Source organism: Thermophilibacter sp. ET337 (assembly GCF_024733715.1).
GTDB lineage: Bacteria > Actinomycetota > Coriobacteriia > Coriobacteriales > Atopobiaceae > Thermophilibacter.
The window spans coordinates 1-56,233 of sequence record NZ_JANRHO010000006.1 but is presented as its reverse complement, the minus strand read 5'-3'; the positions used below and the strand labels follow the sequence as shown (position 1 = coordinate 56,233).

Sequence of the window (56,233 nt, the reverse complement as noted above, 5' to 3'; positions counted from 1 at the left end):
CACGGCCCCTTCGAGCTCACGGATGACAAGCACAACTTCGTGCTGTTCATGGCCGACGGCGCCACCCGCAAGATGGACGCCCGCGCCCTCACCTTCCTGCAGCGCTTCGACGCCCGCTACGTGGTCATCGACGCCAAGGACTTCGGCCTGTCCGGTGCCGTGCCCGCCTCCGTGGCCACCTACTTCAACCCGATCGTCCACACCGCGGTCATGCGCGTCTTCGCCGAGCACCTCGCTGACGCCCGTCAGCACCCGCTGACCAAGCGCCGCTACATGTGGAAGCTCGAGTACTAGAAAAAGGGGACGGGTCCATTTTCTCAGAGAAAACGGGACAGGTCTGCCCGCGCACGGGTACGGTAGCTTGACAAGAGGGGGACGGGCGCGCGCTCGTCCCCCTCTCTCACCCAAGGCCCGGAAGGGAGAAGAACGTGATCAAGGCGGTTCTCTTTGACATGGACGGCGTGCTGGCGTTCACGGAGGGCTTCTACAACCGGAGGCGTATCCGGTTTTTGCAGGAGCGCGGGGTGCCCGTGGATCCCGACTTCGACGGCACCGGGTCCAACGACGGCGAGATCTGGGAGCGGCTCGTCCCCGGCGACGCCGCGCTGCGCGAGCGCCTGCACCGGGAGTATCGGGCCTACTCCGACGAGCACCCCACGCCGTGGCTCGAGGTCGCCAACCCCCAGGTCCGCCCGGTCTTCTCGGCCCTCAAGGAGGACGGCCTCATGGTTGCCATCTGCTCGTCCTCGTATCGCTCGCTCATCGAGGAGTTCGTGGACACGGTGGGCGTGCGGGGGCTGGTCGACTTCATCATCTCCGGCGACGAGTGCTCCGCCTACAAGCCCGACCCCGACATCTACCTGCGCGCGATGGCCAGGCTGGGGATCGAGCCGCACGAGGCGCTCGTGGTGGAGGACTCGCCCCTCGGCATCGAGGCGGGGGTCGCTGCCGGCGCGCTCACCTGCGCGCTCATGCCGCCCTCCGGCGTCGAGCTCGACCAGTCGCGCGCCCATCTGCGCGTTCAGCGCCTCGTTGATGTCACCCACCTGGTCCAAACCGCAGCTTTACATGGCATCGCGTGATGCGGGTATGATGTCTCATACAACATGACCAGTTCGAATCCCCCAGGAAGTGTCGCATGGCCACCAACAAGAGCGCACCGCTCTACCAGCAGATCTACGAGGACATCAAGTCCGCCATCAAGGACGGGGTCTATAAGGTCGACGAGAAGATCCCCTCGGAGGCGGAGCTCAGCGAGGAGTACGGCGTGAGCCGCATCACGGTACGGCGCGCCATCGAGGATCTCTGCGCGGATGGCTACCTCACCAAGATGCAGGGCCGCGGCACCTTCGTCGGAAAGCCCCACATCATGCGGCGCCTGTCGCAGTCCAAGGCCACGAGGAGCTTCTCGGAGATATGCCGGGAGGCGGGCGTGACCCCGGGCGCCCATCTCATCGAGCGGCAGATCGTGCCCGTTCGCCCCGACGAGCAGGAGTTCTTTGGCCTGGGGCCCGACGCTCTGCTCATCTACGTGCACCGCGTCCGCACCGCCGACGGCCTCGGCGTCTGCGACGAGAACATGTTCGTCCCGTACGACGACGGCCGCGACCTGCTGACGCTCCCGTTGGAGGACACGTCTCTGTTTGATGCCATCGAGCAGGCGACGGGGCATCGCCCGGCCTCCAACGAGGACTGGAACATCACCGCCGTCAAGGCGACGACCGATCAGGCGTCGCTGCTGGGCATCTCTGTCGGCGACCCGCTGCTGCGCACGCACGTCTCCTTCGTGGACGCCGAGGGCCGCCCGGTCTGCATAGGCCGCCACTACTTCGTGGGCAGCCGCTACGAGCTCGCGATCTAGGCGGCGAGCCGCCCGGCCGTCGAAGCGCGCTACAATCGGGCGAGAAGAGCCCGTCGTCCGGAAATTGGTGCGACCTGCTGGCGGAGGCCCTTCTCGGTACCCGGCCGCACGTCTGTCCGGTGTTGCATGGGCCTAGGCGCTCAGCGGCTCCCCGTACTCCCTGTACATGGCGGCGGAAGTGACGACCCACTGCTTGCCGAACTTCCTCGCGTCGACGCCGGCGACGATCTTTCCGTACGAGACCGCCTTTCGGAGCGTGGATTCGCTGAGCCCCCAGAGGTCGCTCGCGTCGGCGAACGACATCAGACCGTCGAACTCCGTCGTTATGGGCTCGCCGTGCTCCCAGATTTCGTCACAGGAGAGGTCGAGGTTATCATTCCACGAGACGCCGTATCCACCGGCGTCAACCTCGACGTCCTCGAACAGGTGGCCCCTCTTGAGCTCTTGGAAGGCGGCGAATCGCTCGGTGAGGGGCGTCGCATCGTAGAGCTTGGTCGTCCCGTTGACAAACAGCACGCGCAGGCGAAGGTCGGGAAGGGGCGTCACGTCTTTGATTTTGTGAAACATGGGCAAGCTCCTCTCAGTCCAGCGGGTCGAGCTTTCTGAATTCCTGCGTCTGCCACATCTCGACGAGAGCGTCTCGGTGAAGCCCCATCCATTCGCGGACCATGGCGGCGGCCCTTTGGGGAAGCTCCCCGTCGAGCAGGTTGCCGGTCCGTATGTCGAACGCGGCCGTGTCGTCTCCATAGATGGCATGGATGTGCGGAGGGTTGTGCTCCGAGCCAAGAAAGTACATGCGTATGACGATTCCGTAGAAGCGGGCAAGTATGGGCATATCGTGCTTCAATCCCTAGGCATGGCACAGTATATCACGATACCGTGACATAACAAAGGACGCCTCTTCTTTGGGCGATGTGCTCCAAGCACGCACGTCTTCTTTGTGGGCGCCGAGGGCCGCTCGGCCGTCGACGCGCGCTACAATCGGGCGAGAAGAGCCTGCCCCGCAGCAGAAGGAGCCCCCATGTCCCAGGCCGCTGATCGCGCGGACGCCGAGAACGCCGCGCGCCCCGACGCCCCGACCACGCACCCCGAGTTCGACCGCCTCGTGCGCACGATGTGGCGCCTGCGTCAGCCCGACGGCTGCCCGTGGGACCGCGAGCAGACGCACCGCTCCATCACCAAGCACATGGTCGAGGAGGCCTACGAGGCCGTTGAGGCCATCGAGGCGGATGATACGGCCCACCTGGTGGAGGAGCTCGGAGACGTCCTAGAGCAGGTGGTCCTGCACGCGCAGATCGCGGCCGACGAGGGTGCCTTCACCATCGACGACGTGGTCCACGGCCTCAACGAGAAGCTCGTGCGCCGCCACCCGCACGTCTTTGGCGAGCACGTCTCGGCGGGCGACGGCAACGAGGTCCAGGACATCTGGGACGAGGTCAAGGCCGCCGAGCGCGCGGCCTCGGGCGAGAAGGACGCGCAGCCCCAGGGGCTTCTCGACTCCGTGCCGCGCTCCCTGCCGGCGCTCATGCAGTGCCAAAAGATCTCCAAGCGCGCGGCCAAGGCGGGCTTTGAGTGGCCCAGCGTGGAGGGCGTCTGGGACAAGGTCGCCGAGGAGCGCGCGGAGTTCGAGCGCGAGGCGCCCGGCTCCCCGGAGCGCGCCGCGGAGTTTGGCGACCTGCTCTTCTCGCTGGTGAACGTGGCCCGCTGGGAGGGGATCGACGCCGAGGAGGCGCTCGCGCACGCCAACCGCAAGTTCAGGGCGCGCTGGGCCCGCATGGAGGAGCTCGCTGCGAAGGAGGGCCTTGACCTCGAGGGCATTGGCACCGAGGCCCTGAACGAGCTTTGGGACCGTGCGAAGGCGGAGGAGATGTCCTGACGCGCCCCGTCCGCGCGCGTGCGTCTGGTATAACGGGTGTGAGCGGCCCTTTGGCCGCGGCCCTGCCAGAACCGAGCGAGAAACGAAGCGGGCATGAGCGAGAAGACCATGACGGCCACCATGACGGGCGGCGCCGCGAGCAAGTCGGCGCGCAAGCCCGCGCGTCGCGCGACCCCCACGTCGCGTGCGCGAAAGCCTGCCCCCAGAGCCGTCTCCAAGCCAAAGAAGAGCTTCCACAAGGCGGGCGCGCCGGCACGCTCCGTGAGGGAGCGCGCCTTGGACGCGCTGGACAGCCTCGGCAACGCCGCCGTGCCCCTCGCCGTGGTCGCGGTGACGCTCGTCGTGCTCGTGGCGCTGTACGGGCCGGCCAGGGGGCTCTACTGCGCCTGGCGCGACCAGGGCATAAAGCAGGAGACCCTTGACGGCCTCAACGAGAGCATCGACGAGTACCAGGGCGACATCGACCGTCTCCAGACCCGCGAGGGCATCGAGGACGAGGCGCGCAAGCGCGGCTACGTCAACGAGGGCGAGTCGGGCGTGAAGGCCGTCGGCCTGCCCGAGGAAGACGGTGCCGCGCCCGAGTCCGAGGAGCTCCCGTGGTACCTCTCCCTGGGCGACTTTGTCTTCAGATACGGTGAGGAGTGAGCATGCGCCGCGTGGCCTGCATCGACATCGGGACCGTGACCGCGCGCCTCGCCGTCGCGGACGTTGAGCACGGGCGCGTGCTGCGCCTGGCCAAGCACTCGGAGATCTGCAACCTCGGCGAGGGCGTGGACGCCACCGGCCGCCTCTCGGAGGAGGCCATGGGCCGCGTCTTTGCCTGCGTGCGCGGCTACGTCGACTCCGCCCGCGAAGCCGGCGCCGAGGCGGCGTGCTGCACCCTCACGAGCGCGGCCCGCGACGCCGAGAACGCCTGCGAGCTGGGCGCGGCGCTCGACTCCCTGGGGCTCGACCCCATCGTCATCCCCGGCGAGATCGAGGGCGCCCTCACGTTTTTGGGCGTCGCGCGCGACTTTCCCGGCACGCGCATCCTCGTGGCGGACAACGGCGGCGGCTCCACGGAGCTCGCGCTGGGGTCGCTGCGTACCGATGGTGCGCTTGACCTTGGCTTTGTTCGATCCGTCGACGTGGGGTGCCGTCGCGTGACCGAGAAGTACCTCTCCGCGGAGCCCCTTCCCGCGACGACCGACCTCGAGGCGGCGCACGCCTTTGCGGCCGCGGCCTTTGCCCCCGTCATCGAGGAGGGCGGGCTTGCCGCCGCCGGCCCCGAGCGCGCCGTCGAGGGCGCGCCCGAGCGGCTCGTGGTGTGCGGTGGCACCGTGACGAGCCTCGTTGCCATGAACCTCGAGCTCGAGCCCTACGACTCCTCGCGCGTCCACCTCGGCAAGATCACGCTCGAGGAGGTCGAGACGCTGGAGCGGCGCCTCGCGGGTATGACGGTCGAGCAGCGCGCCGAGCTGCCGGGACTTCAGGCCAAGCGCGCCCCGGTCATCCTGGGCGGCGTGGTGGCCATCTCCGAGCTCATGCGCCAGACTGGCTTCACCGAGCTGCTCGCTAGCGAGTCCGACCTGCTCTTTGGCCTGGCGACCACCGCCGCGGCGGCGCTCACCGGCGAGGACTCCCCGGTGATCTGGAAGCCCACCATGCGCCCGCTGCGCTAGGATGTTCTGAGTCGCACGCGGGGGCGTGGCGGAACTGGCATACGCAGGAGACTTAAAATCTTCGGCCGAAAGGATTGTGGGTTCGAGTCCCACCGCCCCTACCAACGACGTCTTTGCGAACGCGGAGGCCCACCGCCCCTAGGCGACGTCTCGGGCCCACGTTCTTCTCGCCCGCCCTCTGGTATACTCTGCCGTGCGTCCCCATCGTCTAGTGGCCTAGGACATCGCCCTTTCAAGGCGACGACACGGGTTCGACTCCCGTTGGGGGCACCATGACACAGCGGCCCGGACCGTCACGCGCGGTCCGGGCCTCTTTCGTGCGCACCTTGCCGGGCCCCGCGAGGGTTTGTACAGCCTGCTCTCAGGGTTTGTACACTTTTCCGGCCTCTCGGCTCTTCTCGTCACTCAATCTACCTGCGCAAATGCTATTGGTCTCAAATCGGACCGTGTACATACCCTGAGGCGCGGGTGTACATACCCTAAAGGCTCAAAGCTCAAGGCGGCCCGGGTGCTCCGTCCCGCGGGCGAGAAGAACCGTGCGGCCGCTACCAGTCCAGGTCGTGGCCCTCGGCAAAGCGCGCCGCGCTCGCCACGAGCCACTCCTGATCCTGGCACCAGGGGATGAAGTCGGGCGTGTCGGCGATGACGGGCTCCGCCTCGCGGACCGCGAGCATGCTCTCCTCGAAGCTGCAGGGAGCCACCTCGGGGCGGTCGGGCAGGTAGAGCTCCACGTAGGTGGGGCGCAGCAGAGCGTAGGCCCCGCCGGGACAAAGGCCGTCGAACCCGCGCAGGGCGCGCCGGGCAGCCGGCATCCGGTCGAGCTTGTAGAGCATGATCGCGCGCGCGAGGTGCGACCACGAGCTCTCCTGACGCGAGAAGCGCGCGCTCACGGCGTCGAAGCCCGCCTCGTCCTCGAGCCGGGCATACGCGAGCATGCAGGTGTGCCGCGCGCCGAGCGGGTCGCTCGGGGAGGCATCGATCACCGAGAGCGCGGCGTCGCGGGCCATCTTGAAGCGCGCGCTGTCGGCGCAGGTGCGCGCGACGGCGGCACGAAGGCGCAGGTGGGGACGATAGAAGACGTCGTCCCAGGCGTCGCCTGCGGGAGGCTCGTCGCAGGAGAAGTCCTTTTCGAGCTCAAGGAGCCCCTCGAGCAGGGGGTCGGGCTCGAGGTCGGCGGTGAGCAGCTGCATCAGGTTGGCGTCGAGGCTGCTCTCGTCGATCTCGCGCGCGAGCACGCACTCCGCGTGGAGCGCGGCCAGCCGGCGGGCGCGCTCGGCCTCGTAGGCCGCGTCGTCGAGGAGGTCGTCGTCTCGGCAGCTCGCCCGGTACGCGTCGAGGGCGCGCGCCATCACGAGGGCGGAGCGCTCGACCGAGGTGTCGACAAACGCCTCCGGGTCGGCGCGGACGGCGAGCAGGAGCTCGGCGTAGGCCTCGTCGGAGAGCGGGCCGATCTTGTCGCGCCGCCTGAGGGCGCAGCGCTGCACCAGCTCGTCCCACGCGTTCATGCCTGCTGCGCCCCCTCTCGCCGCGCGGCCTGCGCCGCCTCGCGCGCCGCCTCGGGGTCGAGGCGCGCGACCTCGCGTGCCACCCACGTGCCGAGCACGCCCTTGCCGCTGCGGTCGTTGCCCTCCTGGAGCAAGACGATGCCCTCGCTCACGGCGAGGATGAGCTCGTCTTCGCTGTAGGGTCGCACGCGGAGACGGGCGAACTCGCCGTCGGGCAGCTCGACCTGGCGGATGAGCGTCCCCGCCGCGCCGGCGTAGGTCGAGAGCAGGCGGGAGAGGTCGGCGCGGGCGCGCTCGAAGTCGCAGCGCTTGTGAGCGAGCGCGATGCGGGCGAGCAAGATCCAGGCGTCATCGGGCCCGCGCAGGGGAGAGATCGAGGCGTAGCGCCGCTCGAGCTCGGCGAGGCCGTCCTCGTCCTCGAGCTTGGCGAGCGCGTAGGCGAGCGTGAAGCGGGCGTCGGAGAGGTCGCGGGCGTCCAGGCGCAAGAGCCGCTCGGCGACGTCGGCGGCGACGCGGTTGCGGCCGCAGATGAGCGCCTCCTCGGCAAGCGACGCCAGCCAGCGCAGGTATGGCCGCATCGCGATGTCTGCGGCGAGGCTCGCGCGCTCGTCGTCGAGACCGGCGACGGCCTCGTCGCGCGCCCGCTCGCACGAGGCGCGGACCTCGTCGGCACGCTCGGCGAGGTGGCGGTAGCGCGCCTCGACGGAGGGCGCCTCGGAGGAGGAGCGCATGCGCGCGGCGTCGTGGCAGGCGGGGTCAAGGGAGAGCGCCTCGTCAAGGAGGTCGCGCCCGCGCTTGATGAGGCCCGGCGCCTGCTCGTCGGTCGCAAAGGGGAGCTGGTAGTCAACGACCTCGGTCGCAAGGACCACGAGGTGGAAGGCGCGGTCGGCGTCCGACTGCGGGAGGCTGTCGCGGTCCTGGGCAAACCGCCGGCCAAAGCTCGCGAACGCGCGCGTCGCCTCGCCCGGGTCGAGCCGGTCAAGCTCGCGGGCAAAGCGCAGGCTGAGCCGCTGGTAGTCCTCGCGCTGTGGGTTGTGCGCCATCTCGTTCTCCTCTCGCGTCCTATGGTAGCGGAGCCGCGCGCGACCGTTCGCCGCGCGGCGAAAAAGAGGTCTGTTGCCAATGCGTTTCTGCTATGCTGTGTGCGGCCCGAGTCATGGAGTTTCGGTGGCCCGGCCGAGGTACTTCTCATTCGTCGAAAACGGGGGAGATGCCCCCGTTTCAAATCCGTCGCGGGGGCGACGGCAAAGGAATTGGAGGAGTGTTATGGGACGTTTCACCAACCCGCGTGACCTGTACTTCGGCGAGGGCGCGCGCCACGAGGTCAAGAACCTCAAGGGCGAGCGCGCGGTCATCGTCACCGGCGGCGGCTCCATGCGTCGCGGCGGCTTCCTGCAGGACGTCGAGGCGGACCTCAAGGAGGCTGGCTTCGAGGTCAAGCTCATCGAGGGCGTCGAGTCCGACCCGTCCGTCGAGACCGTCATGAACGGCGCCGCGGTCATGGCCGAGTTCAAGCCCGACTGGATCGTCGCCATCGGCGGCGGCTCGCCCATCGACGCGGCCAAGGCCATGTGGATCAAGTACGAGTACCCCGAGACCACCTTCGAGGACATGTGCAAGGTCTTCGGCCTGCCCGAGCTGCGCACCAAGGCCCACTTCTGCGCCATCTCCTCCACCTCCGGCACCGCCACCGAGGTCACGGCCTTCTCGATCATCACCGACTACGCCAAGGGCATCAAGTTCCCGATCGCCGACTTCCAGATCACGCCTGACGTCGCCATCGTGGACCCCGAGCTCACCTACACCATGCCCGCCAAGCTCTGCGCGCACACCGGCATGGACGCCCTGACCCACGCCATCGAGTCCTACGTCTCCACCGCCTCCTCCATGTACACCGAGGCCAACTCGCTGCACGCCATCCGTGAGATTGTCGAGTGGCTGCCCAAGTCCTACAAGGGCGACAAGGAGGCCCGCAAGCACATGCACGACGCGCAGTGCATCGCCGGCATCGCCTTCTCCTCCGGCCTGCTCGGCATCGTGCACTCCATGGCGCACAAGACCGGTGCCGCCTTCACCGGCGACCACATCATCCACGGCTGCGCCAACGCCATGTACCTGGGCAAGGTCATCCAGTTCAACGCCAAGGTCCCCGAGGCCAAGACCAAGTACGCCTACATCGCGCACGAGATCCTGCACCTCCCCGGCGAGACCGAGGACGAGCTCGTTGCCGCCCTCGTGCAGGAGATCCGCGACCTCAACGACAAGCTGGACATCCCGCAGGGCATCAAGAACTACGGCAAGGGCGGCGTCAAGGCCGACGAGTCCATCATCGACTACGCCGAGTTCGAGGAGAAGAAGTCCCGCATCGCCGTTGACGCCATCGGCGACGCCTGCACCGGCTCCAACCCGCGCCAGCCCACGCCCGAGGAGATGGAGAAGCTCCTCGAGTGCGTCTACAACGACGTCGACGTGGACTTCTAAGTCGCAGGCACTTCTCGCGCGCTGCTTGTCAGCGAAACTTTGGGGGTCGGGCTCACGGGTCCGGCCCCCTTTTTCGGCGCCGCCGGGTCGCCGTCGCGCCGGGGCCTCCGCGGCGTGCGACGTGTGGCGGATTGTAAGCGAATCCGGCCCGCGCGCTGCGATGGGCGCGGAAGCCTAAGCGCGCCCATCGCGTCAGCCGCGCCAGCCGCGCCAGCCGCGCCCGCGCGGCTACGGCACGAGCTGGATCTTCTCGACGCCCTCGCGGCTCGTCTCTCGGTACAGGACGAACCTGCGGCCGATGACCTGCACGAGCTCGGCGTGGCAGCGCTCCGCCAGCTCCTCGGCGGCCTCGCGCACGTCGAGGCTCGAGGACTCGAGCACGGAGCACTTGATGAGCTCGCGCGCCTCGAGCGCCTTGTCCGCCTGGTCGACGGTCCCTTCGTTGACGTCGGCCTTGCCGACGATGATCACAGGCTCCAGATGATGGGCCAGACTGCGAAGCTGCCTGACCTGCCTTCCCTTGAGCGTCACGTCCTCTCCTTCCAAACGGGGGTATCCACGATACCCGACATGCGGCGCAAAGGACAGGCGGACGCCGCGCCGCCAGAAGGTTCTCCGCAAAACAACGGGAGCTTGCGAACGGCTGTCTCAGCCCCGTGGTGGCGTGCTCCACGCAAAGTGACGGCGGACCGCGGCCTGGAAGGCGTCGGCGTAGGCCTCGCCGGGCCGGCCGAGAAGAACCAGCAACGTGCTTCTCGCCCGGGCGTAGCCGCGCGCGACGGCCGGCTCGATCCCCGCGAGCTCCGTGACGACCTCCGTGGAGAAGCCCTCGAACTCCTGACGGGCGGCCTCGACGAGCTGGCGGCGGTCCCGCGGGTCGCGGCTCTGCTCGACGACGGCGCAGACGTGCTGCTCGGGAGGGAAGAGCAGCTCCCCGTGGCCCTGGGTCGCGGCCATGCAGAGGCCCTCCTGGACCTCGCGGCCGCGTACGCCCAGAAGCTCGAGGACCGTGATGGCGGCGAGCGCGGGAGTCACGTTGAAGACGCCGGGCAGGGGCACGGCGACGCCTCCCTCCCAAGAGGGCGTGTGAGCAACAAACTGCACGTAGCCATAGCCAGCACGCTCCTCGCTCGAGCCCACGTCGGCGAGCGGCACGCGCGAGGAGAAGCTCAGCCCGCGCTCGGCGGTCCGCACCGTCCCGGCACCGCCGGCCCCGATCGAGCAGAGCACGTCGAGCTCGGGGAGGTCGGGGGCTCCCGGGACGCGGCTCGGCAGCCCCAGCACGAGATGGGAGAGGCCGGCCGCGCGGACGTTGGCGAGGTGCTCGTCGATGCGCTCGAGCTCAGCGGCGGTATCGGCGCCGCGCCGATACTCCACCCCATCAAAGACCTCGTGGTCGCCGATCACGCCAACGTGGGCGTAGGGCTCCCCGCGCTCGAGCGCGCAGCGCAGCATCGTCGAGGCGACGGCACGGTCGTGCTCGCCCGCGACGATGCCGATGAGCGCGGGGGAGGACATCTCAGCGGGCGCTGGGGGCGTCGGTGTCGGCGTCTGCGGAATGCGCCCGGTCGTGCGCGGCGATGCCGCGGCGGGCGAGCTCGCCGTCGGAGAGGCAGGGCACGTAGCCGTCGCGCATGTGCATGCGCGTCTCGTGGCCCTTGGCGAGCAGCAGCACCACGCTGCGCCGTCCCTCCGCCAGCTCGAAGGCGCGCGCCGCGGCCTCCTCGCGGTCGATGACGACCTCGTGCGGGAAGCCGTCCGGCAGCGCCCGCTCCATCTCGCGGCAGATGTCGCGCGGGTCCTCGGTCCAGGGGTCGTCGGTGGTGAAGACGAGGTAGTCGACAAAGGGCGCCGCGGCCTTGGGCAGCTCGTGGCGGCGCTCCTGCGCCTTGCCGCCCACGGCGCCAAAGACGGCGATGATCCGGGCGCCCGAGAACGCCGCCCGAACGGCCGAGAGGAGCGACTCGAAGGCAAGCCGGTTGTGCGCGAAGTCCACGATCGCGGTGAGCTGCCGGTCGCGCGAGTGGTAGAACTCCATGCGGCCGGGCACGCGCGTGGCGGCGAGGCCGCGGACGATGTCTTCGGGGCCAATCCCCAGCAGGTGCGCGCAGAGCGCGGCGGCCAGCGCGTTGGAGGCGCTGAAGCTCCCGGGGAAGGGCAGCTCCACGCGGCGCTCCCATCCGTCCAGGTGGAGGGTGAAGCTCACGCCCTCCTCGGAGGCGACGAGCTCGTCCGCCCAGGCGTCCGCCTCAGGGCGCTCGATGCCAAAGGTGAGGGTCCGCGGCGCGCGGGAGGCGGCCTTGAGGATGCGGTCCGCGTGATCGGAGTCGAGGTTCACGACGGCGGTCTCGCACTGCGAGAAGATCTTGAGCTTGGAGGAGAAGTAGTCCTCGAAGTCCGCGTGCTCGACGGGGGAGATGTGGTCGAGCCCGATGTTGAGGAAGCAGGCGACGTCAAGCCCCACGCCAAAGGTGCGGTCGTACTTGAGCGCCTGGCTCGAGACCTCCATGACGAGGGCGGAGAGGCGCGAGTCGCGCGCGTGGGCGAGGTTGCGCCAGAGGTCGGGTGCCTCGGGCGTGGTGTTTCTCGACGGCTCGTCGACCACGCCGTCATAGGTCTCGACGGTGCCGATCATCCCGCACGACCGCGCGCCGCACGCGGCGTCGACGATCGAGCGGAGCATGTAGGCGGTGGTCGTCTTTCCCTTGGTGCCCGTGATGCCCACGGTCCTGAGGTCTCGGTCCGGCTTGCCAAAGGCCCGGGCCGAGCAGAGCGCCATGGCGCGGCGCAGGTCGGACGTGACGAGCGCGGGCACGCCGGGGGCCACGTCCGCGAGCTCGGCGGCGTGGGCCTCGTCGCAGAGGTAGGCGACGGCTCCCCGCTCGACGGCGCTCGCGAGAAACGCGGGGCGGAAGGCGGCTCCCTTGCAGACGAAGAGCTCCCCTGCGGAGACGACGCGGGAGTCGCAGGACGTCCCTGTCACGGCAACGTCTGCACGCGGCGCGGGGGAGGAGAGGATGCCCGCGGCGGCAAGGTCGCCGGCGAGCTCTGTGAGCGTAGTCATGTTCATGCCTCCAGTATAGGCAAGACGGAGGCGGTCGGCCCCGTGCGGCTCATGGTAAACTGCAGACGCACGGGCGATTGGCGCAGCGGCTAGCGCAGGTGCCTTACACGCACAAGGTCGGCGGTTCGAACCCGTCATCGCCCACCAGAAACGTCACGGCCCCGTCGCGTTGCGGCGGGGCCTCTTTGCAGGGAGGTCCCATGGCAGAGATTGAGGTCGCGCGCTCGTTTGGGCGCGGCGCGGGCGAGATGCGCCCCGTGACGCTCACGCCCGGCGTGATGAAAAACGCCGACGGCTCATGCCTCGCGGAGTTTGGCGACACGCGCGTGCTCTGCTCCGCCACGGTCGAGCAGGGCGTCCCCGCCTGGCGCAAGGGGGCCCATGCGGGCTGGGTGACGGCGGAGTACGCGATGCTGCCCGCCTCGACGAGCCGCCGCACCCCGCGCGAGCACCGCGGCCGCAAGGGCCGCTCCATGGAGATCGAGCGGCTCATCGGGCGCAGCCTGCGCTCCGTGTGCCGCCTCGACCGCCTGGGAGAGATCACGATCACGCTGGACTGCGACGTGATCCAGGCGGACGGCGGCACGCGCACGGCCTCGGTCACCGGCGCGTGGGTGGCGCTGCACCAGGCGCTGCTCGGCCTCGTGGAGGCCGGCCAGCTGCCGCGCCTGCCGCTCACGGGGCAGGTCGCCGCCGTGTCCGCGGGCTTTGTCGACGGGCGCGCCCTTCTCGACCTCGACTACCCCGAGGACAGCCACGCCGAGGTCGACCTCAACCTCGTGTGCACCGGCGACGGGCGCATCGTCGAGGTCCAGGGGACCGGCGAGCGCGCCACCCTCGACCGCGCCCAGCTCGACGAGCTGCTGGACCTCGGGCAGGCCGGCGTCGCGCGCCTCGTGGAGCTCCAGTCGCAAGCAACCGGCTACCGCCTCTAGTTTGACAATATCGTCAGGTTATATTGTCAAGCCGCCACATCAAAGGAGAAAACATGTCTCAGGTCGCAATCAACGAGCTCGACCCCGCCGCCACGGTCGTCGTTGCCACCGGCAACGCGCGCAAGGTCGTAGAGATCGAGACCATCCTCGCGCCGGTCATGCCTGGCGTGCGCTTTGTGGCCCTCGGCGAGCTGGGGGACTTCCCTGATCCGGTGGAGGATGGGGAGACCTTCTTCGACAACGCCCTCATCAAGGCGCGCGCCGCGCAGGCCGAGACGGGCCTTCTCATGGCGGTCGCCGACGACTCGGGCCTGTGCGTGGACGCCCTCGACGGCGCGCCGGGGATCTTCTCGGCACGCTGGGCGGGCGAGCATGGCAACGACGAGGCCAACAACGTGAAGCTCATGGAGCAGATGGCCGACGTCCCCGACGAGGATCGCACGGCGCGCTTCCACTCGAGCGTCGTGTTGGTGCGCGGCGACGAGGTCCTGCGCGGCGACGGCGACTGCGAGGGCATGGTGGGCCGCGTCCCCCGCGGCGACCACGGCTTTGGCTACGACCCGCTGTTCCTTCCGCAGGAGACCCCGGGCAAGACCATGGCGGAGCTCACGCTGGACGAGAAGAACCTCATCTCGCACCGCTTCCACGCCCTCGAGGACCTCGCCGCCAAGCTGTAGGTTGACAATCACGTCAGGTTATATTGTCAACCCTCAACCCCCGCCGCGGACGTTTTTGGACCGCTCGCCAAAATGGGTGGCAAAGCGCCCCCGCAATGCGGCAAGATTAGGAATTGTCCGGGGCGATGCGCCTCGGGACGCCGTGGACGGGCAGGGGCCTCGACTCGGCGGTCCTTCTCATAGCTTTTGGCGGCCTCGCCCTGGTGGTCGCAGTCACATTGGCCGCGGCCGATGGGGCCGCGCGGCGGGTGGGGAGCCCGCCGCCTATGGAAAGGATGCGTTATGAGAATCGTTCGCGCCAAGGATTACGAGGACATGAGCCGCAAGGCCGGCAACATCATTGCCGCCCAGGTCGTCGCCAAACCCGACTGCGTTCTCGGCCTTGCCACCGGCTCCACGCCCATCGGCGCCTACAAGCGCCTCATCGAGGGCTATGAGGCCGGCGACCTCGACTTCTCCCAGGTCAAGACCTACAACCTCGACGAGTACCGCGGCCTGCCCGGCACGCACGACCAGAGCTACCGCTACTTCATGAACGTGAACCTCTTCGATCACGTGAACATCGACAAGGCCAACACCCACGTGCCCGACGGTCTCATGGAGGACTACGAGGCCGCCTGCGCCGAGTACGACGCCGCCGTCGCCGCCGCCGGCGGCCAGGACCTGCAGCTCCTGGGCATCGGCAACAACGGTCACATCGGCTTCAACGAGCCCGGCGACGCCTTCGTCAAGGGCACCCACTGCGTCGACCTGACCGAGTCCACCATCCAGGCCAACAGCCGCCTGTTCGACAGCATCGACGACGTGCCGCGCCAGGCCTTCACGATGGGCATCGGCACCATCATGGCCGCCAAGACGGTCCTCGTGATGGCCAACGGCGAGGTCAAGGCCCAGGCCGTCCACGACATGATCTATGGCCCGATCACCCCGTCCTGCCAGGCCTCCATCCTGCAGCTGCACCCCAACGTGGTGGTCGTCGCCGACGAGGCCGCGCTCTCGCTCTGCCCGGCCGAGTAGGACGGCCCACAGTACGAAGCAAGCCCCGAGCGGAGGTTCTTCTCGCCTCCGCCCGGGGCATTTTGTTGGGTGCGGCGACCCTACAGGACCGTGAGGCCCTTGGGGTAGCTGTTGAGCACCTCGCAGCCGTCCTCGGTCACGATCACCAGGTCCTCGATGCGCACGCCCATGTCCCCGGACAGGTAGATGCCCGGCTCGATGGAGAAGCACTGCCCCGGGCGGACCGGCTCGTCGTGCGCGGCCGAGACGTCGCCCGGCTCGTGGTCCACGAGGCCGATCTGGTGCCCCAGGCGGTGGTTGAAGGCGGGTCCCCAGCCGGCGTCCTCGATGACCTGGCGCGCCGCGCGGTCGATCTGGGCAAACGTCACGCCGGGGCGCACGATCTTCTCGGCCGCCTCGTTGGCGCGACGCACGGCCTCGTAGACCGCGCGCTGGTGTTCGGTGGGCTCGGCCGTGAAGAAGGTGCGCGTCATGTCCGAGCAGTACCAGTCACGGCGGCAGCCCACGTCAAAGAGCACCAGGTCGCCGGGTACAAACGGAGTGTCGTCCGGCTCGTGGTGCGGGTCGGCCGCGTGGTCGCCAAAGCTCACGATGGGCGAGAAGGAATGGCCCTCGGCGCCCAGGCGGCGGTACTCGGCGAGCAGGCCGTCGGCGATCTGACGCTCCGTCGCGCCGGGGCGCACCTGCTCCACGAGCCACGCCATCGCCCGGTCGTTGGTGGCGGAGGCGGCGCGCATGAGCTCCTGCTCGCGGGCGTCCTTGATCGAGCGCGCGTCGTCGACCACGTCGGAGGCGAGCACAAATCCGCTCGCGGCGCGCGACTCCATGAGCGGCACGAGCCAGCGGGCCGCGAGGTCCTTGTCGACGCCGAGCGGCAGGTCGTGCGCGGTCTCGGCGGCAACGAGCGCCACGGGGTCGTCGGTGTCCGAGAAGCACGTCACGCGCGCCCCGCAGCCGGAGGCGTCGGGGAAGAGGCGGTTGGCAAAGAGCACCGGCTCGCCCTCGACGGGCACGAGCAGCGCGAGGAAGCGCTCGTAGGGCTCGGTGTAGTACCCGCAGAGCCACCAGATGGACAGCGGGTCCACGATGAGAGCCTGCGCAAGGCCCTTCTCAGCCAGGTTTGCTCTCACGCGCGCAAGGCGGCGCTCGTCCATGTGGGCTCCTTCCCTCGTCGGCGGCAGCCTCGCCGCGGACCTCTGATTGCGGGCAGTGTAGCACCGCCGCGCCGGCCATGGGCGTGGTCTTCTCATGACAGATGGTTGAGGCGGTTGCCTGGCGTTGTCTGGGGCCATATGATAAAAGTTCCGGAATTATGGGGGTTCCGCCCACGGGGCGTGTGGAGGTCCAAATGGAGAACGAGATTCCGCCCGTCAATCGGGTTGACGAGATTCGCGATGAGCTCAAGAGCCTCGAGGGCAAGCGTCTCAGGGTCAAGGCCAACATGGGTCGCTCTCGCATCGTGGAGCGCACGGGCACGCTCGTCCACGCGCACCCGTCGCTGTTCATCGTCGAGGTCGAGGAGCGCCGCGGCCGCACGGCCCGCCAGTCGTATCAGTACGTCGACGTCCTCACGGGCACCGTCGAGCTCTTCGACATCGAGACCGGCGAGCGCCTCTTCGACTTCGTCGAGTCGGTCGCCGAGTAGCCGGCCGTGGGCGCCACGGTCGTCACGACCCCCTGCAAGGTCAACCTGTACCTCGGCGTGCATGCCGAGAAGGACGAGCGCGGCTATCACCGCGTCGACTCCGTGATGGTGCCCGTTGCGCTGTGCGACACGGTGAGCGTAAGCGACGCCCCCGAGCTCTCCGTGAGCTTTGACCCGCCGCTTTCGATCCCTGCCGAGAAGACCGGCGTGTGGCGCGCCGCCGCCCTGCTCGCCGAGGCGCTCGGCGTGGAGCCGCGCGTCCGGATAGACGTCTGCGCGCGCATCCCCGAGCGCGCCGGCCTGGGCGGCTCGTCGGCGGACGCCGGCGCGACGCTGCGCGCGCTGGCGACGCTCTGGGGCGTAAGCCCGCTCGACCCGCGCGTGATCGCGGTGGCGCGCCGCGTGGGGGCCGACGTGCCCTTCTTCCTCGACCCGCGCCCCGCGCTCTTCTCGGGCGCCGGCGACGTCCGCGCGCGCTCGTTTCCCGCCGTCGAGATGCCGCTCGTGCTGGTCATGCCCCGCGCCGAGGGCGGCTCCACGGTCGAGGCCTATGCCGAGTTCGACCGCTCGGGCGAGAGGCCCGTGGCCCCCGAGCCGCTCTGCGCCGCGCTTGCCTCCGGCAGCGTCGCGGCCATGGCGGCGCGCCTCCACAACAACCTCGCACCGGCCGCCCGTGCGCTCTGCCCCGAGGCGGGGGTCGTCGAGTCGTGGCTGCGCGCCCAGCCCGGCGTGCTCGGCGCTCAGGTGAGCGGGTCGGGGACGTGCTCGTTTGCGATCTGCGACGGCGTCGGGACGGCAGACGAGCTGGCGCGCCGCGCCGAGGAGTGCGGCTGGCGCGCGTGGTCGACAAAAACTGTTGGTTTTGCCGGAGGAATCTGCTAGAATACTCCCTCGCTACGGGTTGTGGCTCAGCTTGGTAGAGCGCTCGGTTCGGGACCGAGAGGTCGCTGGTTCGAATCCAGTCAACCCGACCACGAAATGACGGGGGTCGAGGGCGCAAGCCCTCGACCCCTTTTGCGTTCCGGAGAGGCTGGGCCGTGATTGAGATCGCAGATCTGCGTGACTGTCCGCCATCTGGGCGCCTCTATGGCGGTCGTGCCGGACGCAAGGAGGGCATCCTCATCGATGGGGAGCCCTGGCTCGCCAAGTACCCGCGCTCGAAGCGCGATCTTCGCGGACGCGGGCTGCCCTCGTATACCTCATCGCCTCTCTCCGAGTACCTGGGCTCGCACATCTACGCGCTTCTCGGCATCCCGACGCACGAGACCCGCCTGGGGTACCGCGACGGCAAGATCGTCTGTGCGTGCCGCGACTTCACCTCTCCCGGCGTGGTGCTCTACGAGTTCAGCAAGGTCAAGAGGACGATGGATGACGATGCGTGCGAGGGCTTCCGATGGATACGAGAGGACGAAGAGACTTGCTCGGGCGGCGGATTCGGGAGGCGCGAGAGGTGGCGGGGCTCTCACAACGAGAGCTCTCCCTCATGGCGTCGACGAACCAGTCCTACCTCTGGGAGGTGGAGACGGGCAGGGTCAGCATAGGAATCGACGTCCTGTGCCGCATCGCCGACGCGCTTGGCGTCAGGGTGCGCGACCTCGTCGAGTTTTAGTTCGGCATCCCCGCGGGATCGTCCCTAGAGCGTCCCCTCCCGGCGCGTCGTCGCCAGCATGTGGCGCGGCACCGCGTGCAGCGCGCAGCTGCCGATCACGTGGCCCGCGGCGCGCTTGGCGTCCTCGCTGCCGTTGTGCGTGGCATAGGCGTGCTCGAAGCGCTCGAGCATCGCGATGTCGTTGCCTCCGTCGCCGTAGACCGCGACCTCGTCCTCCGCGATGCCAAGATGCCCGGCCAGCCAGGCCACCGCCTCGCCCTTGTTGACGCTCGCCTCTGTGAGCTCGAAGAGGTCCCCGTCAAACGAGGCGTTCACGAGCGTGTCCTCGTGCTCGGCCACAAAGGCCGCGAGCTCCGCCTTGAGCCCGGGGTCGAGCACGCGGCAGTTGACCTTGCAGATCGTGTGCGACAGGACGTCCTCGTCTGTCTGGTCGAAGACCATGTCCTCGGCGGGGCCGCGCCGACGAAAGCGCCAGGCCACGAACCTCCCGAGCAGGCCGGGCGAGGGGAGATACCCCGCCAGCTGGCTCTCGCGCGAGCCGCGCACAAACGTCCCGTCCGGCGCCACGCAGGTGAAGCAGCAGGTGGGAAAGGCGTCGAGCAGCTCCTCGAGTGTCGCCGGGGAGATCTCCACGCTGCGCAGCAGCTGGCCGCGGGCGTCGTAGACAAAAGCGCCGTTGCCGCTCACCACCTCGAGGGGCAGGTCGTCAAAGCCCAGCTCGGCGCCCGTGCTCGACCAGCGGCCCGTCGCCAGGGCCACGTGTCGTCCGGCGCCGGTCACGCGTCGCAGCCGGCGAAGGATGGCGCCGTCGGTCTGGTGCAGGGCGTTGAAGAGCGTGCCGTCGAGGTCACTCGCAAAGAGCTTGATCAAGAGGTCTCCTTCGTCGTTTTCCCGGTGAAGTATAGTCTTGATGAAAAAGGACTGTCACTTTTCATCATTCATCAGGAGGGGCCCATGGCGGGTTCGCCCAGGTTCGTCTTTGCGTCCGACTCGTTCAAGGGGACGCTGACCTCTGCGGACGCGGCGCGCCTGCTCGAGGCGGCGGCGCGCCGACACGTTCCCGGCTGCGCCTGCGTGGCGGTGCCCATGGCGGACGGCGGCGACGGCACGGTCGAGGCGCTCGTCGCGGCCTGCGGCGGAGACCTGCGGCGCGTTTGCGTGGCCGATCCCTTGGGCCGTCCGGTCGAGGCCGCCTACGGCATGCTGCCCGACGGACGCGCCATCATCGAGATGGCAGCCGCCTCGGGCCTCCCCCTGCTCGCTCCGGGCGAGAAGAACCCGCTGCTCACGAGCACCTACGGCACCGGCGAGCTCATCCGCGCCGCGCTCGACGCCGGCGCGCTCGACGTGACGCTCGCCATCGGCGGCAGCGCGACCAACGACGGTGGCGCCGGCTGCATGCGAGCTCTCGGCGCGCGCCTCCTGGACGTCTCCGGCCGTGAGCTCGCGGGCTGCGGCGCCGACCTGGCGCGCATCGCTTCGATCGACCTCTCCGGCCTCGACCCTCGCGTCGCCCGAACGAACTTCCACCTCATGTGCGACGTGGACAACCCGCTTCTGGGCCCGGACGGCGCGAGTGCAGTCTATGCCCCGCAAAAGGGAGCCACGCCCGCGATGGTCGCCGAGCTCGACGCCGGCATGGCAAACTACGCCCGCGTGCTCGAGCGGACCTTCGGGCGCGACTTCGACGTGCCGGGCGCCGGCGCGGCGGGCGGCCTGGGTGCGGGCGCGATGGCGTTTCTCGGTGCGCAGGCGGGCAGCGGCATGGCGCGCGTCCTCGAGCTCACGCGCTTCTCGGAGGTGCTGGCGGGGGCGGACCTCTGCGTCACGGGGGAGGGGCACGCCGACGCGCAGACCGCGCGCGGCAAGGTCGTGGCTGGCGTGGCGGCAGCCTGCGAGGCTGCGGGCGTGCCCTGCGTGGCGGTGGTGGGCGGCATGAGCGCGGACGCGGCGGCATCGGTGCCCGGCGTCGCGGCGTGGGTGCCCACGGCCATCGACGCGATGCCGCTCGAGGAGGCGCTCTCCCGCGCGGAGGAGCTCTATGCCCTCGCGGCCGAGCGGCTCTTCTCGCTGCTGGCGCTGGGCGCGCGCCTGGGCTGAGCGCCGGCCCGCCCCGAGACGGCCCGGCCCCTACTGCACGACGACGGCGCCCTCGGGCAGCGCGAGCTCCGCGTCCGTCGCCACGACCACGTTGTTGCCGGGCTTGCGCGGCTCGTCCGCCCACTCGGGGACCACGGCCACGTGTGCGAACTCGCGCCCGAAGGCGTCCTCCACCTCGCGCAGCGGCCTGGCACCGGGTCCCTCGCAGGAACAGCGCACGTTTGCTAGGTAGACGCCGCCCTCGGCGAGCCGCGAGCGCAGCACGCGCGCCCCCTCCGAGGTCTCCAGCGGCCCGAGCGGGCGCTTGCCGGAGAAGGCGTCGTTGACGATCACGTCGTAGGGCTCGGTCGCCGCGCGCAAAAACGCCCAGGCATCGCCCGTCACCAGCCGGAGCCGCCCGTCCTTCTCGGCCCCCGTCTTCTCGAGGCATTCGTCGAGGAAGAAGCGCTCGCGCGCGAGGCGCGTGATCGCGGGGTCCACCTCCACCACGTCGGTGCGTGCGGCGGGCACAAAGGCCGCCAGGTACTTGGGCAGCGAGTAGCCGCCCCCTCCCATGACCATCACGCGCACGGGCCGGTCCAGCCCCTCGATCACGGACGCCATGACGCGGTGGTAGACGCAGGCAAGCTCAAAGCGCAGGCCATCGGGCACGTAGCTCACGGACTGGAAGGTTCCGTTGACGTTGAGCAGGCGCACGGGCGTGCCGTCGGCGTCGGCGGAGTCAAAGACCAGCGTGAGGCCAAACTTGGTCCGGCGCATCTCCACGCCGCGCCGGCGCAGCAGCCATGGCAGCGCGGCCAGGATGGCCGTGCAGACAACGGTCAAGATCGCCAGGCCGATGAAGAACTCTTTCACGGGACCTCCCCGGGGCCTCTCGCGAGCCCGCGTGCCGCGGCAATTCTCGCGTTTAGAGATTGTGAGTAGGGTGCAACGTCGGCTATACTAGCTGATGCTGTATTGGGCCTGTGCGCCCACGAGACACATCGCACCGGAAGGACACTTCATCATGATTCTTGGCCTGGGTATCCCTGAGCTGCTCATCATCCTCATCGTCATCCTCGTCATCTTTGGGCCCAAGAACCTGCCCAAGATCGGCTCCGCCCTCGGCAAGACCGTGAAGAACGTCCGCGAGGGCATGGAGGAGGGCTCCGAGGACAAGTCCGAGAGCCCCGTCGAGTCTCACGACGAGCCCGTCGAGGTCATCGAGGACGAGGATGACGCCGACGCCCCCGAGACCAAGTTCTGCTCCAAGTGCGGCACCAAGAACTCCGCCGACGCGGGCTTCTGCTCCAAGTGCGGCACCAAGCTCGACTAACCTCACGCGCCAGATAGGGAGCAGAGCATGGACAACACCAAGAAGATCGAGCTCACCCCCGAGGGCCGTCAGCGCCTGGTGGACGAGCTCGCCTATCGCGAGGGCGAGAAGCACGACGAGATCGTCGAGCGCATCAAGGAGGCCCGCGGCTTTGGCGACCTCTCGGAGAACTCCGAGTACGACGCCGCCAAGGAGGAGGAGGCCCGCAACGCCTCCCGCATCAACGAGATCCGCCAGATCCTCTCGATCGCCACGGTCGTCGAGGCCGGCAGCGGCGAGCTGACCGTCTCCATCGGCACCACGGTCGAGCTCGAGGACGAGAAGGGCGCCAAAACGAGCTTCACGATCGTCGGCACCACCGAGACCAACTCGCTCGAGCACAAGATCTCGAACGAGTCCCCCGTGGGCGCCGCCCTCGTGGGCCGCAGGGAGGGCGACAAGATCGAGGTCATGGCGCCGTCCGGCAGGAGCAGGAGCTACACCATCACGGCGATCAGCCGCTAGCGTGCCCTGACCCCGCAAAAGTGAAACGTGGCGCCCCGTGTCTGCGGCATCGCAGGTGCGGGGCGCAGTCTGTGAGACATGAGGAGAGACCATGGCCCAGGAGACCACCGTCGGCGCCCCCGCCGGCACCGCAGCAACCACTGACGAGCGCTCGATGCGCCGCGCGCGCCGCCAGGCGCTCATCGACGCGGGCGTGAACCCGTACCCCATCGCGTCCGAGGTGACGGCCCACGCCGCCGAGCTTGAGGAGAAGTACGCCGGCCTCGAGGACGGCGCGGACACCGAGGACGTGGCAAGCGTCGCCGGCCGCATCAGGGCGCTGCGCAAGCAGGGCAAGGCCGCCTTCATCGTGCTCGAGGACGTGAGCGGCTCCATTCAGCTCTTCTGCCGCCACGACGTGCTCGGCGACGAGGGCTGGGCGCTTCTCTCCAACCTCGACCTCGGCGACATCCTGGGGGCCACGGGCACCATCCTGCGCACCCGCCGCGGGCAGCTCTCCGTCTCGCCCGCGCGCCTCACGATGCTCTCCAAGTCCCTGCGGCCGCTGCCCGAGAAGTTCCACGGCCTCACCGACCGCGAGGTCCGCTACCGCCAGCGCTACGTCGACCTCATCATGAACCCCGAGGTCCGCGACGTCTTCCGCAAGCGCAGCCAGATCGTCTCCCTCATCCGTCGCTTCATGGAGGCCGACGGCTATATGGAGGTCGAGACGCCGATGATGCACGCCATCCTCGGCGGCGCCAACGCCAAGCCGTTCGTCACGCACTTCAACGCGCTCGACCGTGACTTCTACCTGCGCATCGCCACCGAGCTTCCGCTCAAGCGCCTCATCGTGGGCGGCCTCGAGCGCGTCTTCGAGATCGGCCGCAACTTCCGCAACGAGGGCATGGACCTCACGCACAACCCCGAGTTCACCTCGATGGAGGCCTACTGCGCCTACGCCGACCTCGAGGGCATGAAACGCCTCTCCGAGGGCCTCTTCAAGATGATCGCGCGCGAGGTCTGCGGCTGCGAGGAGGGCCACGAGGTCATCACCTACCAGGGTCAGACGATCGACATGTCCGGCACCTGGGCGAGCCGCCCGCTCTCCGAGATCGCCTCCGAGTGCGTGGGCGAGCAGCTTACGATGGACACCCCCATCGAGCACCTGCGCGAGCTCTGCGAGAAGAACGGCATCGAGGTCCAGCCGAGCTGGGGCCCCGGCAAGCTGCTCTTCGAGCTCTACGACGAGCTGGGCGAGAAGACCATCGTCAACCCCACCTTCGTCTGCGACTACCCCGAGGAGGTCTCCCCGCTCTCCAAGCGCAAGCCCGAGGACCCGCGCCTCACCGACCGCTTTGAGCTGGTCATCGCCGGCCACGAGTACGCCAACGCCTTCTCCGAGCTCAACGACCCCGTCGACCAGGCGGGACGCTTCGCCGAGCAGGTCGCGGCCAAGGGCCTGGGCGACGACGAGGCCATGGGCTACGACTACGACTACGTGCGCGCGCTCGAGTACGGCATGCCGCCGGCGGGTGGCATCGGCTACGGCATCGACCGAATGGTCATGCTCTTCTGCGACCAGCCCGCCATCCGCGACGTGCTGCTCTTCCCGGCCATGAAGCCCGAGACCATCACCAAGGCGGACATCGAGGCGCAGGTCGCCGGCGTCGTGACCGACAACACGGCCGCCTCCGTCGACGCCATCGCCGCCGACAGCGAGAAGGTCGCGGCCGCGGTCGAGGGCCCCGCGGCGCTTGTCGCCGGGATCTCCCGCGACGAGGCGCTCGCCCTGCTCGCCGCGCACAACAAGGAGGAGTTCCACCTCGAGCACGGCGCGACCGTGGGCGGCGTGATGCGACAGTTTGCGCTCCAGGAGGACCCCGACAACGCCGACTTCTGGGAGGTCGTGGGCATCCTGCACGACCTCGACTGGGAGGAGCACGCGGACGACCCCGTGGGCCACACCACCTACGCCGGCGAGCTGATCCGCGCGGCGGGCGGCTCCGAGGCGCTGGTGCGCGCGATCCAGTCGCACAACTCGATGAACAACCCCGACCTGCCGGCGCCGGAGCTGCCCATGGAGAAGGTCCTGTTTGCCGTTGACGAGCTCACGGGCCTCATCGGCGCGGCGGTGATCATGCGCCCGAGCAAGTCCGTCATGGACTTCGAGGTGAAGTCGCTCAAGAAGAAGTTCAAGGACAAGCGATTCGCCGCGGGCTGCAACCGCGACGTCATCCGCCAGGGCGCCGAGCTCTGCGGCATGGAGCTCGACGAGCTCTTCGCCCGCACGATCGCCGCGATGCAGGCCATCGCGCCGGACCGCGACACGTTTGGCAAGTAGCGCCTCCCCGGCAGCGCCCGCGCCCGCGAGCCCGCCCGCACTTCTCGGCATCCCCCGGGAGGCGCCGCGCACCCGACGCCGCCCGCTGCGAGCCCGCCCGCACTTCTCGGTATCTGCCGAGAAGGACCCCGCACCCGACGCCCCGCGCATCGAGTGCGGGCCCCGGCGCACTGGATGCGCGCACTCGACGGCAGGCGTCGAGAAGAGCCCCGCACTCGGGCGCGCCCCATGCGGAAATCGCCCGCACTTCTAGCCCGCACTCGTAAGTGCGCGCAAGAAGTGCGGGCTTTTCTCGATGGGGGGCGCCACGCCAAGGGGTGCCGGGCCAGGGGGGCGCCACGCTAAGGGCGCCGGGCCAAGGGGTGCCGGGCGCCCTCACTACCAGCTGGGCTTCTCGCTAGGTATGGCGGGAAGCGTCTGGCTGAGAAGGACCTTCCTCGCGTGCGTCGCCCCTGCGTCTTCGAGCGTGCGTCGAACCCGTGCCTCGAACTCCGGCCCCTCGGTCTTGGCGAGCGAGTGCGCAATGCTCGCGAGGTAGCCGCTCAGGGCGTGGACGGTGCGCACGTTCTTGTAGCTCGCGGGGAAGACGGAGATGCCGCACCTTTGATAGTCTCGAATCCGTCGCTGGTCCTCCTCGAAGGCCGCCTCGCTTATGTGGTCCTTGCCGTTGTACTCCCCGGCAGTCAGGTGTCCGGGCCAGTTAAAGTCCGGCCGCATCTGCTTGTGCTCGATGAGATGGCGCACATCCTGCGGCCAGTCGATGGGCTCGTTCTCAAGAAAGGCGGGAGCCTCGATGCCGCCGAGGTGCTCGGGCAGCTTGAACGCGAGCGAGAGCAGCGTCTCCTCTGGCGATCCTGCGCCGCTCTGCACGAGCGCGGCTGCGCGACGCGCCTGTCTCAGCCCCCGGATTCCCTCGAGGTTGCCCAGAAGCCCGACGATTTTCTCGGGTGATTGAACCGGCTCGAGCTCGAAGGCGCAGGGACCGTGCGCGGGGTCGCTTGGGTCGCGGGCGTATAGCCCGCACGCCTCCATGGGAAACGTGAGCAGCTTGATGAAGGCGGCGTTTGGCGTGAGGGCGTCACGTTTGACGAGCCTCTGGACCTGCTGCTCCATGCGCACCAGGCTCAGTCCGGGGGACTCGACGAACAGGTGGAGCTCGCCGCTCCCCGCATAGGGCCAAGGATCCCCGTTGGCCTGAATGACCTCTAGAAACGAGTCCTCGGGAAGGCGGGTGAGAAGGGCGCGGGACGAGAGGCACGCGGCAGACGAGCGGCTTTCGCGCGAGAAGAACGTGAGCGAGAGAGGCTCGGCGGGAGAGAACGAGCACAGGTCCTCCGGTAGAGCGAGCCTGAGGGCGGCGATGTCAATGGGGGATTGGCGGGAACGGCGGTGGGCGTTGCCGGCGGGCACGAGGGCGAGGTCCGGGTCCTTGCGAGCGATGCGCGTCAGCTTGAGCGAGTCGGTTCCGGCGAGAAAGACGTCCACGCGAGCCTCCTTTCGAGTGGCCCTCCTTAAGGGGGTTGGCTTCTTGGCGGAAAAGCCTAGCAAGGCGAGCGTACGGAGAGCTGCGTCTTAGCTTGGTGGGAGCTTTCGCGCAGCTTTCGGATGGCCGCGGGTGAGAGGGGCCGCGCAGGACACGGCACCGGAACAAGAGGGCTCCATTCGCGCGGGATGGGCGCGGCTCTGCACGGGAAATCCACGGGTCGCGATGTTTTGCCTGTTCGGAGGATTGGGCGAGATGCTGGCGCTCGTCCCCGGAGGAGGCCTTGTGCGAGAAGTGCGCGCTGGGCCGCACTCTATGCGCGCACTTATGAGTGCGGGCGAGAAGTGCGGGCGGATTTTGGGCGGGGCGACCTCGAGTGCGCGGTCCTTCTCGGTATTTGTCGTCGAGTGCTCGCATCCAGTGCGTTGGAGCCCGCACTCAATGCGCGAAGTCTCCAAGTGCGTTGTTCTTCTCGACCGATGCCGAGAAGTGCGGGCGGGCGTTCGGGCGGGCTCCCGGGCTCCGGCGAGAAGTGCGGGCGGGCTCCCGGGCTCCGGCGAGAAGTGCGCTCATCGTCACGTGCGTCACAGAGAAGTGACGCCCCGTTTGCGCGGACGGGCGTGTGGGTACAAACTATAGCTGTGAAACTATCGCGAGAGGACAACCTCAATGTTTGAGAAGTTCACCGACAAGGCGCGCAAGGTCATGAGCCTCGCGCAGGACGAAGCCAGAAGCCTCGGGCAAATGTACGTGGGCACCGAGCACCTGCTGCTCGCCCTCATCAAGGAGGGCGAGGGCGTCGCCGCCCAGGCCCTCGCCAAGCTCGACATCACCTACGACGAGACGCTCGCCACGGTCCGCGGCCTCACTGCCAGCGACAACGAGCCCGTCCCCGGCGGCCACATCCCCTTCACGCCGCGCGCCAAGCGCGTGCTGGAGGGTGCCTACCGCGAGACCATGACGCACGGCCAGAACTACATCGCCACCGAGCACCTGCTGCTCGGCATCGTCTCCGAGGGCAACGGCCGCGCGATGGACGCCCTGCGCCAGATGGGCGTCTCGGGCGACGCCGTCCGCAACGCCGTGGCCGAGCTCTCCTCCAAGCAAAGCGAGGCCCCCCGCCAGCCGGCGGCCGCCGACGTCCGCATGGCGGGCTTTGGCGGACCGCAGCAGCAGCCCGGCGAGGAGGGCTCCGTGCTCGAGCAGTACGGCCGCAACCTCACCAAGCTGGCCACGGACGACAAGCTCGACCCGGTGATCGGCCGCGACCGCGAGATCGAGCGCGTCATGCAGGTCCTCGCGCGCCGCCAGAAGAACAACCCGCTCATCCTCGGCGACCCGGGCGTGGGCAAGACCGCGATCGTCGAGGGGCTCGCGCAGCTCATCGCCTCGGGCAACGTGCCCGACATCCTGCGCGGCAAGCAGATCTGGACGCTCGACCTCGCGAGTCTCGTCGCCGGCTCCAAGTATCGCGGCGAGTTCGAGGAGCGCATGAAGAAGGTCGTGCGCGAGCTCGAGGAGTCCGAGAACGACATCCTATTCATCGACGAGATCCACACCGTCATCGGCGCCGGCTCGGCCGAAGGCTCCATTGATGCCGCATCGATCTTGAAGCCGCCCCTCTCGCGCGGCGAGATCCAGGTCATCGGCGCCACCACGGCCGAGGAGTTCCGCAAGCACGTCGAGAAGGACTCGGCGTTCGAGCGCCGCTTCCAGCCGGTCAGCATCGGCGAGCCCAGCCCCGAGGACACCGTCAAGATCATCGAGGGCCTCAAGGACCGCTACGAGAAGCACCACCACGTGAGCTACACCGACGACGCCGTCCAGGCCGCGGTGACGCTCTCGAGCCGCTACGTCCAGGACCGCTTCCTGCCGGACAAGGCCATCGACGTGCTCGACGAGGCCGGCGCTCGCACGCGCGTCCACAAGATGGCGCTGCCGCCCGAGATCGCCCAGGTCGACGCCGACCTGGCACGCGTGCGCGAGGAGAAGTCCGCCGCCGCGGCGGCCCAGGAGTTCGAGGACGCCGCGCGCCTGCGCGACGAGGAGAAGGCCCTCGTGTCCCAGCGCGACGAGCTCGAGGCCGCCTGGCGCGAGCGGCTCGCCGCCAACGTGGTGACCGTCGACGAGGACGACATCGCCGACGTGGTCTCCTCCATGACCGGCGTGCCCGTCTCGAGCCTCACCGAGGCGGAGGCCTCCAAGCTCCTGCGCTGCGAGGACGTGCTGCACCAGCGCGTCGTGGGCCAGGACGAGGCCGTGACCAAGGTCGCCAAGGCCATCCGCCGCAGCCGCTCCCCGCTCAAGGACCCGCGCCGACCGGGCGGCTCGTTCATCTTCCTGGGCCCCTCGGGCGTGGGCAAGACCGAGCTCGCCAAGGCGCTCGCGGAGTTTCTCTTTGGCTCCGAGGAGGCGCTCATCAGCTTTGACATGTCCGAGTTCATGGAGAAGCACACCGTCTCCAAGCTCGTGGGCGCCCCTCCCGGCTACGTTGGCTACGACGAGGGCGGCGAGCTCACCAAGGCGGTGCGCCGGCGTCCCTACTCGGTCGTGCTCTTCGACGAGGTCGAGAAAGCTCACCCCGACGTCTTCAACGTGCTTCTCCAGATCCTGGAGGAGGGCCGGCTCACCGACGGCCAGGGCCGTCACGTGGACTTCTCCAACACCGTCATCATCATGACGTCCAACATCGGCGCGCGCGACATCGCGCAGACCACCACGATGGGCTTCTCGGCCCAGGGGGCGTCGGGCCTCTCCGACAAGGAGATCACGAGCCGCGTCATGTCCGAGCTCAAGAAGCACTTCCGCCCGGAGTTCCTCAACCGCGTGGACGAGGTCGTGGTCTTCAAGTCGCTCACGCCCGAGCAGCTGCGGGGCATCGTCGAGCTCATGGTCGCCGACCTCCGCGAGCGCCTCATCGCGCAGGGCATGTCCATCGAGCTCACCGACGCCGCGCGCGACCTCGTGGCCAAGGAGGGCGCCGACCCGGTCTACGGCGCACGCCCGCTGCGCCGCGCCATCCAGACGCTCATCGAGGACCCGCTCTCCGAGGAGCTGCTGCAGGGTCTGTGGCATCGCGGCGAGATCATTCGCGTGGACGAGAAGGACGGCCAGCTCGTCTTTGAGCACGCCGTCGGCGAGATCCCCGCGCCGCGCCGCCGCGAGCACCTCATGGGCCCGGAACCGGCGCCGCTGCCCGAGCCCTCCTCGGGCGCGCCCGGAGCCGGCGGGCTGCTCGCTTCCGGGGCGTAAACAACGTCCTGGCACTGAGCACCTAGCCGTCAAAACGGGGCGGGGCGGCATGTGACAATTCAACCTGCCCTAATTGTCACATGCCGACCTGCCCCGCTTCGCGCCGCGCGATATACTCAGACTCAATAAGGGAGCCGGCCCGCATGCGTGCCGGCAGCGCACGAAGGGCCGCCCATGGATGCCACCCAGCTTGACACCGGTGCCGCCGACCGCGAGCAGCGCCTCCAGGACGCGATCAAGAACACCGCGCCCGGGACCCCGCTGCGCTTGGCGCTCGACATGATCCTCGCGGGCCACCTCGGCGCCCTCATCTGCGTCGGCGACACGGAGAACGTGCTGGCCGCCGGGGACGACGGCTTCAAGCTCGACGTCTCGTTCACGGCCAACCGCCTCTTCGAGCTCTGCAAGATGGACGGCGCCGTGGTCATCGACCGCGACTTCACCAAGATCTTGCGCGCCAACTACCACCTCAACCCAGACCCGTCGTTGCCCACGTCCGAGACGGGCACGCGCCACCGCACGGCGGCCCGCATGAGCCTGCTCACCCGGGCGATGGTCGTCTCGGTCTCCTCCCGTCGCTCGATCATCAACGTCTACGTGGACGGCAAGGGCTTCCAGATCAAGCCGGTGAGCGATTTGCTCACGACGGTCAACCAGCTGACCGTCGCCATGCAGAACACCCGCTCCCAGCTCGATCGCAACCTGCTGCACCTCACGAGCCTCGAGCTCGACAACATGGTCACGCTCGGTGACCTCACCGACCTCTTCTACCTCTTCGAGGCGCTGCTCACCGCCGGCAGCGAACTCGACGACTGCATCGTCCAGCTCGGCCGCGAGGGCAAGATCGCCCAGATGCAGCGCGACGAGTACCTCGCCGGCGTCGACGAGGCCTACACCCTCATGATTCGCGACTACGCCGCGGACTCCTCCGAGGAGACCGCGCGCACCGTGCGCCGCCGCCTGCATGACACCGTCAACACGCAGCTGCGCTCCGCCAAGACCGTGGCGCGCATCCTCGGCTTTGGCGACGACTGCGGCGAGGACAGCATCATGACCCCGCTCGGCCTGCGCACGCTCTCGCGCGTGCCCGTCGTGCGCGAGGGCATGGCCGACAAGATCGTCGACGAGTACGGCTCGCTGCAGGAGGTCCTCGAGGCCGTGGACGACGACCCCTCACGCCTCGGCAAGATCGGCGTCAAGAATCCCGACGTGCTCGCCAACAGCCTGCACCGCATGTGGGGGAAGGGCGAGTGATGGGCGCCGGCGCCCCCTGCCCCGAGGCGTGCGCCTGCCGCGTCGGCTCCGCCGAGCCCCCCGCCGACACCTGCGCCGTCATCGTCGCGGGAGGCTCGGGCGAGCGCTTTGGCGACCCGCGCGGAAAGCAGTTCGTCGAGCTCGCCGGCCTGCCCCTCATGTGCTGGTCGATCGCCGCGTTCGAGCAGGCGCCGTCGGTGGCGCGGCTCGTGGTGGTCTGCGCCCCGGACCGGGCGGCGCAGGTCGAGAAGGACGTGCTCGCGCGGCTCTCCCTCAAAAAGCCGGTGGCGCTCGCCCCGTCCGGGGCGACCCGTCAGGATTCGGTGCTCTCCGGGCTGGGGGCGGTCCCCCGCGACCTGGAGTTCGTCGCCGTCCATGACGCCGCGCGGCCGCTGGTGGAGGCCGAGATGATCGAGGCCGCGATCGCGGCGGTCCGCCAGGATCCGGCGCTTGCCGGCGCCATCCTCGCGACGCGCTCCGTCGACACCCTCAAGCTCGTCGAGGGTACGACCATCGTGGCGACGCCCGACCGCAGCTTCTATTGGGCCGCCCAGACCCCGCAGGTCTTTCGGCGCCGGGTCCTTCTCGCCGCGCACAAGGCCGCCGCGCGCGACGAGTACCTGGGGACCGACGACGCCTCCCTGGTGGAGCGCATGGGCGGCAAGGTGCGCGTGGTCGAGTCCTCGCGCGACAACATCAAGGTCACGCTGCCCGAGGACCTGGCCCTTGCCGAGGCCGCTCTCGAGCGGCGACTGCTTGGGTGACCCAGGGGGCAGGGGCTTGGCAGACTTGACAATCTCGTCAGGTTATATTGTCAAGCGCTCGCGCTTGACAATATAACCTGACGAGATTGTCAAGTCTGCCAGAAAGGAACTGTCATGCTGCGCATCGGACACGGCTTTGACGTGCACGCGTTCGCGGAGGGGCGCCGTCTGGTGCTCGGAGGCGTCGACGTGCCGTGCGAGCGGGGGCTCGCCGGCCACTCCGACGCCGACGTGCTCGCCCACGCGCTCATGGACGCCGTGCTCGGTGCCATGCGTGCGGGTGACATCGGGGGTCTCTTTCCGGACACCGACCCCGCCTACGAGGGCGCGGACTCGCTCGTCCTGATGCGCCGCGTGGCCGAGCTCGCGCGCGAGCGCGGCTACCGCATCCTCGACGTGGACTGCACCGTCGCGGCGCAGGCGCCCAAGCTCGCGCCCCACCGCGATCAGATGCGCGCCAACATGGCTGCCGCGCTGGGCGTGCCCGTGGATGCCGTGGGCGTGAAGGCCACGACCACCGAGCGGCTCGGGTTCGTGGGCCGCGAGGAGGGCATCGCCGCCTGGGCCGTGGCCCTTCTCGACGACGGCCGGTAGTCCTTCTCGGCCTGCTGAGCTCGCGCGACGGGCGCCGCGCCGCGTAATGCGCCGCGTTGCTTAGACTTTCCGGCCCATCGCGCTGACAGTCCGTTTTGCGCTTACAAATCCGCGCGAATCGCAGCCGCCCCGCCCGCGGTGCTTACGAATCCGGGCCCATCGCAGCTAGAGGTCCCGTGGCGCTTACGAATCCGGGCGAATCGCTGGGCGTGCGCCCGTGCGACTCTCTCGCGCGTGCGACAAGCGGCAATCCGTAAGCACCGCGGGGGCTCCCGCCGCGACAAGCGGGGTTTAGTAAGCGCCGCGCCCTCGTTCCGCGCGAAGCCCGGCAATTCGTAAGCACCGCGCCCGCCCGCGCCCCGCCCCCGCGCCGGGCGAGAAGAACTCACCCCGCGGGCGCCGCGCTATACTGGTCGGAACGTTTCCGACAGACACCCAAGGAGCGCGCATGCTCGTCTACAACAGTCAGACGCACAAGAAGGAGGAGCTCGTCCCCATCGAGCCCGGCAAGATTCGTATGTACGTCTGCGGCCCCACCGTCTACGACCAGATCCACATCGGCAACGCGCGGACCTTCCTCGCGTTTGACGTGATCCGTCGCTACCTCATGTACAAGGGCTATCAGGTCACCTTTGCCCAGAACCTCACCGACGTGGACGACAAGATCATCAACCGCGCCAACGAGTGCGGCCGCACCGCGGCCGAGGTCGCCGAGGAGTGCTCGGCCGCCTTCATCGAGCAGATGCACCGCTTTGGCGTGCTCGACCCGGACATCCGCCCGCGCGCCACGCACGAGATCGAGGCCATGCAGGAGATGATCACGCTCCTCATCGAGCGCGGCGTGGCCTACCCGGTGCCCTCCGGCGACGTCTACTTCTCCGTGCGCGCCGACCACAGCTACGGCATTCTCTCCGGCCGCGACCTCGACCAGATGCGCGCCGGCGAGCGCGTGGAGGTCAACGACGAGAAGCGTGACCCGTTTGACTTCGCGCTCTGGAAGGCCGCCAAGCCCGGCGAGCCGAGCTGGCCCAGCCCCTGGGGCGACGGCCGTCCCGGCTGGCACACCGAGTGCTGCGCGATGATCCACCGCTACCTGGGCACCCCCATCGACATCCACGGCGGCGGCGCCGACCTCATCTTCCCGCACCACGAGAACGAGACCGCCCAGGCCATGTGCGCCTGGGACACGGCGCTCGCCAACACCTGGATGCACACGGGGATGCTGCGCGTCAACGGCGAGAAGATGTCCAAGAGCCTCGGCAACTTCTACACGCTCAAGGAGGTGCTCGACAAGTACCCGGCCGACGCCGTGCGTCTGCTCATGCTGCAGACCCACTACCGCGCGCCGCTCGACTTCTCCTTCGAGCGCCTCGAGGGCGTGGCCGGCACGCTCGAGCGCCTCGAGACCTGCGCGCGGAACCTCCGCTGGGCCGCCGAGCGCTCCCCGCAGGACGGCGAGCTCAACGACGCCGACCGCACCCTCGGCCGCAAGATCGACGAGGCGCGCGAGGAGTTCTGCCGCCAGATGGACGACGACTTCAACACTGCGGGAGGCCTCGCCGCGATCTTCTCGCTGGTGACCGCCGCAAACACCTATCTGGCAGAGGCCGCCGACGACACCTCCACCGCCGTCTGCCTGCGCGCTGCGGATATGCTCTGCGAGCTCGCCGACGTGATGGGCATCGGCCTGGGCCGCTCCGCCGGCGACGACGACCTGCCCGCCGGGCTCGTGGACCTCGCGCGCGACCAGGCCGGCTACGAGGGCGCCTCTGCCGCCGAGGCGGCCGAGGCCCTGCTCGCCGCGCGCCAGGCGGCACGTGCCGAGAAGAACTGGGGCGTCGCCGACGCCATCCGTGACGGCATCACCGCGCTCGGCCTCGTGGTGGAGGACACCGCCTCGGGCGCGCGCCTGCACCGCAAGGAGTAAGCGTGGCAAAGAATCAGTCTCGTACGCCCGGCCGCGACGTGCGCGGCGGCAAGGGCAAGGGCGGACGCCCCCAGGCGGGGCGCTCCGGGCGCCCCGGGTCGGGCAGGGGCCAGCGTGCCGAGAAGGGCCGCGTGCCCCGTCCGCTGCCGGGGGCCGCGCGCCGCGGGCCGCAGGAGCGCGGCGACCTGATCGAGGGACGCCGCGCCGTCGAGGAGGCGCTCGCCTGCGGGATGCCGCTGCGCTCGGCGCTCGTGCAGGAGCGCTCCGGCGAGCGCGACCAGGCGCTCGAGAAGATCGCCGCGCGCCTGGGCGAGGCGGGCGTGCCCGTCGAGCGCGTGCCGCGCGGCAGGCTCGACGCGCTCTCCAGCCACGGGGCGCACCAGGGCGTCGTCGTGCGCACGCGCCCCTTCGAGTACGCGTCGCTCTCCGAGGTCATCGCCGCGGCGGGCGAGGGTCCGGCGCTCGTCGTGGTGCTCGACCATGTGACCGACCAGGGAAACTTCGGCGCCATCGTGCGCACGGCCGAGGTCGTGGGCGCGGCGGGCGTCGTGGTGGCCAAGGCGCGCGCCGCCTCGGTGGGCGTGGGCGCCTACAAGACCTCCGCGGGCGCCGTCATGCACCTGCCCATCGCGCAGGTGCCCAACCTCGCGCGCGCGATCGAGGAGCTTCAGGCGGCGGGCTTTTGGGCCTGCGCCGCCACCGAGCACGCCGAGCAGGACGTCTGGCACGCGCCGTTTGCCGGGCGCCTCGCCCTGGTGATGGGCTCGGAGGGCGAGGGCATCTCGCGCCTGGTTGCCGAGAAGTGCGACTTTTCGTGCCGCCTGCCTCAGCGCGGGCGCGTGGAGTCGCTCAACGTCGCGCAGGCCACGACGGTGCTCTGTTACGAGTGGCTGCGCCGGCAGGAGACGGGCGGCGAGGCGGGTGCCTAGGACCGGCGCCTCGCGCGAGCTGCTCGTGGTGGACGGCTACAACGTCATCTACAAGTCCTCCCGCTACCTCGACCGCATGGACGAGACGAGCGAGGGCGACCCCTTCGAGCAGGCGCGCGAGCTGCTCATCTCCGACGTTGCCGCCTACGCGAAGGGCCGCTTCGAGCCGGTGATCGTCTTCGACGCCGCGGGCAACGTCTCGCCGGAGCGCCCCGACCTCTCCCGGGCCGGCGTGCGCGTGATCTTCTCGGCGGCGGGGGAGTCCGCCGACGCCGTCATCGAGCGCCTGGTCACCGAGGCGCGCCTCGCGCCGCACGCGGTGACGGTGGTGACCTCGGACCGCACGATACGAGCGACGGTGGGCGGCATCCCGGTCACGCGCGTCTCGAGCGACGTGCTCGTGGCCGACGTGGGCGCCCTCGCAGTGGAGTATCGCCGAGAAAACGATGCGCGGCAGACCCAGCACATGCGCCTCGAGGACCGCATCGACCCGGCCGCGCGCGAGAAGCTCTGGCGGATGCTGCGCGGCTAGCAGTCGGGGCGCGAGACAAACGAGCCTGTCCCCTCGTCTCACGCCCCCTCGTCCCATCCGTTCCGCTATCATTGACGAACGCGCCGGCATGGCTCAATGGCAGAGCAACGGTTTTGTAAACCGTGGGTTGGGGGTTCGACTCCCTCTGCCGGCTCCAGAAATATTTTTCGAGGCCGTGGCCCAAAAGGGTCGCGGCCTCGCGTTCTTCTCGGTAAAAATAAAGTGGTTGACCTGCGGATGTGTGCTGCTCGTGATGATGGATACGCCCGGCTGGGGGGTATACGTTGACAAGTTCTTGCGCACGCCGTATTCTACTATCCGCTTGCGAGGGAGAACGCGCCTCGCGGGTGGCTGAAAACGGAATGGGGATGTGGCACAGCGGCAACTGCGGCGGACTGTAAATCCGCTCCCTCTGGGTTCCTTGGTTCGAGTCCAAGCATCCCCACCATCTGCCCGTGTAGCTCAGTCGGTAGAGCACTTCGTTGGTAACGAAGAGGTCACCGGTTCAAATCCGGTCGCGGGCTCCATTTCCGCCATTCAGTCGCAAGGCACCACGCCGGTGTAGCTCAGTTGGTTAGAGCACGCGGCTCATACCCGCGATGTCACTGGTTCGAGTCCAGTCACCGGTACCAGAGTTCTTGGCGGCGCTTCGGCGCCGCTTGGCATAAGAACGAAGCAAGTACATTGGAAGGCCAGAAGGTCGGTTCCAGAAGGAGGATGGCAATGGCCAAGGAGAAGTTCGATCGTTCCAAGCCCCACGTAAACATCGGTACCATTGGTCACGTCGACCACGGCAAGACCACCACGACCGCGGCCATCACCAAGGTCCTCTCCGAGACCGAGGGCTGCAAGGCCGACTACACCGCCTTCGAGAACATCGATAAGGCTCCCGAGGAGCGTCAGCGCGGCATCACCATCAACGTTGCCCACATCGAGTACGAGACCTGGGAGCGCCACTACGCTCACGTCGACTGCCCGGGCCACGCTGACTACATCAAGAACATGATCTCCGGTGCGGCTCAGATGGACGGCGCCATCCTCGTCATCGCCGCCACCGACGGCCCCATGGCCCAGACCCGCGAGCACATCCTTCTCGCCCGTCAGGTCGGCGTCCCCTACATCATCGTCTTCCTGAACAAGTGCGACATGGTTGACGACGAGGAGCTCATCGACCTCGTTGAGATGGAGACCCGCGACCTCCTCACCGAGTACGACTTCCCCGGCGACGACCTGCCGATCATCCGCGGCTCCGCTCTCGGCGCCCTCAACGGCGAGCAGAAGTGGGTCGACTCCATCGTCGAGCTCATGCACGCCGTCGACTCCTACATCCCGACGCCCCCGCGTGACAACGACAAGCCGTTCCTGATGGCCATCGAGGACGTCATGACCATCTCCGGCCGCGGCACCGTCGCCACCGGCCGTGTCGAGCGCGGCGAGCTCAAGCTCAACGACCCCGTCGAGATCGTCGGCATCCGCGAGAAGCAGACCTCCGTCGCCACCGGCATCGAGATGTTCCGCAAGACCATGGACTTCTGCGAGGCTGGCGACAACGTTGGCATCCTCCTGCGCGGCATCAAGCGCGAGGACATCGAGCGCGGCCAGGTCATCTGCAAGCCCGGCTCCGTCCAGCCGCACCAGAAGTTCACCGGCGAGATCTACGTCCTCACCAAGGAGGAGGGTGGCCGTCACACCCCGTTCTTCGCCGGCTACCGTCCGCAGTTCTACTTCCGCACCACCGACGTCACCGGTGACATCTCCGAGCTCACCGACACCAACGGCACCAAGGTTGAGATGGCTATGCCTGGCGACCACATCACCGTCACCTGCGAGCTCATCCACCCGATCGCCATGGAGCAGGGCCTCAAGTTCGCTATCCGCGAGGGTGGCCACACCGTCGGCGACGGCCGCGTCTCCTCGATTCTCGACTAACTTCACCAGAAGCTAGTTCAAGACCCGGCGTCCTCGCGACGCCGGGTCTTTTTTGCGCGTCCTTCTTGCTATTTGCGGATTTTGTGATGCGAGCCGTGTCATCGTCAGGGGGTTGACAGTTCGGGCAGACCGATGGTATCGTTCTCCATCGCGTCACGTTCGAGGGAAACCCCCTCCAACGAGAAGTTCTTCAGGAGGATCAATGCGTACTCTAGTTACCCTCGCGTGCACCGAGTGCAAGCGCCGCAACTACACCACGGACAAGAACAAGTCCAACAACCCCGATCGCATGGAGTTGAAGAAGTACTGCCCGTGGTGCCGTAAGCACACGCTTCACAGGGAGACCCGCTAACCAAGGTGGGTTTTCATCACAGGCCAGTAGCTCCAATGGTAGAGCGGCGGTCTCCAAAACCGTTTGTTGAGGGTTCGAGTCCTTCCTGGCCTGCCAGATTTCACCACCGGCTTTCCCTTCGGGGTTAGCCGGTTTCCATGTAAGGGACCGTTTTCTTAGGAGTCGAGGGATGGCCAACAAGGACCGTAACAAGAGGAGCGTCCGCAAGGCGCGAGCCGAGGAGCGCGCTCGCGTCGAGGCTGCGCGCGCCGCCTCTGAGCCCGAGGACGCCAAGAAGGCGGTCGAGAAGAGCGAGAAGGCCGCCGCCAAGGCAGAGAAGAAGGCCGCCAAGGAGGAGCGCGCCAAGGCGCACCCCGGCCCCATCCGCCGTCTGCGCAACTATCTCGGCGACGTCCGCTCCGAGATGCGTCGCGTTGTGTGGCCCTCCAAGAGCGAGCTCAAGAGCTACTCGGTGGCCATCATCGCGATGCTCATCGTCTTTGGCATCATCATCTGGCTCGTCGACTCCGGTATCGTCGCCGCGCTCGTCGGCTACACCGGCCTGAGGGGGTAGACCATGGCTAAGCGCTGGTACGTGATTCACACCTACTCAGGGTACGAGAACAAGGTCAAGGCAGACCTCGAGCACCGCATCGAGACCTATGGTCTTGAGGACAAGGTCGTGGACATCCAGATCCCGACCGAGGAGGTCACCGAGATCAAGGACGGCGGCAAGCGCGAGACCAAGGAGTCCAAGGTCTTCCCGAGCTACGTCCTCGTTCGCATGGAGATCGACGACAACACCTGGGCCGTCGTGCGCAACACCCCCGGCGTGACCGGCTTCGTCGGTCTCGACGGCAAGCCGACGCCGCTTCGTCGCGACGAGTTCGACAAGATCATGCGTCGCTCCGGCGGCCGCGGCACCTCCGCCCCGGCGCCCAAGCGCACCGCCACCAACATCGAGGTCGGTCAGTCCGTCAAGGTCCTCTCCGGGCCCCTCGCGGACTTCGACGGTCTCGTGTCCGAGGTCATGCCCGAGTCCGGCAAGGTCAAGGTCATGCTCACCATCTTCGGCCGCGAGACGCCCGTCGAGCTCACCCTCGACCAGATCTCGGTCATCGGATAGCAGACATCCCGCCCACCCGGCATCGGTGAGGATAGCTTCTCGGGCTGGGCGCCTTCATAGATCGCAACGACAGAGTCCCCAAGGAGAGAGACATGGCCAAGAAGCAGGTCACCAACTTCATCAAGCTCCAGATTCCCGCCGGCGCCGCCAACCCCGCGCCTCCCGTCGGCCCCGCCCTCGGTGCCGCCCAGGTCAACATCATGCAGTTCTGCCAGGCCTTCAACGCCGCCACGCAGGACAAGGCCGGCGACATCATCCCGGTCGAGATCACGGTCTACGAGGACCGCAGCTTCGACTTCGTCTGCAAGACCCCGCCTGCCGCTGAGCTCATCAAGAAGGAGCTCGGCCTCAAGGGTGGCTCCGGCGTCCCCCAGCGCGACAAGGTCGGCCAGCTCTCCCAGGAGCAGCTCACCAAGATCGCCGAGATCAAGATGCCCGACCTCAACGCCAACGACATCGAGGCCGCCAAGAAGATCGTCGCCGGCACCGCTCGCTCCATGGGCGTCACCATCGCCGAGTAGCCAGCACTGATGAAGAGGGACCGTCCCTTTTCGTCATCGATGTGGGAGGGCGAGAAGCCCGCTGACCACAGGAGGTAAGAACATGCCTAAGCACGGAAAGAACTACAAGGCCGCCGCCGCCAAGGTCGACAGCACCAAGCTCTACACCCCGAAGGAGGCCATGGAGCTCGCCAAGGAGCTGTCCCCCGCCAAGTTCGACGAGACCGTCGAGGTCGCCGTCCGTCTCGGCGTCGACACCCGCAAGGCCGACCAGAACGTCCGCGGCTCCATCGCGCTGCCCCACGGCACCGGCAAGACCGTCCGCGTCGCCGTCTTCGCCGAGGGCGAGAAGGCCCGCGAGGCCGAGGCCGCCGGCGCCGACGTCATCGGCTCCGATGACCTCGTGGCCCAGATCCAGGCTGGCGAGCTGAACTTCGACGCCGCCATCGCCACGCCCAACATGATGGGCAAGGTCGGCCGCCTCGGCAAGATCCTCGGCCCCCGTGGCCTCATGCCCAACCCCAAGCTCGGCACCGTCACCATGGACGTCGCCAAGATGGTCGGCGAGCTCAAGGCCGGCCGCGTCGAGTACCGCGCCGACCGCTACGGCATCTGCCACGTCCCGATGGGCAAGGTGTCCTTCGACACCCAGAAGCTCGTCGAGAACTACGGCGCGCTCATCAACGAGCTGCTCCGCGTGAAGCCGTCCAGCGCCAAGGGCAAGTACGTCAAGTCCGTCGTCGTCTCCACCACGATGGGCCCTGGCATCAAGATCGACTCCACCAAGACCCGCAACCTCATGGACGAGTAGCGGGAGCGCGTTCTTCTCGCTTGGAGATTTCTTGATTGCTTGACGGGCGTCCTTTGCCGTGACACAATGTCACGCGCAGGACGCCCGTCCTGCGTTACGTCCGCACGTTCCGCTGCCAAAGACAGCCGGTGCCGCAAGGCTTAATGGGAAATCCCGCCTGCCGAGGTGGTCTCAGAGATTGCATCCTCGAGGACCCCGCTTTGGCTGCGCCAGCGGGGTCTTCTTTTGCGGAGGGCCCGCCTGTTGGCGGCTCGTGCCCGAAGCTCTATGAGGAGGTGTACAGAACACATGCCGTCCAAGTCCAATGTCGCTATGCTCGAGAAGGTCGCCAGCTCCCTGGAGGCCGCCGGTGGCGTCTTCGTTGTTGACTATCGTGGCCTCTCCGTCAAGGAGACCCAGGAGGTCCGTCGCGCCCTGCGCGCGGCCGGCGCCGAGATGAAGGTCTACAAGAACAACATCGTCAAGATCGCCCTCGAGAACGCCGGGATGCCCAACATCGACGAGATGCTCTCCGGCACCTGCGCCTACGTCTTCTACGAGAAGGACCCCGTCGATGCCGCCAAGGTCATCAAGGAGCAGTCCGATAAGCTCAAGAAGATGGCGTTTGTCGGTGCTATCGCCGATGGCAAGGCTCTCACGGCCGATGAGGCCAAGGCCTACGCCGACCTGCCCAACCGCGAGCAGCTCATGGGTCAGATCGCTGGTCTCATCAGCGGCTTCGCCCGTGGCATCGCCGTGTGCGTCAACGAGGTCCCGTCCGGTCTCGCCCGCACCATCAGCGCTGTCTCCGAGCAGAAGCAGGCCGCCTAGCGGCCAGACGCGGCTCGTCCGCACCCCGAGGGGCGCATCGCGCCTCGCAACCACACAGACCATCCGCGCACGACGCGCGGGATCGAAAGGAAACCAAAAATGGCTAAGCTTACCACCGAGGAGATCATTGACGCCCTCAAGGAGATGACCCTTCTCGAGGCCTCCGAGCTCGTCAAGGCTATCGAGGACACCTTCGGCGTCTCCGCCGCCGCCCCCGTCGCCGCCGTCGCCGCCGCTCCGGCTGCCGGCGCTGCCGCCGAGGAGGAGGAGAAGACCAACTTCGACGTCGTCCTCGAGTCCTTCGGCGACAACAAGATCGCCGTCATCAAGGTCGTCCGCGCTCTGACCAGCCTCGGCCTCAAGGAGGCCAAGGAGGTCGTCGAGGGTGCCCCCAAGGCCGTCCTCGAGGGCGCCAAGAAGGATGACGCCGAGGCCGCCAAGAAGCAGCTCGAGGAGGCCGGCGCCGTCGTCACCCTCAAGTAAGTTCGCTTACTTCGGGTCACGCGATCGCGTACCTTCAAGGGGTCGGGCCCACGGGTCCGGCCCCTTTTTGTGTGCGTGCAGAGCCTGCGCCGCGTGCACGCACTTACGAGTGCGCGCATCGAGTGCGGGCGAGGAGTGCGGGCGGATTATGGGCGGAGGGGCCCCGGGTGCGGGGTCCTTCTCGGCATATGGCGTCGAGTGCGCGCATCGAGTGCGCTGGAGCCCGCACTGGATGAGGACTGCCGAGAAGTGCGGGCGTCCTCCCGGCCGATGCCGAGAGGTGCGGGCGTCCTCCCGGCCGATGCCGAGAGGTGCGGGCAGCCAGCAGGTCCTTATCGGCGAGCGGTAGGGCCGGCTTCACAGGGCACCACCGAACCTTCACAACAAGGTTCTTCTCGGCAGCATATATCCGCAGGTAGATTGAGTGAGCGAGAGAACATACTCGAAAACGGGAGGCAAGTCAAGGCTTTTCATTGACCGGGGAGAGGCGTTTCGGTAACTTATTACGTTGCGACAATTGCCGCCTTCCACCCTTTTTGAAGGAGGAAAAGCCTGGTGTCTACCGCAAAGACTGCTCTTACGAAACCACAGGGAACGACCGGACGCAAGACCTTTAGCAAGATTGCTCCCGCGATGGAGCTGCCGAACCTGATCTCCGTGCAGAAGGAGTCGTTCGAGCGCTTCATGGGGGAGGGGCTTGCCGAGTCCTTCGCGGAGTTCTCCCCGATCGAGAACTCTGCCCACACCCTCCAGGTCACCTTTGGTGACCACCAGTTCGGCGACCCCGCGCACACGATCGCGGAGTGCCGTGCCAAGGACATCTCCTACCAGGCCCCCCTCTTCGTTGACGTGCGCTTTGTCAACAAGGAGACCGGCGAGATCAAGGAGCAGCTCGTCTTCATGGGCGACTTCCCGCTCATGACGGAGCGCGGCACCTTTGTCATCAACGGCACCGAGCGCGTGGTCGTCTCCCAGCTCGTCCGCTCCCCGGGCGTCTACTTTGCCTCCGAGATGGACAACGGCGTCCGCGTCTTCAAGGCCCAGTTCATCCCCGCGCGCGGCGCGTGGCTGGAGTTTGAGGTCGACAAGCGCGGCCACCTCGTCGTGTCCATCGACCGTAAGCGCCGCCAGTCCGCGACGATGTTCCTGCGTGCCCTCGGCATCGCCGAGACCGACGACGAGATCCTCACCCTCCTCGGTGACTCCGACGTCGTCCGCAACACGCTCGAGCGCGACGTGGCCACCACGCGTGAGGACGCCCTGCTCGAGATCTACCGTCGCCAGCGCCCCGGCGAGCCCCCCACCGTGGACTCCGCCCGCTCCCTGCTCGACGGCCTCTACTTCAACGAGCAGCGCTACGACCTCGCCCGCGTGGGCCGCTACAAGGTCAACAAGAAGCTCGGCATCGACTCCGAGACCGGCGAGCGCGTCCTCACCGTCGACGACATCGTCGAGGCCCTGCGCTACCTGCTGGCGCTGGCCGCCGGCGACCCGTCCAAGCGCCTCGACGACATCGACCACTTCGGCAACCGCCGTGTCCGCACCGTGGGCGAGCTGGTCCAGAACCAGTTCCGCATCGGCATGAGCCGCATGGAGCGCGTGGTGCGCGAGCGCATGGCCTCCCAGGACGTGGACGACATCACGCCGCAGAGCCTGATCAACATCCGCCCGATCGTGGCCGCGATCAAGGAGTTCTTTGGCTCCTCGCAGCTCTCCCAGTTCATGGACCAGGCCAACCCGCTGGCCGGCCTCACGCACAAGCGTCGCCTCTCGGCCCTCGGCCCGGGCGGCCTCGCCGGCCACAAGTCCGGCTCGAGCCGCCGCACCAACGTCCCCACCGCGGTGCGCGACGTCCACAACTCGCACTACTCCCGCATGTGCCCGATCGAGACGCCCGAGGGCCCCAACATCGGCCTCATTGGCTCGCTCGCGCTCTACGCGCACGTCAACGAGTACGGCTTCATCGAGGCCCCGTACCGTCGCGTCGAGAACGGCGTGGTCACCGACAAGATCGACTGGATGACGGCCGATGAGGAGGAGGCGCACAACATCGCCCCCGCCAACACGCCGTTTGACCCCGAGACCGGCCGCTTCGTCGAGGTCGACTCCAAGGGCAACGTCACCCACCCCGACCGCGTCATCGCGCGCACCCGCGACTTCGACGGCTCCTTCGGCGCCCCGGCGCAGGTCCCCGTCGACGAGGTCGACTACATGGACGTCTCGCCGCGCCAGCTGCTCTCCGTCGCGGCCAACCTCATCCCGTTCCTCGAGCACGACGACGCCAAGCGTACCCTCATGGGCGCGAACATGCAGCGCCAGGCCGTGCCCCTGATCCGCTCGAGCGCCCCGTACGTGGGCACGGGCATGGAGGAGCGCGCCGCGCTCGACTCCGGCGAGCTCATCTGCGCCGCCCACGCCGGCATCGTCTCCGAGGTCGACGCCGCCCACGTGGTCGTCTACTCCGACGCCTACGGCTCCAAGCGCTACGACCTCCCCAAGTACCAGCGCTCCAACCAGTCCACCTGCATCAACCACCGCCCGATCGTCCACGCGGGCGACCACGTCGAGGCCGGCCAGCCCCTCGCCGACGGCACCTCGATCGACCACACCGAGCTCGCCCTGGGCGCCAACCTCACCGTGGCCTACATGCCGTGGGAGGGCTTCAACTACGAGGACGGCATCATCGTCTCCGAGCGCGTGGTCCAGGAGGACCTGCTCACCTCGGTCAACATCTCCCGTCACGAGATCGACGCCCGCGACACCAAGCTCGGTCCCGAGGAGATTACCCGCGAGATCCCCAACCTCTCCGAGGACATGCTCGCCAACCTCGACGATGACGGCATCATCCGCATCGGCGCCGAGGTCGGCCCCGGCGACATCCTCGTCGGCAAGGTCACGCCCAAGGGCGAGACGGCCCTGACCGCCGAGGAGCGCCTCCTGCGCGCGATCTTTGGCGCCAAGGCCCACGACGTCCGCGACACCTCCCTCAAGATGCCGCATGGCGCCTACGGCCGCGTTGTCGACGTGGTGCGCTTCAGCCGCGAGGCCGGCGACGACCTGCCGCCCGGCGTCAACGAGCTCGTCCGCGTCTTCGTCGCGCAGCGCCGCAAGATCCAGCAGGGCGACAAGATCGCCGGCCGTCACGGCAACAAGGGCGTCGTCTGCAACGTCCTGCCGGTCGAGGACATGCCCTACATGGCCGACGGCACGCCCGTCGACGTCCTTCTAGACCCGCTGGGCGTCCCCTCCCGTATGAACGTCGGCCAGTTGCTCGAGTGCCACCTCGGCTGGGGCGCCTCTCACGGCTGGGACGACGAGTCCGAGAACTCCGAGCGCTACGTGCCCGGCCCCATCCGCGTGGCCACGCCGGTCTTTGACGGCGCCACCGACGACGAGGTCGCCGAGCTCCTGCGCCGCACCAACATCAACCTCATGAACAAGGCCAAGCTCGACTACGGCGACCGAATGCGCGAGGAGTTTGTCCCGCAGCTGAGCGACCTCGGCAAGACCACGCTCTACGACGGCCGCACCGGCGAGCCCTTCGAGAGCCCGATTACCGTGGGCACGAGCTACATCCTGAAGCTCGGCCACATGGTCGACGACAAGATCCACGCGCGTTCGACCGGCCCCTACAGCCTCGTCACCCAGCAGCCTCTCGGCGGCAAGGCCCAGTTCGGCGGCCAGCGCTTCGGCGAGATGGAGGTGTGGGCCCTCTACGCCTACGGCGCGGCCAACGTCCTCCAGGAGATCCTCACCGTCAAGTCCGACGACACCAACGGCCGCGTGAAGACCTACGAGTCGATCGTCAAGGGCGAGAACGTCCCGTCCGCGGGCATCCCCGAGTCCTTCAAGGTCCTCGTCAAGGAGATTCGCTCGCTCGCGCTCGACATCGAGCCGATCTCCTACAAGAAGCGCGCCGAGCGCGCCGCCCAGGAGGAGCAGGCCGTCGCGGAGAGCTCCGTCGACGTCTTCGCCGACATGGTCTCCGACGGCGCCGAGCTCGCCGATGACCCTGAGAACGCCGAGGCCGCCCTCGTTGGCGACGCTCTGAGCGATAAGGAGTAGCGACTGTGGCAGATTTCGACACCACCGACTTCGACGCGATCAAGATCTCCCTTGCCTCCGCTGACCGCATTCGCAGCTGGTCGTGCGGCGAGGTCAAGAAGCCCGAGACGATCAACTACCGCACCCTCAAGCCCGAGAAGGACGGTCTGTTCTGCGAGAAGATCTTTGGCCCGCAGAAGGACTGGGAGTGCGCCTGCGGCAAGTACAAGGGCATCCGCTTCCGCGGCATCGTCTGCGAGCGCTGCGGCGTCGAGGTGACCACGGCCAAGGTGCGCCGCGAGCGCATGGGCCACATCGAGCTTGCCGCCCCGGTGAGCCACATCTGGTACTTCAAGAGCCCCACGAGCTTCCCGCTGGCCCGCCTGCTCGACATCAAGAGCAAGGACCTCGAGAAGGTCCTGTACTTCGCCAGCTACATCATCACCAACGTCGACACCGAGGCCCGCGAGGCCGACGCCGACGACCTCAAGGAGGAGCTGGCCGCCGACCTCGAGGAGCTCGACGCCGAGCGCGACGAGCAGATCGAGCGCCTGAAGGAGCAGGGTGAGGCCCCCGAGGACGAGTTCGGCGACGTCGAGCCGCTCTCGGCCGACGAGATCCGCGCCGGCATCGCCGACCTCGAGGAGGAGTACGAGGAGGAGAAGGCGCTGCGCCGCGACGCCTACGAGAAGTTCATGCAGCTCGAGGAGCGCGAGCTCATCTCCGACGAGGGGCTCTTCTCCGAGCTCAAGCGCTACTACGGCATCTACTTCAAGGGCGGCATGGGCGCCGAGGCCGTGCGCGAGCTGCTGCGCGGCATCGACCTTGAGTCCGAGGCCCAGACCCTGCGTCAGATCATCGCCTCCGACGACGCCCAGAAGCAGAAGCGCGAGAAGGCCATCAAGCGCCTGGAGATCGTCGACGCCTTCCTCAAGGGCGGCAACGACCCGGCCAACATGATCCTCGACGTCATCCCCGTCATCCCGCCCGACCTGCGCCCGATGGTGCAGCTCGACGGCGGCCGCTTCGCGGCGTCGGACCTCAACGACCTCTACCGTCGTGTCATCAACCGCAACAACCGCCTCAAGCGCCTGCTCGACCTCGACGCCCCGGCGATCATCGTCAACAACGAGAAGCGCATGCTTCAGGAGTCCGTCGACGCCCTCTTTGACAACGGCCGTCGCGGCCGCCCGGTCACCGGCCGCGGCGGGCGCCCGCTGAAGTCGCTCGCCGAGGCCCTCAAGGGCAAGCAGGGCCGCTTCCGTCAGAACCTGCTCGGCAAGCGCGTCGACTACTCCGGCCGCTCGGTCATCGTCGTCGACCCCAAGCTCAAGCTGCACCAGTGCGGCCTGCCCTCGCAGATGGCCCTCGAGCTCTTCAAGCCCTTCGTGATGCGCCGTCTCGTCGAGCTCGGCAAGGTCGAGAACATCAAGGGCGCCAAGCGCGCGATCGACCGTCAGATGCCGGCCGTCTGGGACGTGCTGTCCGAGGTCATCCAGGACCGCCTCGTTCTTCTCAACCGCGCACCTACGCTGCACCGTCTGTCCATCCAGGCCTTCGAGCCGGTTCTCGTTGAGGGCAAGGCCATCCACCTGCACCCGCTCGTGTGCGCCCCCTTCAACGCCGACTTCGACGGCGACCAGATGTCGGTGCACGTGCCGCTCTCCACGCAGGCCCAGACCGAGGCCCGCGTGCTGATGCTCTCGTCCAACAACCTGCGCAGCCCCGCGTCCGGCAAGGTGCTCACCGTGCCATCGCAGGACATGGTCTTCGGCGCCTACTTCCTCACCACCGAGAAGGGCGAGAAGAGCGACTCCACCCCGGTCTTCGCCGACTTCGACGACGCGCTGCTCGCCATCGACATGAAGCGTGACCTCGGCATCCAGGAGCCCGTCATCGTGCGCGTCTCCGCCGCCGACGCCAACGTCGATCAGGACGGCCGCAAGATCTTCCGCGTGCTGTCGAGCAAGGGCGTCTTCGAGGACTTCGACGTCACCGAGCACAGCGCCCGCTTCGAGACCACGCCGGGCCGCATCATCTTCAACCGTCAGTGCCTGCCGGCCGACTACCCCTTCATCAACTACAAGATGGTGAAGAGCGACATCTCCGCGCTGGTCAACGACTGCTGCGATCGCTACACCACGGCCGAGGTCGAGCCGATCCTCGACGCCATCAAGGAGACCGGCTTCCACTACGCCACGATCGCCGGCCTGACGGTCTCGGTGTGGGACGCCGTCATCCCCGAGGACAAGCCGCTGCTGCTCGACGAGGCGCAGGCGCGCGTCGACGAGATCAACGAGTACTACGAGGACGGCTTCCTGTCCGAGCGCGAGCGTCACGTCGAGGTCGTCAACGCCTGGACCGAGTGCACCGACCTTCTCGGCTCCGAGATGCTCGAGGGCTTCGCCGAGGACAACCCCATCTACATGATGGCCGACTCCGGCGCCCGTGGCTCCAAGACCCAGCTCCGCCAGCTCGCGGGCATGCGCGGCCTCATGGCCGACATGTCCGGCGAGACGATCGACCTGCCGATCAAGGCCAACTTCCGCGAGGGCCTCGAGCCGCTCGAGTACTTCATCTCCACCTACGGCGCCCGCAAGGGCCTCGTCGACACCGCGTCGCACACCTCCGACTCGGGTTACCTGACCCGTCGTCTGGTCGACGTGGCCCAGGACGTCATCGTCCGCGAGGAGGACTGCGGCACCGACGAGGGCGTGACCTACCCGCTCATCAAGCCGGGCGAGACGAGCGTCGACACCGACCTCATCGGCCGCTGCGCCCTGAACGACATCTGCGACCCTGCCACCGGCGAGGTCCTCATCGCCAAGGACGGCTACGTCGAGTCCAAGGACGACCTCGAGATGCTCGTCGAGCACGGCCTCATGAAGATCGAGCTCCGCGCCCTTCTCACCTGCAAGTCCAAGTACGGCGTCTGCCAGAAGTGCTACGGCTGGGACCTCTCCACGCGTCGCCCCGTCAACATCGGCACGGCCGTGGGCATCATCGCCGCCCAGTCCATCGGCGAGCCGGGCACCCAGCTCACGATGCGCACCATTCACTCCGGCGGCGTCGCGGGCGCTGACGACATCACGCAGGGCCTCCCCACGGTCGCCCGCATGTTCGACGTCGTCGGCAACGTCAACGAGAAGATCCTCGGGCGCGAGGCCGACCTGGCCCCCGTCTCCGGCACCCTGCGCATCACCCCGGAGCAGACCGAGTACCTGCTGCGCATCTACGACACCGAGGACCCCTCCCGCATCATCGAGGAGTGGCGCGTCCCGGCCTCCGTCCGCTTCATGCCGGGCGTCGAGGACGGCGTCGAGGTCCGTGCCGGCGATCAGATTACCCGCGGCTTCGTCAACTTCCGCAAGCTGCGTCGCCTCACCGACATCGAGTCGACGATGCACATCTTCGTCGAGTCGGTCAAGGACGTCTACACCTCCCAGGGCGTCGACCTCAACGACAAGCACATCGAGGTCATCGCTCGCCAGATGCTGCGCCGCGTCCAGGTGACCAACCCCGGCGACTCCCAGTACCTGCTGGGTCAGTACGTCGACCGCTACGTCTTCGCGGACACCGTGCGCAACGTCACCCTCGCCGGCGGCACCCCGCCCGAGGCCGAGCCGGTTATCCTCGGCACCCTCAAGGTGGCGAGCTCTATCGACTCCTGGCTCTCCAGCGCGTCGTTCATCCGCACCGCGGGCGTCCTCACCGAGGCCGCCATCGAGGGTGACGTCGATCACCTGCTCGACCTCAAGTCCAACGTCATCGTGGGCAAGCAGATCCCGGCCGGCACCGGCCTCTCCGCCTACCACGACGTCAACCTCACCTACCACGGGACCAAGATCGACGGCCCCACGTCCCCGCTCGCCAAGAGCCTGCCCGAGTGGGCGCCCGACGAGCTCAAGGGCATCGAGGAGCAGCTGCCCAAGCAGCTCGACTGGGTTGGCGACGACTACGGCTTTGGCGGCGTGTACTCCAAGAACGGCCGCACGCTCTCGAGCGAGGACGCCAAGCTCTACCTCTTCGACGACCTCGGCGTCTCGCAGCGCTGGACCAACAAGTTCAGCGAGGTGGGCATCGAGACGGTGGGCGACCTCATCGGCAAGACCGAGGACGACCTGCTGCGCATCGACGGCATCGGCGCCAAGGCGATCGAGGAGCTCCGCGACGGCCTCGAGGCCCGCGGCCTGCTCTACATCCTCGAGCCCGATGACTCCGAGGCTGACAGCGAGGACCTGTCCCAGCTTCTGAACATGGTCTTCTCGCCTGACGCCGACGCCGACATCATGCTCGGCACCGCGGCGCCCTCCACGCACCACTTCGATGACGACGAGCTCATCGGCGGCTCCGAGGCGCCGTCCAGCGACTCCGACATCATCAACGAGGATCTCGGCTCCCTCGACGACCTCCTCTCGCAGGTGGTCCGCCAGGAGTCCGAAGAGGAGTAGCGCTCGACTACGAACCCGTTAGAGCGGCCCCGCCCTTCTCTCCGGCTCACTGTGCTTCGCGCAGAAGTCGCCGGATGAGAAGGGCGGGGCCGCTCGGCCTTCTTATCGAAGGGCGCGGGCAACCAAAGGGCTGGGTTGTGAGGCTGCCTGCGGTGCGAGGTAGTCGCGGCTCCGGCGAACTTTGTGTACAGAAAAGTCAGAGTTTGCTCGGGGTGGCGGGTCGCAGGGAGGCTTGCTCGGCTGAGAAGAACGCGGGGCCGTCAGCGGTCTCCAGCACGGCGCGGCCCCACGCGTCCACGGTCTCGAGGCGCCCCGCGGCCAGGGGCTCGCCCTCGGGCGAGAGCGCCACGACCGGCTCCCCGAGCCAGGCGAGGCGCGCCAGGTAGTCGTCCCGGATGCCGGCCAGCGGCTCGACGCCGCTGCTCGCGGCCCAGCCGTCGACTCGCGCCACGATGCCGCTCCGCAGCGCCTCCGCAAGGGTCGAGAAGGACGGCGCCGCCCCCAGCTCCGTCAGGCAGACGGCCCCCAGCCCGCGCGGGGCGCTTTCGACATTGATGCCCAATCCGCACACGGCGAACGCCTCGCCCGCGCCGTCGCGCCCGGCCTCCACGAGGATGCCGCCGAGCTTGCGTCCGCGCGCGAGCACGTCGTTGGGCCATTTGAGCTGCGGCTCGTTTGAAATCCCCAGAGCCGCGAGCCCGTCGAGGGCGCCCAGTCCGCACGCTGCCGCGAGCCCCGGCAGCCGCGAGGGCGCCACGCGGGGCCGCAACAGCACGGAGAGATAGAGGTTGCCGCGAGGGGAGGCCCACGCGTGACCGCGCCTCCCGCGCCCGGCAGTCTGCCGGCGCGCGGCGACGGCCGTCCCGGCAGCGGCGTTCTTCTCGGCAAGGTCGCGCGCGACGTCGTTGGTGGAGCCCACCTCGTCGAAGATCAGGATGTCGGGCAGGACGCCCATGCTGCTCCCTCCTACGCTTGCGGAAACGATTGTATCCGCAGATGCGCATGTGAAGGACTCGTGGCAATATTGAGAAGCTTGAAAAGCTGGCGACACGGGCGCCCGGCTTTGACTAGCCTACGTAACAGATGTTGACGGGTTAACAACGAGGGAAGGCGGGCAGGTGGGCTTTCGTATTCTGGGAACGGGGTCGGCGCTTCCGGCCCGCTCGGTGACCAACGAGGACCTTTCCGAGTTCCTTGACACCTCCGACGAGTGGATCTTCCCTCGCACCGGCATCAAGAGTCGTCGCATCTGCACCGCCGAGTCGCTCGACGAGCTCTCGGTCGAGGCCAGCCGCGCCGCCCTCGAGGCCGCCGGCGTCACGCCCGACCAGCTTGACCTCATCATCTGCTCGACCACGAGCGGCGACCACCTCATCCCGGCCCAGGCCTGCGCCATCGCCGAGCTTCTCGGCGCCTCGTGCCCCGCCTTCGACGTCTCCGCGGCCTGCGCGGGCTTTGTCTTCGCGCTCGACCTTGCGGACGGCTACTTCGCGCGCGGTCGCGCCGAGCGCGTGCTCGTGGTCGCGGCGGAGAAGATGAGCCGCCTGGTGGACTGGGAGGACCGCGCCACGTGCGTGCTCTTTGGCGACGGCGCGGCCGCGGCCGTGCTCGCCGCGGGCGGCCAGAACCCGCTCGCGATGCGCCTCTCGACCGAGCCCTCCGTCGAGATCCTCCACGTGCCGGGCGTTGCCGGCAGCTCCCCGTACGACGAGACGGAGCGCCCGGCGAGCGTCCTCTCCATGGAGGGGCGTCGCGTCTTCAAGTTTGGCGTGAACGCCATCTGCACCTCGGTGACCGAGCTCGCCCGCGAGGCGGGCGTTGCCGTCGAGGACATCGACCACTTCGTGTTCCACCAGGCCAACGAGCGCATCCTCTCCTCGGCCGTCTCCCGCCTCGGGCTTGACGACGCCAAGGTCACGCGCTCGCTCGCGGAGACCGGCAACATCTCGAGCGCGTGCGTCCCGCTCGCCCTCGACCGGCTCGCCCGCGCCGGCAAGATCACTCCCGGCCAGCTCGTTGCCCTCGTGGGCTTTGGCGCTGGCCTCGACACGGGCGCCTGCCTCCTTCGCTGGGAGTAGGCGCCGCATCACGTCCATTGGAGCGCCCGTCGGGCGCATGGAAAAAGAAGGAGTACCAACAATGGCAGACCAGAGCACCTTTGAGCGCGTGTGCGCGATCGTCCGCGAGCAGGGCGGCCTCGACGACGTCGAGCTGACCGCCGAGACCACGCTCGCTGAGGTTGGCCTCGACAGCCTGGCCACCGTTGAGGCCGTCATGGCCTGCGAGGACGAGTTTGGCATCGAGATTGACGCCGAGTCCAACCCCACCACCATCGGCGAGTTCGTCGAGATGGTCGACTCCCTTCTGGAGAACTAGTCATGCTGCGCACCCCCATCTGCGACCTTCTCGGCATCGAGAAGCCCGTCTTCCAGGGCGGGATGGCCTGGATTGCCGACGCCTCCCTGGCCTCGGCGGTCTCCGAGGCCGGCGGCCTGGGCATCATCGCGGCCATGAACGCAAACGCCGACTGGCTGCGTGACCAGATCCACGAGCTTCGCAAGAAGACCGACAAGCCCTTTGGCGTGAACGTCATGCTCATGAGCCCGTTTGCGGACGAGGTCGCCCAGGTCGTCATCGACGAGCAGGTGCCCGTGGTCATCACGGGCGCAGGGAACCCGACCAAGTACATGAAGGCCTGGAACGCGGCCGGCATCAAGGTCATCCCCGTCGTGGCCTCCGTGGCCATGGCCAAGCTCGTCCAGCGCGCCGGCGCCGTCGCCGTCGTCGCCGAGGGCACCGAGTCCGGCGGCCACATCGGCGAGACCACTACGATGGCGCTCGTCCCCCAGGTCGTCGACGCGGTGAAGATCCCCGTCATCGCCGCCGGCGGCATCGCCGACGGTCGCGGCGTCGCCGCGGCCTTCATGCTCGGCGCCGTGGGGGTCCAGGTGGGGACGCGCTTCCTCGTTGCCAACGAGTGCACCGTGTCCGACCAGTACAAGGACCTGGTCCTCAAGGCAAACGACATCTCCACGCGCGCGACGGGACGCTCCACCGGCCACCCCGTCCGCGCCCTCAAGAACCCGTTCTCCAACAAGTACGCCCAGATGGAGTCCGCCGGCGCCTCCGAGGAGGAGCTCAACGCCCTCGGCACCGGCGCCCTGCGCAAGGCCGCCAAGGAGGGCGACTACGAGAACGGCAGCTTCCTGTGCGGGCAGATCGCCGGCATGGTGAAGGAGCGCCAGAGCGCGCTCGAGATCGTGGACGACCTCGTCAACGGGGCCGAGAAGGTCCTGGCAGGAGCGATGCAATGGGTAAGGTAGCGTTTCTGTTTGCCGGCCAGGGCGCCCAGCACCCCGGCATGTGCGCGGACCTCATCGAGTCCGAGGCCGCGGCCAAGGCCGTCTTCGACGCCGCCGACGCCGTGCGTCCCGGCACCACCGAGCAGTGCCTCTCCGGCACCAAGGAGGAGCTCTCGCAGACCATCAACACGCAGCCCTGCGTCTTTGCCGCCGACCTCGCCTGCGCCCGCGCGCTGGCCGCGCGCGGCGTGACGCCGGACGTGGTCGCGGGCTTCTCGCTCGGCGAGGTCGCCGCGCTCACGTTTGCCGGCGCCTACACCGACGAGCAGGGCTTCGAGCTCGTGTGCCACCGCGCCGAGCTCATGGCTGACGCCGCCGAGAAGAACCCGGGCGCCATGCGCGCCGTCGTGAAGCTCGACTCCGCCACGGTCGAGCGCCTCGCGGCCGAGGCCGCGGGCGAGGATGGCGCGTGCTGGCCCGTGAACTACAACAGCCCGCTGCAGACCGTCGTCGCCGGCACGCCCGAGGCTTGCGAGCGCCTCGACGCGCTGGTGAAGGAGGCCAAGGGCCGCGCGATGAAGGTCGCCGTCTCGGGCGCCTTCCACAGCCCATTCATGGCCGAGGCCGAGCGCGGCCTCGCCGCCTACCTCGAGGACGGCCACGCGCCTGCCGAGCCCACCGTGCCTGTGCTGGCCAACCGAACCGGCGAGGCCTATCCGGCCGACGAGGCGGGGCGCGTCGCCCTTCTCGCCAGCCAGGTGGCAAACCCCGTCCAGTGGGTCCGCACCCTCCAGAACATGGCGGCGGACGGCGTGGACATCTTCGTCGAGGTCGGGCCCGGCAAGACCCTCACGGGTCTTGTGACCCGCACGCTCGAGGGCGTCACCGCGCTGCCGTGCGAGACGGCCGAGCAGCTCGAGGCGGTTCTCGCCGCCCTGTCAAAGGAAGGGGAGTAGCCATGGCCGAGAAGAGCGGCGCCCTCGAGCGCGACGCCTCCCGCCGCGTGGCCCTCGTCACCGGCGCCTCGCGCGGCATCGGCCGCTCGGTCGCCGAGGGGCTGGCGGCGGACGGATTTGACCTCGCCCTCGTCTACGCGGGCAACGAGGCCGCGGCCGCCGAGGCCGTCGCCGCCTGCGAGGCGGCCGGCGCCACCGCGCGCGCCTACCGCTGCGACGTCTCGGACCCCGAGGCCGTCAAGGCCACGGTCGACGCGGTCCTCGCCGACTTTGGGAGCGTCTGGGCCCTCGTCAACAACGCGGGCATCACCCGCGACGGCCTGCTCGTGCGCATGAGCGACGAGGACTTCTCCCGCGTGATCGACGTCAACCTCAAGGGCGCCTTCCACACCGCCCGCGCCCTCGCGCGCGCCTTCATGCGCCAGCGCGGCGGCCGCATCGTGAACATGGCGTCGGTCGTGGGCCTCATGGGCAACGCCGGCCAGGCCAACTACGCCGCCTCCAAGGCGGGCCTCGTGGGCCTCACCAAGTCCCTCGCGCGCGAGCTCGCGCCGCGCGGCGTCACCGTCAACGCCATCGCGCCGGGCTTCGTGGAGACGGACATGACCTCGGTGCTCGCCGACGAGGTCCGCGCCAACTACGAGACGCAGATCCCCCTCGGCCGGCTTGCGAGCGCCGACGAGGTCGCCGCCGTCGCCCGCTTCCTCGTGAGCGACGCCGCGTCCTACGTGACCGGTGAGGTCATCCGCGTCGATGGCGGCATGGCGATGTAAACGGACCGAAGGGGGGAGCGTCCCCTTCCGGCCCATTGGCATACGTCAAGAGGGGACCGTCCCCTTTTGACCCGTTGGGAGATGAGATGGAGCACAGGGTAGCAATCACGGGCATCGGTGCCGTCACGCCGCTTGGCAACACGGCCAAGGAGACGTGGGAGGGCATGGTCGCCGGCCGCTGCGGCATCGGCCCCATCACCCACTTCGACACCGAGAACTTCAAGGTCAAGGTCGCGGCCGAGGTCAAGGACTTCGACGGCGCGGCCCTTCTCGGCAAGCAGGAGGCGGCGCACCTGGACCTCTTCTCCCAGTACGCGCTCGTCGCCTCCGACGAGGCCATGGCCGACTCCGGCCTCGACGTCGAGGGCGTCATCGACCGCGAGCGCCTCGGCGTCTACGTGGGCTCGGGCGTGGGCGGCATCAACGCCTTCGCCGACAACGTCCACGTCATCTCCGAGCGCGGCCCGCGCCGCGCCTCCCCCTTCATGATCACGATGATGATCGCCAACATGGCCTCCGGCAACATCGCCATCCGCCACAAGGCGCTCGGCCCCACCCTGCCCGTCGTGACCGCCTGCGCCACCTCCGCCCACGCCGTGGGCGAGGCCTTCCGCGCCATCAAGCACGGCTACGCCGACGCCATCCTCGCGGGCGGCGCCGAGGCCGCGATCATGCCCGACTCCATCGCGGGCTTCACGAGCTGCCGCGCCCTCACCACCAACCCCGACCCCGCCACCGCGTGCCGCCCGTTCGACGCGGAGCGCAACGGCTTTGTTATGGGCGAGGGCGCCTGCGTGCTCGTCCTCGAGGAGTGGCAGCACGCCGTCGAGCGCGGCGCCCACATCTACGCCGAGGTCGTGGGCTACGGCAACACCGACGACGCCTACCACATCACGAGCCCCGACCCCGAGGCCGACGGCATCACGCGCGCCATCCGCCTTGCGGTGGAGGAGGGCGGCGTCAAGCCGGAGGAGGGCCTCTACATCAACGCCCACGGCACCTCGACCAAGCTCAACGACGCCTCCGAGACCCGCGGCTTCAAGCAGGCCCTCGGCGAGGACGCCGCCCGCGCCGCGCACGTCTCCTCGACCAAGTCGATGACCGGCCACATGATCGGCGCGACGGGTGCCGTCGAGGCCATGGCCTGCGCGCTCGCCCTCGAGAACGGCGTGGTGCCCCCCACCATCAACTACCGCACGCCCGACCCGGAGTGCGACTTGGACTACACCCCCAACGAGGCCGTCGAGTGCGAGCTCACCTGGGCGCTCTCGACCAACCTCGGCTTTGGCGGACACAACGCGGCGCTCGCCCTGCGCGCCGTGGAGAGGAGTGCGTGATGGACGCAGCCAAGATTTCCCAGATCGCCGACGTCATGAGGAGCCACGGCCTCTCGCGCGTGCGCGTCGAGG

General features: G+C 68.4%; 52 protein-coding genes and 9 tRNA genes (1 of these 61 cut by a window edge). 49 read left to right on the top strand and 12 right to left on the bottom strand.

What is annotated here, in order from left to right; translation table 11 throughout:
• The 3 genes from NW198_RS06700 to NW198_RS06690 form a co-directional block, all read left to right on the top strand.
• Positions 1–294, top strand: the 3' end of a protein-coding gene (locus tag NW198_RS06700; protein ID WP_258340492.1) for an SIS domain-containing protein. Its footprint begins 690 nt before the window's first position; the window shows 294 of its 984 coding nt (coding positions 691–984); its start codon lies off the left edge, out of view; the stop codon is at positions 292–294.
• Between the two features lie 134 nt (positions 295–428).
• Complete coding sequence (locus NW198_RS06695; protein WP_258340491.1) at positions 429–1,082, top strand: HAD family phosphatase; 654 nt, start codon at positions 429–431, stop codon at positions 1,080–1,082.
• 56 nt (positions 1,083–1,138) lie between these two features.
• Positions 1,139–1,861, top strand: a complete 723-nt coding sequence (locus NW198_RS06690) for a GntR family transcriptional regulator (RefSeq protein WP_258340489.1) — start codon at positions 1,139–1,141, stop codon at positions 1,859–1,861.
• A gap of 132 nt (positions 1,862–1,993) precedes the next feature.
• Here the strand turns inward: NW198_RS06690 and NW198_RS06685 are convergent, their stop codons facing one another.
• Together NW198_RS06685 and NW198_RS06680 are read right to left on the bottom strand one after the other, a co-directional pair.
• Positions 1,994–2,428, bottom strand: a complete 435-nt coding sequence (locus NW198_RS06685; RefSeq protein WP_258340487.1) for a DUF2442 domain-containing protein — start codon at positions 2,426–2,428, stop codon at positions 1,994–1,996.
• A gap of 13 nt (positions 2,429–2,441) precedes the next feature.
• On the bottom strand, positions 2,442–2,696 hold the full coding sequence (locus NW198_RS06680; RefSeq protein ID WP_258340486.1) for a DUF4160 domain-containing protein: 255 nt from the start codon (positions 2,694–2,696) through the stop codon (positions 2,442–2,444).
• A 186-nt stretch (positions 2,697–2,882) separates the two neighbouring features.
• Between NW198_RS06680 and mazG the strand changes: the two genes are divergently transcribed.
• The 5 genes from mazG (at position 2,883) to NW198_RS06655 (ending at position 5,671) form a co-directional block, all read left to right on the top strand.
• Positions 2,883–3,737 (top strand): nucleoside triphosphate pyrophosphohydrolase, encoded by an 855-nt coding sequence (gene mazG, locus NW198_RS06675; RefSeq protein ID WP_258340485.1) that lies wholly within the window; start codon positions 2,883–2,885, stop codon positions 3,735–3,737.
• A 93-nt stretch (positions 3,738–3,830) separates the two neighbouring features.
• Entirely contained in the window at positions 3,831–4,382 is a 552-nt protein-coding gene (locus NW198_RS06670) for a hypothetical protein (RefSeq protein WP_258340484.1), read from the top strand.
• 2 nt (positions 4,383–4,384) lie between these two features.
• Positions 4,385–5,398, top strand: coding sequence for a phosphatase (locus NW198_RS06665; RefSeq protein WP_258340483.1), 1,014 nt, complete (start codon positions 4,385–4,387; stop codon positions 5,396–5,398).
• 19 nt (positions 5,399–5,417) lie between these two features.
• Positions 5,418–5,502: transfer RNA gene (locus NW198_RS06660), tRNA-Leu, on the top strand.
• A gap of 93 nt (positions 5,503–5,595) precedes the next feature.
• Positions 5,596–5,671, top strand: a tRNA-Glu gene (locus NW198_RS06655).
• 272 nt (positions 5,672–5,943) lie between these two features.
• On the opposite strand, the gene NW198_RS06650 is transcribed toward NW198_RS06655, so the two are convergent.
• Positions 5,944–6,903: a hypothetical protein gene (locus NW198_RS06650; protein ID WP_087314613.1), complete on the bottom strand. Its 960-nt coding sequence runs from the start codon at positions 6,901–6,903 to the stop codon at positions 5,944–5,946.
• The gene (locus NW198_RS06645) at positions 6,900–7,946 is read right to left on the bottom strand and encodes a response regulator receiver protein (RefSeq protein WP_087314612.1); all 1,047 of its coding nucleotides are present in this window, start codon (positions 7,944–7,946) and stop codon (positions 6,900–6,902) included. Before NW198_RS06645 ends, NW198_RS06650 begins: the two co-directional genes overlap by 4 nt.
• A 223-nt stretch (positions 7,947–8,169) precedes the next feature.
• Between NW198_RS06645 and NW198_RS06640 the strand changes: the two genes are divergently transcribed.
• Positions 8,170–9,384 carry an iron-containing alcohol dehydrogenase gene (locus NW198_RS06640; protein WP_258340482.1) on the top strand — a complete coding sequence of 405 codons (1,215 nt, stop codon included), beginning with the start codon at positions 8,170–8,172 and terminating at the stop codon, positions 9,382–9,384.
• A 228-nt stretch (positions 9,385–9,612) separates the two neighbouring features.
• Here the strand turns inward: NW198_RS06640 and yhbY are convergent, their stop codons facing one another.
• The 3 genes from yhbY to NW198_RS06625 form a co-directional block, all read right to left on the bottom strand.
• The gene (yhbY, locus tag NW198_RS06635; RefSeq protein ID WP_087314609.1) at positions 9,613–9,915 is read right to left on the bottom strand and encodes a ribosome assembly RNA-binding protein YhbY; all 303 of its coding nucleotides are present in this window, start codon (positions 9,913–9,915) and stop codon (positions 9,613–9,615) included.
• 117 nt (positions 9,916–10,032) lie between these two features.
• Entirely contained in the window at positions 10,033–10,902 is an 870-nt protein-coding gene (locus tag NW198_RS06630) for a hypothetical protein (RefSeq protein WP_258340481.1), read from the bottom strand.
• A 1-nt stretch (position 10,903) separates the two neighbouring features.
• A complete protein-coding gene (locus tag NW198_RS06625; protein ID WP_258340480.1) occupies positions 10,904–12,448 on the bottom strand; it encodes a Mur ligase family protein in 1,545 nt (514 codons plus the stop codon).
• 71 nt (positions 12,449–12,519) lie between these two features.
• Between NW198_RS06625 and NW198_RS06620 the strand changes: the two genes are divergently transcribed.
• From NW198_RS06620 to nagB, 4 genes are all read left to right on the top strand, one after another.
• A tRNA-Val gene (locus NW198_RS06620) sits at positions 12,520–12,595 on the top strand.
• 53 nt (positions 12,596–12,648) lie between these two features.
• Positions 12,649–13,383: a ribonuclease PH gene (gene rph / locus NW198_RS06615; protein ID WP_087314603.1), complete on the top strand. Its 735-nt coding sequence runs from the start codon at positions 12,649–12,651 to the stop codon at positions 13,381–13,383.
• Positions 13,384–13,436: 53 nt separating this feature from the next.
• On the top strand, positions 13,437–14,060 hold the full coding sequence (rdgB, locus tag NW198_RS06610) for an RdgB/HAM1 family non-canonical purine NTP pyrophosphatase (protein WP_258340479.1): 624 nt from the start codon (positions 13,437–13,439) through the stop codon (positions 14,058–14,060).
• Between the two features lie 282 nt (positions 14,061–14,342).
• Positions 14,343–15,077, top strand: coding sequence for a glucosamine-6-phosphate deaminase (gene nagB / locus NW198_RS06605; protein WP_087314599.1), 735 nt, complete (start codon positions 14,343–14,345; stop codon positions 15,075–15,077).
• 80 nt (positions 15,078–15,157) lie between these two features.
• Here the strand turns inward: nagB and NW198_RS06600 are convergent, their stop codons facing one another.
• On the bottom strand, positions 15,158–16,231 hold the full coding sequence (locus NW198_RS06600; RefSeq protein WP_258340478.1) for a Xaa-Pro peptidase family protein: 1,074 nt from the start codon (positions 16,229–16,231) through the stop codon (positions 15,158–15,160).
• Positions 16,232–16,425: 194 nt separating this feature from the next.
• Between NW198_RS06600 and NW198_RS06595 the strand changes: the two genes are divergently transcribed.
• The 4 genes from NW198_RS06595 to NW198_RS06580 all read left to right on the top strand — a co-directional run bounded on the left by NW198_RS06595 (position 16,426) and on the right by NW198_RS06580 (position 18,331).
• Entirely contained in the window at positions 16,426–16,722 is a 297-nt protein-coding gene (locus NW198_RS06595) for a Veg family protein (RefSeq protein WP_087314595.1), read from the top strand.
• A gap of 6 nt (positions 16,723–16,728) precedes the next feature.
• On the top strand, positions 16,729–17,604 hold the full coding sequence (locus NW198_RS06590; protein WP_258340477.1) for a 4-(cytidine 5'-diphospho)-2-C-methyl-D-erythritol kinase: 876 nt from the start codon (positions 16,729–16,731) through the stop codon (positions 17,602–17,604).
• A 15-nt stretch (positions 17,605–17,619) separates the two neighbouring features.
• Positions 17,620–17,696: transfer RNA gene (locus NW198_RS06585), tRNA-Pro, on the top strand.
• 419 nt (positions 17,697–18,115) lie between these two features.
• Positions 18,116–18,331 carry a helix-turn-helix domain-containing protein gene (locus NW198_RS06580; RefSeq protein ID WP_258340476.1) on the top strand — a complete coding sequence of 72 codons (216 nt, stop codon included), beginning with the start codon at positions 18,116–18,118 and terminating at the stop codon, positions 18,329–18,331.
• Between the two features lie 24 nt (positions 18,332–18,355).
• Here NW198_RS06580 and NW198_RS06575 read toward each other — a convergent pair whose 3' ends face one another.
• On the bottom strand, positions 18,356–19,201 hold the full coding sequence (locus tag NW198_RS06575; RefSeq protein WP_258340475.1) for an HAD family hydrolase: 846 nt from the start codon (positions 19,199–19,201) through the stop codon (positions 18,356–18,358).
• An 84-nt stretch (positions 19,202–19,285) separates the two neighbouring features.
• Here NW198_RS06575 and NW198_RS06570 point away from each other — a divergent pair, with 84 nt between their 5' ends.
• The gene (locus tag NW198_RS06570) at positions 19,286–20,431 is read left to right on the top strand and encodes a glycerate kinase (protein ID WP_258340474.1); all 1,146 of its coding nucleotides are present in this window, start codon (positions 19,286–19,288) and stop codon (positions 20,429–20,431) included.
• A 30-nt stretch (positions 20,432–20,461) separates the two neighbouring features.
• Here the strand turns inward: NW198_RS06570 and NW198_RS06565 are convergent, their stop codons facing one another.
• A complete protein-coding gene (locus tag NW198_RS06565) occupies positions 20,462–21,286 on the bottom strand; it encodes a spermidine synthase (protein WP_258340473.1) in 825 nt (274 codons plus the stop codon).
• 151 nt (positions 21,287–21,437) lie between these two features.
• Between NW198_RS06565 and tatA the strand changes: the two genes are divergently transcribed.
• The 3 genes from tatA to lysS all read left to right on the top strand — a co-directional run bounded on the left by tatA (position 21,438) and on the right by lysS (position 24,573).
• The gene (gene tatA, locus NW198_RS06560; RefSeq protein WP_204204620.1) at positions 21,438–21,746 is read left to right on the top strand and encodes a twin-arginine translocase TatA/TatE family subunit; all 309 of its coding nucleotides are present in this window, start codon (positions 21,438–21,440) and stop codon (positions 21,744–21,746) included.
• Positions 21,747–21,773: 27 nt separating this feature from the next.
• Positions 21,774–22,250, top strand: coding sequence for a transcription elongation factor GreA (greA, locus tag NW198_RS06555; RefSeq protein WP_258340472.1), 477 nt, complete (start codon positions 21,774–21,776; stop codon positions 22,248–22,250).
• A gap of 91 nt (positions 22,251–22,341) precedes the next feature.
• Entirely contained in the window at positions 22,342–24,573 is a 2,232-nt protein-coding gene (lysS, locus tag NW198_RS06550) for a lysine--tRNA ligase (RefSeq protein WP_258340471.1), read from the top strand.
• Between the two features lie 378 nt (positions 24,574–24,951).
• Here lysS and NW198_RS06545 read toward each other — a convergent pair whose 3' ends face one another.
• Positions 24,952–26,058 (bottom strand): hypothetical protein, encoded by a 1,107-nt coding sequence (locus NW198_RS06545; protein ID WP_258340470.1) that lies wholly within the window; start codon positions 26,056–26,058, stop codon positions 24,952–24,954.
• A 667-nt stretch (positions 26,059–26,725) separates the two neighbouring features.
• Here NW198_RS06545 and NW198_RS06540 point away from each other — a divergent pair.
• The 22 genes from NW198_RS06540 (at position 26,726) to NW198_RS06435 (ending at position 49,793) form a co-directional block, all read left to right on the top strand.
• Positions 26,726–29,308: an ATP-dependent Clp protease ATP-binding subunit gene (locus tag NW198_RS06540; protein ID WP_258340469.1), complete on the top strand. Its 2,583-nt coding sequence runs from the start codon at positions 26,726–26,728 to the stop codon at positions 29,306–29,308.
• A gap of 174 nt (positions 29,309–29,482) precedes the next feature.
• Positions 29,483–30,562 (top strand): DNA integrity scanning diadenylate cyclase DisA, encoded by a 1,080-nt coding sequence (gene disA, locus NW198_RS06535; protein ID WP_087314575.1) that lies wholly within the window; start codon positions 29,483–29,485, stop codon positions 30,560–30,562.
• Positions 30,562–31,326 carry a 2-C-methyl-D-erythritol 4-phosphate cytidylyltransferase gene (gene ispD / locus NW198_RS06530; RefSeq protein WP_087314573.1) on the top strand — a complete coding sequence of 255 codons (765 nt, stop codon included), beginning with the start codon at positions 30,562–30,564 and terminating at the stop codon, positions 31,324–31,326. The genes disA and ispD overlap by 1 nt, the downstream gene beginning before the upstream one ends.
• 114 nt (positions 31,327–31,440) lie before the next feature.
• Positions 31,441–31,920 carry a 2-C-methyl-D-erythritol 2,4-cyclodiphosphate synthase gene (gene ispF / locus NW198_RS06525; protein WP_087314571.1) on the top strand — a complete coding sequence of 160 codons (480 nt, stop codon included), beginning with the start codon at positions 31,441–31,443 and terminating at the stop codon, positions 31,918–31,920.
• Positions 31,921–32,368: 448 nt separating this feature from the next.
• Positions 32,369–33,847 carry a cysteine--tRNA ligase gene (gene cysS / locus NW198_RS06520; RefSeq protein ID WP_087314569.1) on the top strand — a complete coding sequence of 493 codons (1,479 nt, stop codon included), beginning with the start codon at positions 32,369–32,371 and terminating at the stop codon, positions 33,845–33,847.
• 2 nt (positions 33,848–33,849) lie between these two features.
• Positions 33,850–34,776 carry a 23S rRNA (guanosine(2251)-2'-O)-methyltransferase RlmB gene (gene rlmB, locus NW198_RS06515; protein WP_375378031.1) on the top strand — a complete coding sequence of 309 codons (927 nt, stop codon included), beginning with the start codon at positions 33,850–33,852 and terminating at the stop codon, positions 34,774–34,776.
• Complete coding sequence (locus NW198_RS06510) at positions 34,769–35,308, top strand: NYN domain-containing protein (RefSeq protein ID WP_087314566.1); 540 nt, start codon at positions 34,769–34,771, stop codon at positions 35,306–35,308. Before rlmB ends, NW198_RS06510 begins: the two co-directional genes overlap by 8 nt.
• An 82-nt stretch (positions 35,309–35,390) precedes the next feature.
• Positions 35,391–35,465: transfer RNA gene (locus tag NW198_RS06505), tRNA-Thr, on the top strand.
• A gap of 207 nt (positions 35,466–35,672) precedes the next feature.
• Positions 35,673–35,756 (top strand) — tRNA-Tyr (locus NW198_RS06500).
• A 3-nt stretch (positions 35,757–35,759) separates the two neighbouring features.
• A tRNA-Thr gene (locus NW198_RS06495) sits at positions 35,760–35,835 on the top strand.
• Between the two features lie 28 nt (positions 35,836–35,863).
• Positions 35,864–35,940, top strand: a tRNA-Met gene (locus NW198_RS06490).
• A gap of 91 nt (positions 35,941–36,031) precedes the next feature.
• A complete protein-coding gene (gene tuf, locus NW198_RS06485) occupies positions 36,032–37,237 on the top strand; it encodes an elongation factor Tu (RefSeq protein WP_158094556.1) in 1,206 nt (401 codons plus the stop codon).
• A 202-nt stretch (positions 37,238–37,439) separates the two neighbouring features.
• Complete coding sequence (rpmG, locus tag NW198_RS06480; protein WP_072374082.1) at positions 37,440–37,589, top strand: 50S ribosomal protein L33; 150 nt, start codon at positions 37,440–37,442, stop codon at positions 37,587–37,589.
• A gap of 20 nt (positions 37,590–37,609) precedes the next feature.
• A tRNA-Trp gene (locus NW198_RS06475) sits at positions 37,610–37,685 on the top strand.
• 73 nt (positions 37,686–37,758) lie between these two features.
• Positions 37,759–38,142, top strand: coding sequence for a preprotein translocase subunit SecE (gene secE / locus NW198_RS06470; RefSeq protein WP_087314562.1), 384 nt, complete (start codon positions 37,759–37,761; stop codon positions 38,140–38,142).
• A gap of 3 nt (positions 38,143–38,145) precedes the next feature.
• Positions 38,146–38,694, top strand: a complete 549-nt coding sequence (gene nusG / locus NW198_RS06465) for a transcription termination/antitermination protein NusG (protein ID WP_087314560.1) — start codon at positions 38,146–38,148, stop codon at positions 38,692–38,694.
• Positions 38,695–38,786: 92 nt separating this feature from the next.
• The gene (gene rplK / locus NW198_RS06460; protein ID WP_087314558.1) at positions 38,787–39,215 is read left to right on the top strand and encodes a 50S ribosomal protein L11; all 429 of its coding nucleotides are present in this window, start codon (positions 38,787–38,789) and stop codon (positions 39,213–39,215) included.
• Between the two features lie 82 nt (positions 39,216–39,297).
• Positions 39,298–40,005, top strand: a complete 708-nt coding sequence (rplA, locus tag NW198_RS06455; protein WP_087314556.1) for a 50S ribosomal protein L1 — start codon at positions 39,298–39,300, stop codon at positions 40,003–40,005.
• Between the two features lie 288 nt (positions 40,006–40,293).
• Positions 40,294–40,815, top strand: a complete 522-nt coding sequence (rplJ, locus tag NW198_RS06450) for a 50S ribosomal protein L10 (RefSeq protein ID WP_087314554.1) — start codon at positions 40,294–40,296, stop codon at positions 40,813–40,815.
• 99 nt (positions 40,816–40,914) lie between these two features.
• Complete coding sequence (gene rplL / locus NW198_RS06445) at positions 40,915–41,298, top strand: 50S ribosomal protein L7/L12 (protein WP_258340468.1); 384 nt, start codon at positions 40,915–40,917, stop codon at positions 41,296–41,298.
• 633 nt (positions 41,299–41,931) lie between these two features.
• Entirely contained in the window at positions 41,932–45,363 is a 3,432-nt protein-coding gene (locus NW198_RS06440; protein WP_375378030.1) for a DNA-directed RNA polymerase subunit beta, read from the top strand.
• 5 nt (positions 45,364–45,368) lie between these two features.
• Positions 45,369–49,793, top strand: coding sequence for a DNA-directed RNA polymerase subunit beta' (locus NW198_RS06435; protein ID WP_258340466.1), 4,425 nt, complete (start codon positions 45,369–45,371; stop codon positions 49,791–49,793).
• A gap of 196 nt (positions 49,794–49,989) precedes the next feature.
• Here the strand turns inward: NW198_RS06435 and NW198_RS06430 are convergent, their stop codons facing one another.
• Complete coding sequence (locus NW198_RS06430) at positions 49,990–50,748, bottom strand: biotin--[acetyl-CoA-carboxylase] ligase (RefSeq protein WP_258340465.1); 759 nt, start codon at positions 50,746–50,748, stop codon at positions 49,990–49,992.
• Positions 50,749–50,911: 163 nt separating this feature from the next.
• On the opposite strand from NW198_RS06430, the gene NW198_RS06425 reads away from it, so the two are divergent.
• From NW198_RS06425 to fabF, 6 genes are all read left to right on the top strand, one after another.
• Entirely contained in the window at positions 50,912–51,871 is a 960-nt protein-coding gene (locus tag NW198_RS06425) for a 3-oxoacyl-ACP synthase III family protein (protein ID WP_258340464.1), read from the top strand.
• Between the two features lie 61 nt (positions 51,872–51,932).
• Positions 51,933–52,169: a phosphopantetheine-binding protein gene (locus tag NW198_RS06420; protein WP_087314542.1), complete on the top strand. Its 237-nt coding sequence runs from the start codon at positions 51,933–51,935 to the stop codon at positions 52,167–52,169.
• 2 nt (positions 52,170–52,171) lie between these two features.
• Complete coding sequence (fabK, locus tag NW198_RS06415) at positions 52,172–53,116, top strand: enoyl-[acyl-carrier-protein] reductase FabK (RefSeq protein ID WP_258340463.1); 945 nt, start codon at positions 52,172–52,174, stop codon at positions 53,114–53,116.
• The gene (locus NW198_RS06410) at positions 53,104–54,051 is read left to right on the top strand and encodes an ACP S-malonyltransferase (RefSeq protein ID WP_087314538.1); all 948 of its coding nucleotides are present in this window, start codon (positions 53,104–53,106) and stop codon (positions 54,049–54,051) included. The genes fabK and NW198_RS06410 overlap by 13 nt, the downstream gene beginning before the upstream one ends.
• 2 nt (positions 54,052–54,053) lie before the next feature.
• On the top strand, positions 54,054–54,824 hold the full coding sequence (fabG, locus tag NW198_RS06405; protein WP_258340462.1) for a 3-oxoacyl-[acyl-carrier-protein] reductase: 771 nt from the start codon (positions 54,054–54,056) through the stop codon (positions 54,822–54,824).
• An 86-nt stretch (positions 54,825–54,910) separates the two neighbouring features.
• Positions 54,911–56,161, top strand: coding sequence for a beta-ketoacyl-ACP synthase II (gene fabF / locus NW198_RS06400; protein WP_258340461.1), 1,251 nt, complete (start codon positions 54,911–54,913; stop codon positions 56,159–56,161).
• Positions 56,162–56,233: the final 72 nt, after the last annotated feature.

Bases quoted from the DNA above. Each gene is read 5' to 3' on its own strand.
- NW198_RS06690 (WP_258340489.1), top strand. From the start codon at position 1,139: ATGGCCACCAACAAGAGCGCACCGCTCTACCAGCAGATCTACGAGGAC.
- NW198_RS06685 (WP_258340487.1), bottom strand. From the start codon at position 2,428: ATGTTTCACAAAATCAAAGACGTGACGCCCCTTCCCGACCTTCGCCTG.
- NW198_RS06680 (WP_258340486.1), bottom strand. From the start codon at position 2,696: ATGCCCATACTTGCCCGCTTCTACGGAATCGTCATACGCATGTACTTT.
- mazG (WP_258340485.1), top strand. From the start codon at position 2,883: ATGTCCCAGGCCGCTGATCGCGCGGACGCCGAGAACGCCGCGCGCCCC.
- NW198_RS06670 (WP_258340484.1), top strand. From the start codon at position 3,831: ATGAGCGAGAAGACCATGACGGCCACCATGACGGGCGGCGCCGCGAGC.
- NW198_RS06665 (WP_258340483.1), top strand. From the start codon at position 4,385: ATGCGCCGCGTGGCCTGCATCGACATCGGGACCGTGACCGCGCGCCTC.
- NW198_RS06650 (WP_087314613.1), bottom strand. From the start codon at position 6,903: ATGAACGCGTGGGACGAGCTGGTGCAGCGCTGCGCCCTCAGGCGGCGC.
- NW198_RS06645 (WP_087314612.1), bottom strand. From the start codon at position 7,946: ATGGCGCACAACCCACAGCGCGAGGACTACCAGCGGCTCAGCCTGCGC.
- NW198_RS06640 (WP_258340482.1), top strand. From the start codon at position 8,170: ATGGGACGTTTCACCAACCCGCGTGACCTGTACTTCGGCGAGGGCGCG.
- NW198_RS06630 (WP_258340481.1), bottom strand. From the start codon at position 10,902: ATGTCCTCCCCCGCGCTCATCGGCATCGTCGCGGGCGAGCACGACCGT.
- NW198_RS06625 (WP_258340480.1), bottom strand. From the start codon at position 12,448: ATGACTACGCTCACAGAGCTCGCCGGCGACCTTGCCGCCGCGGGCATC.
- rph (WP_087314603.1), top strand. From the start codon at position 12,649: ATGGCAGAGATTGAGGTCGCGCGCTCGTTTGGGCGCGGCGCGGGCGAG.
- rdgB (WP_258340479.1), top strand. From the start codon at position 13,437: ATGTCTCAGGTCGCAATCAACGAGCTCGACCCCGCCGCCACGGTCGTC.
- nagB (WP_087314599.1), top strand. From the start codon at position 14,343: ATGAGAATCGTTCGCGCCAAGGATTACGAGGACATGAGCCGCAAGGCC.
- NW198_RS06600 (WP_258340478.1), bottom strand. From the start codon at position 16,231: ATGGACGAGCGCCGCCTTGCGCGCGTGAGAGCAAACCTGGCTGAGAAG.
- NW198_RS06595 (WP_087314595.1), top strand. From the start codon at position 16,426: ATGGAGAACGAGATTCCGCCCGTCAATCGGGTTGACGAGATTCGCGAT.
- NW198_RS06580 (WP_258340476.1), top strand. From the start codon at position 18,116: ATGGATACGAGAGGACGAAGAGACTTGCTCGGGCGGCGGATTCGGGAG.
- NW198_RS06570 (WP_258340474.1), top strand. From the start codon at position 19,286: ATGGCGGGTTCGCCCAGGTTCGTCTTTGCGTCCGACTCGTTCAAGGGG.
- tatA (WP_204204620.1), top strand. From the start codon at position 21,438: ATGATTCTTGGCCTGGGTATCCCTGAGCTGCTCATCATCCTCATCGTC.
- greA (WP_258340472.1), top strand. From the start codon at position 21,774: ATGGACAACACCAAGAAGATCGAGCTCACCCCCGAGGGCCGTCAGCGC.
- lysS (WP_258340471.1), top strand. From the start codon at position 22,342: ATGGCCCAGGAGACCACCGTCGGCGCCCCCGCCGGCACCGCAGCAACC.
- NW198_RS06540 (WP_258340469.1), top strand. From the start codon at position 26,726: ATGTTTGAGAAGTTCACCGACAAGGCGCGCAAGGTCATGAGCCTCGCG.
- disA (WP_087314575.1), top strand. From the start codon at position 29,483: ATGGATGCCACCCAGCTTGACACCGGTGCCGCCGACCGCGAGCAGCGC.
- ispD (WP_087314573.1), top strand. From the start codon at position 30,562: ATGGGCGCCGGCGCCCCCTGCCCCGAGGCGTGCGCCTGCCGCGTCGGC.
- ispF (WP_087314571.1), top strand. From the start codon at position 31,441: ATGCTGCGCATCGGACACGGCTTTGACGTGCACGCGTTCGCGGAGGGG.
- cysS (WP_087314569.1), top strand. From the start codon at position 32,369: ATGCTCGTCTACAACAGTCAGACGCACAAGAAGGAGGAGCTCGTCCCC.
- tuf (WP_158094556.1), top strand. From the start codon at position 36,032: ATGGCCAAGGAGAAGTTCGATCGTTCCAAGCCCCACGTAAACATCGGT.
- rpmG (WP_072374082.1), top strand. From the start codon at position 37,440: ATGCGTACTCTAGTTACCCTCGCGTGCACCGAGTGCAAGCGCCGCAAC.
- secE (WP_087314562.1), top strand. From the start codon at position 37,759: ATGGCCAACAAGGACCGTAACAAGAGGAGCGTCCGCAAGGCGCGAGCC.
- nusG (WP_087314560.1), top strand. From the start codon at position 38,146: ATGGCTAAGCGCTGGTACGTGATTCACACCTACTCAGGGTACGAGAAC.
- rplK (WP_087314558.1), top strand. From the start codon at position 38,787: ATGGCCAAGAAGCAGGTCACCAACTTCATCAAGCTCCAGATTCCCGCC.
- rplA (WP_087314556.1), top strand. From the start codon at position 39,298: ATGCCTAAGCACGGAAAGAACTACAAGGCCGCCGCCGCCAAGGTCGAC.
- rplJ (WP_087314554.1), top strand. From the start codon at position 40,294: ATGCCGTCCAAGTCCAATGTCGCTATGCTCGAGAAGGTCGCCAGCTCC.
- rplL (WP_258340468.1), top strand. From the start codon at position 40,915: ATGGCTAAGCTTACCACCGAGGAGATCATTGACGCCCTCAAGGAGATG.
- NW198_RS06440 (WP_375378030.1), top strand. From the start codon at position 41,932: ATGGAGCTGCCGAACCTGATCTCCGTGCAGAAGGAGTCGTTCGAGCGC.
- NW198_RS06430 (WP_258340465.1), bottom strand. From the start codon at position 50,748: ATGGGCGTCCTGCCCGACATCCTGATCTTCGACGAGGTGGGCTCCACC.
- NW198_RS06420 (WP_087314542.1), top strand. From the start codon at position 51,933: ATGGCAGACCAGAGCACCTTTGAGCGCGTGTGCGCGATCGTCCGCGAG.
- fabK (WP_258340463.1), top strand. From the start codon at position 52,172: ATGCTGCGCACCCCCATCTGCGACCTTCTCGGCATCGAGAAGCCCGTC.
- NW198_RS06410 (WP_087314538.1), top strand. From the start codon at position 53,104: ATGGGTAAGGTAGCGTTTCTGTTTGCCGGCCAGGGCGCCCAGCACCCC.
- fabG (WP_258340462.1), top strand. From the start codon at position 54,054: ATGGCCGAGAAGAGCGGCGCCCTCGAGCGCGACGCCTCCCGCCGCGTG.
- fabF (WP_258340461.1), top strand. From the start codon at position 54,911: ATGGAGCACAGGGTAGCAATCACGGGCATCGGTGCCGTCACGCCGCTT.